Raw genomic sequence first — 52994 nt, forward strand, 5'->3', positions numbered from 1 at the left:
CGGTAGAGCAGCATCCACCAAAGGATGATCCCACGCGATGAGGATATTGTCCTGGCTCCACTCCGGTTCGTAATCGGACGCTATGGATGCGAGTATCGGGCCGATTTCGTCCGGTGTTTTGACGAGATAGACCTGAAACCGTGCAGCCTGGCCAGTTGCATCAAGCCCTTCAGCCAGAGCCAAGCGCTCTTCCTTCGTCCGGTCCCTGGCCTGTCCGGCTTTGGCATTGAATGCCTGTATTGCTGCCGCTTCATCTGAATCGAATGTGTCATGGTCCGACGTGTGACGAAGTGCGTTGCGAACACGTGTGAGAAACGCCGTCCGTTGTGAAGGATCAGTCACGGTTCTCCTCCTTGGTGTTGGGCTCGGCATTGGGACGGCAACAACTCGTAGCCCGCATGCGGCGAAACCGAACGGAAAAGGGGTCTTTCGCCAACAGTCGAATATCTCGTCCAAAAGTCCAGCCATTGAGCGGAGGAGGAAGCGTGCTGATGGCTCCGTCTTTCTGGGGAAGCAGCCGTTGTCCGGCTCCGGCGGCTTTTGCGGCCAAGGTAAACCCTGTATGAGAGCGGACGAGCCCTGCCCATGCAGCATAGCCGAGACGTTCTCCTTGAGAGGTCGGGGTAACATCCCAAGCCTGGTCGCCTTGCGCCAATTTGAATCGCAGCGCAAGAATCATTCGCGGAAGATCATTGCCGACTGGACAAATATCGCGACATGCTCCGCATAATGTTTCACCAAAAATAAGATCCTTCGCTCGGTTGACGCCGGAAAGCAATGGGGCGGCGACAGTACCGATAGGGCCACAGTACGGAAATCCATAGCTGTGCCCTCCTACCTTGGCATAGACCGGACAAATATTGAGACAGCCACCACACTTGATGCAATGGAGAATTTCTCTGAATTCCGGATCGGCCAGAATGCGCATGCGGCCGTTATCGACGATAACGAGATGAAATTCTTCCGGCCCGTCGGCTTCGTCATTTCCCCGCGGACCACCGACATAGCTGACATACGTCGACATGTTTTGCGCTGCCGCTCCGCGAGTCAGCAGACGCAGAACAACATGGTGATCATATAATGTCGCGGCGACTTTTTCCATTCCGATGAGTGCAATATGCACCTTGGGCAAGGTCGATGCCATGCGAATGTTGCCTTCGTTGGAAACAAGCGCCACCTGACCGGTTTCTGCACAAGCAATATTGCCCCCGGAGATTCCCATATCGGCATGAAGAAATTTCTCACGCAATGTTTTCCGGGCAATCAACGTAAGTTCTGGAGGATCTTCCGTGTAGGGCGTCCCGAGCTTTTCTTCGAATAGCCTCCCGATATCCTGTCTCGTCATGTGAATGGCTGGTGCAATAATATGCGATGGCGAATCCCCGGCAAGTTGAATGATATATTCTCCAAGGTCGGTTTCTACGACCTCAATGCCATCTTCTTCCAAAGCCGGGTTGAGGCCGATTTCTTCGGACAGCATGGACTTGCCTTTGACGACACGTTTAACCTGATGTTTTTGGGCAACGCGACGGCAGTAGGCAGTGGCTTCGGCAGCGTCTTGAGCGAAAAAAACGTGTCCACCACGTTTCTCTACGTTTGCTGCCAGGGTTTCAAGGACGTGGTCGAGTTGAGCGATTGTTCGACGGCGAATTGTACGACCAACTTGGCGGAGACCTTCGCCTTCAGGGAGTGTTTTGTAGCTGGCCAACGCTCCTTTGCCTATACGATTTTGCAAATTGCGTAATGCTCCGTGCAAATGTTCGTCATTGAGCGCAGAGCTTGCCGCCTGTTTAAAGTGTTCTGTCTTGATTTCGGTCATGAGTTCGTCTCCGGCAACCGGGAAGAATTGAAAAGTCAGGTAACTATCCCGGTTTCATACATTCCTTTACAACAGAAATGGGGGATTGGTGAACTGCAGCGCCGTTACGAAATAATAGAACTCACTTTCCATGGAGTTCGGGCGTTCATGGAAGGGGTTTCGTAAAACGGCAATCTGTGCCTCTTGTTCATGGCGTTTGTCGGCCGGGTGTGGTCGGTCATACGAGGGTGTACGGCTCTCCACGGTGTTTATAGCTGAAGAGGGCCGGTGCTTTCTCGCACCGTCTGGCCATACGGTGCATGAGCGCGTCCGCTCGGTCAAGGCAGAAAATGGGCGGTCATGACGAGCACGGAAACCGTGTGGACGAGTTAATAAAAAAGGAAGGGAGCGTAGCAAACTCCCTTCCTGAATAAAAACGTAAAAAAAACGAAGAAGTTATCCTTTAGAGATGGTGATGAAATGCTCTTGCATGGCAACACCACCGCCGTGCATGTCGATTATCTCAAGGCCACCGGGCATGAGTTCGTTGTCGGCAACACCTTGATTAAAGGCACGCGTTTCAACGGGCAGTTTGTGTCCGAATCCGTGCACCATGAAGACGGCTTCAGGGTGAATGAACTTGGTGACAAACGCCGTTGATTTCGCCGTGTATCCATTAGAAGAGACGGTGACGGGATCGCCGTCGACAATGCCAAGTTCTTTGGCACGTTCTTCATTGATCCAAATCGGGTTGATCGGCATTTGTTCATTGAGCAGCGGATTGTTGACCGTATGTCCTTGGGTATGAACGCCGCAACGACCAAAAGTGATGCGGAATTGTCCCGCTGGCGGTGATGCTGGAGACACATATTGCGGCAGAGAAGCATACCCTGCCTTTTCCCATTTTTCGCTGATCATCTCCAGTTTGCCCGATGGGGTGGGGAAAGAGAGCTCATCCAACGTCCGATATTTAGCACTGTCGGCAAGCGAAACCATACCCGTCGCGTCGAAATCTTCGAGAGAAACACCTGTCGGTTCGAGCTGGTAGTTCCAAATCGCTTCTATGGATTCAAAAGCAAGGGATTCCATACCAAGACGGGAGGCAAGCCCACACAGAATTTCCCATTCGGACTTGGTGTCATAGCGTGGGCTCAAAGCACGTTTCCGAACAAATAAATGCGGTTTGAGACCATTTTTACAAGCAATAATGCTTTCCCGCGAAAGATAGGGGGACATCGGCAAAATCACGTCGCTATGCCACGCCGTATCCGACCAGGAAAACGTGACCGATACGAGCAAGTCCAGGTTTTCCCATTTCTTTTTCAAAGCGTCAGGGTCGGGAAAGGCCATTAAGGGGTCGTGTCGGAAACACAGGTATGCTTTAATGGGGTAAGGATCACCCGTTGTAATGGCATCGTAGGCAAGGTTGACCAGCCCTGGGCCGGCATCAATATGCGGATGTTTCCAGCCGGCACCGTCAGCGCGTTTCGTTTCGGGCTTGGGAAAAAGATCAACGAGTTTTTTCAGCCCCTTCCGACCGTAGTCACCGGGTTTATTGGTAATAGCCAAGCCGCCTTTGGCTCCGATGGAGCCGAGGAGGGCATTAATGATATAAGCTGTCCGGCAAACATGGAAGGACGTTTCATAACGAGCAACCATCCAGCCTGGATGCCAGATAACAGCAGGAGCCGCTGACGCGAGCTGTCTGGCAAACGTGATAATCTGGTCGGCTTTGACGCCGGTTTCGGTTTCGGCCCATTTGGGGGTGTACGGTTGGATATAAGAAACAAGGTCATCGAATCCGTCGACGACGCGGGAGACATAGTCCGCGTCGTAGAGTTTCTCCGAAATAAGCGTATGAATGACGGCCAGGTTAAACGCATGGTCTGTGCCTGGACGGATCATGAAAAAGTTATCAGCCTTGCCTGCCGTGACTGTTCCGCGCACATCGATAACGGTGAGCTTTGCTCCGGCGGCCATGCCATCAAGCACCTGGTTTACTTCGCTGACATTGATGGCTTCGAAAATGTTGCGTGTTTGTAAAACGATATGCTTGGCGTTTTTATAGTCATACGACACGTCTTTGCGGCCGATGCCCATCACCGACTTGGCCGCGTGTTGGACATTTCGGGCACACGCTGCGTCGTGATTACAGTAATTAGGAGAACCAATGCCGCGCATGAATGCTTGATGAAGGTCGGGGAACGGACCACCACGATCGGACCAAAGAACGGTTTCAGGGCCGTTCGCTTTTATAATGGTCTTAAGCTTGTCGGCAACATGGTCAAGCGCTTCATCCCAGGAAACACGACGCCATTTTCCCTGACCACGTTCTCCGACACGGATCATGGGAAACTGCGGGCGCTCAACATCGTGTTCTAAAGCATACCCTGCCGCACCACGGGCACATAACGCGCCTTTCAGGCCAGAATGGGGGTTGCCTTGAATAAAGGTGACATCGCCGTCTTCCACATCCACCTGGATGGGACAACGGACAGTACACATGCCACAGACACTGAAGACTTTTTGGGGTTCACCCATTCTTGACCTCCACACGAGTTGTATTGCCGGGATCTTGGATAAGGTACTTGCATCCCTTGTGATTTTCCCGGCTTCACTAGCCTGCGTTCCTCACTGGATGTGCAGTATACATAGGTAATATGCAAAAAATGAACATCGGTGTCACTGTTATTCTCGTAAAGGGAACACACGCACCGGAATCAGCAAGAGCCGATTGTGTAATATACTCAGGCAATTATCAATTCGTATTTATAAAAGCAAGACTTTGAGAAGCTCGTGAAAAAAAGTACTCTCACGTGTTGTTAGCATCGGGTGATACGGCTATTTCGTTGGAAATAAGTCTATTATTTATGTCTGGAATTGATAAAAATCGCAAAGCTAGTTTGGGAAAAAAAGAACAATAAAATGTTTTTCCCGACTTTTTTAAAAAAGAAATGCTTCAGATTTCAGCGTATATTGCGAATTCTTGGGTCATTGCGCACGGTTTGACACCAGCGGGGGGGAATTGACGGAAACCTTTTTGGCTTCTATCAAGGCACAATACAAAAAAGAGAGGCATGGCGCAGAGCGAGTTTACTGCGCATGTTTCAGGTTCACGTGTCGAGTCGTGCCCTGGTGGTGCACGTCTTGCGTTTTTTTGCGTGAACGCTGGTTGAAACCGGTGTGCGCTGCACACGAAAAAGGAGCAACATCCTATGGTTTTCAGTTGGCTGAACGTCGCCATTCTCATGTTTCTCCTCATGGGATTGGCTTTTGCCGGCGGGCCGTTGGTAGGATCTATCCTGCTTGCACCCAAGGCGCGGGGTGGAGCTATGGGGTTGCCGTATGAATGCGGCATGCCCCCACACGGCCCCTCATGGATTCGTTTCGGCATCAGTTACTACTTTTATGCACTGATTTTTTTGGCATTTGATGTCGACGTGCTCTATCTGTTTCCCGTTGCCACCTGGTATCCCCGCTCCGCGGGCTTCTTTCCGTTTGTGGAAATCCTGATCTTCGTCGGGGTGTTGTTCCTGGCAATCCTCTACTTCTTGAAAAAAGGCGTGTTCACATGGCCGAGAAAGATTTGCTGACACCCGCACAAGGGGTGGTGGACGAGGCGCTCGTACCGCTTGCGTTACCGCGTAAGTTTCTTGATGTCTGTCGCGCCATGTCCATTTGGCCCATGACATTTGGTCTGGCCTGCTGTGCTATTGAAATGATGTCCGTTGGTATGGCTCGTTTCGATATCGCGCGTTTTGGGGCGGAAGTGTTTAGACCGTCTCCTCGTCAATCTGACCTTATGATTGTCGCTGGAACGGTTTCCCGTAAGATGGCTCCTGCGCTGGTGACGTTGTACGAGCAAATGCCGGCTCCGCGCTATGTCATCGCCATGGGAAACTGTGCTATTTCCGGCGGCCCGTTCGCGTTTGAAGGCCAATATGGCATTGTCGAAGGCGTGGATAAGCTCATCCCGGTAGATATCTATATACCTGGCTGTCCTCCGCGTCCTGAAGCCCTTCTGGAAGGTCTTTTTGCTCTGCAGGAAAAGATGACCGGCAAACGCTGGTGGCCGCAACCGGCAAGCCCCGGAAGCGAAGCGGCAACGTGTCCGGCGTCGTGTGTATCAGTTGCGCCGCAAGCCGCGTCGACGGAGGAAGGGAAATGAGTCAGCCTGATTTTCATTTTCTCAAGAATGCCTGTGTTGGGGAATGTGAGTTCCGGAAATCCGGTGAAGTTCTAAGCGTTTTCCTGGAAGAAGACGATCTGCTTACCGTTGTCAAAGCGCTTCGCAAGAACGATTACTTTTTGGAAGATGTAACCGGACTCGACGTTGCCGAAGGTTTATTGGTTCTGTACCACTTCGATCACTTCCGTGAACCTGGCCGAATTTCTCTTCGCGTTTTACTCCTTCGTGATAATCCCGTCATCCCTTCTATCGCCCCCATCTATCATGGTGCAGAATGGCACGAACGGGAAACCGCTGATTTTTATGGCATTACGTTCGAAGGCAACCCCAATCCGGCTCCGCTGCTCTTGCCCGATGATGATACCCCGCCTCCTCTTCTCAAAAGTGATGCCAAGCGGGCAGGCTTGTATAAAGTGAAGCCGTTCCACGAATTTGTGCACTGCCCGGAACATCACCCCCTCGTACAGAGATTGTACGCCAATACGGCAGATAAAGACGAAGGAGAGCAGGGCAAATGACAACCGTTTTCGATAATCGCCGCGGCCTTGACGATGCCCATCCGGGGGATAGCTACACCCTGCGGTTCATGGAAGGCCAGCAACCTGACACGCTTATTCTCAATATGGGGCCGCAGCACCCGTCCACACACGGGGTTTTGCGGGTCATTCTTGAACTCGACGGAGAGTATATCCTACGGGCTGAACCTGTTCTGGGGTATGTCCATCGTATGCAAGAGAAAATGGGCGAAGTGAAATCCTATGCTCAATACCTGCCAAACATGGGGCGGGTAGACTACTTGCACGCCATGGCCTGGAACTGGGCATATGTCGGAGCCGTCGAACGGTTGGCCGGGATTGAAGTCCCGGAACGTGCAGAATACATTCGGGTCATTACCACTGAACTCAACCGGATCACCTCGCACTTGTTGTGGTGGGGAGCATATCTGCTTGACCTTGGTGCGTTCACACCGATCATGTATGCGTTCGATGACCGCGAACGTATTCTTGATCTTCTGCAAATGATTACCGGGTCGCGTTTGACGTACTGTTATTACCGCTTCGGCGGCGTCGCCTGCGATGTTTCCGATACATTTGTCAGTGAAGCCAAAGCCTTCTGCAGCTATATGCGGACCCGATTTGGCATGTATAAAGATCTCGTCACAGACAACATCATTCTGCGTAAACGGTGCGAAGATATCGGTGTCATTTCTGAAGATATGCTCATCCGATATGGCGCAACCGGACCTGTCGCACGTGGTTCAGGGGTTCCCTACGATGTGCGCCGGGCTGAACCGTATGGGGTCTATGACCGATTTGATTATAACATTCCGACGTATCCCAAGGGCGATGCCATGGCACGGTATCTCGTGCGTATGGATGAGCTTGAGCAGTCTTTACGTATTCTTGACCAGGCGCTCGAAGGGCTTCCGGATGGCGAATACATCAACAAAAAAGCACCAAAAGCGAAATGGAAGGCCCCGGCAGGGGAATCGTATTTCGCCGTCGAAGGGGCGCGTGGTAAAATCGGTATCTATCTCGTGAGCGATGGAACCAACGTACCGTATCGCGTCAGATTGCGTGCGCCGGGATATTCCAACTTGAGTCTGTTCGCCGAACTGGCGAAAGGCACCATGCTGGCTGACGCGGTTTCCATCTTAGGAAGCCTTGACCTCGTCATTCCGGAAATCGACAGGTAACGGAACGCATGTCAACGCGAGAGCAACCAAGCATATTCAGTAAATGGTTGCGGTCTCTTGTTGATTTTTTTTGGGGTAGGAAATTCAATGCGGAAAATGGGTATGTGCGGAAAGTAACAGGCCGCGACCCTCGCCGCTGAAGTCTCAAAAACGGGCGGACCGTGTGTCCGCAAAACAATGCGGACGCCTTTGGCGATACCGACAAGGCCGAGTAAAAAAAGGACGAATCACCGTGACCATTCCATCAGTTACCGAAATCCCCGTAGAGCTTGTCCGGCTTGTGGTGGCCCTTATCGCCCTGGCCGCCTTCATCGGGCTCAACGGCCTCGTTCTCGTGTATGTGGAACGAAAGGTGGCCGGCCATGTGCAGCGCCGGCCGGGACCTTTTGAAGTAGGGCCTCATGGACTCTTGCAACCGCTTGTAGACGCGGCAAAGCTCATCGGCAAACAACTTGTCACCCCTCAGGGCGCAGATAAGATCCTTTTCTGGGTGGCACCGGTGTTGTCGTTTCTGCCTGTCTTTGTCCTGTTCATGCCTATCCCGTTTGGGGAAACGGTTTTTGCGCTGGATACCAACCTTGGTTTGCTGCTCATTCTCGCCTTTGCCGGTCTTGGGGTTCTGTCGTTGTGCTTGGCTGGTTGGGCATCGAACAACAAGTGGTCGCTGCTTGGTGCAGCCCGCGCTGTGGCCCAATCGGTTGCGTATGAAATTCCGTTGTTGTTGGCTGTTCTGACCATTGCGATGCAAACGGGAACCCTTGACCTTATGGATATGGTCAGAAGCCAGGGAGCCTGGCCATGGCAGTGGAACATCGTCTGTCAGCCCGTGGCGTTTTTCATCTACTTCGTCAGTGCTATCGGGGAAACCAACCGTGCCCCCTTTGACCTGCCCGAAGCTGAATCCGAACTGACGGCTGGTTTCCATACCGAATATTCCGGTATGGGATTCGGTCTCTTCTTCCTGGCTGAATACGCCAACATGATCGTGGTATGCGCTGTGGCTACCATTCTGTTCCTGGGCGGATGGCAAGGCCCGTTCTTTTCGGGAGCGGTCTGGTTCTTGGCCAAGTTGTATATATTACTCCTCTTGATCATCTGGTTTCGCTGGACCTATCCCCGCGTCCGCTTTGACCAGTTGCTCAATATCAATTGGAAGTGGCTTTTGCCGTTGGCGTTGGCCAACCTGCTTGTCACGGCCTTTGTCATAAAACTGTTCTAGGCGTGTTGCGCCAGACACCAAGGATGCACGGTTTATCGGCATGAAAAACGTGATCACCGAAATATCGGACGCCGTCAAAGGCTTGTGGAGCTTGGTGGTGGGTCTTCGTGTCACTGGGGAGAACTTTGTCCAACCCCAGGTGACGGTCCACTATCCACGCGCCAGCGTCTCCAACCTCGACACGTTTCGTGGACATATCGATCTTGTCGGAATGCCCAAGGAACCGGCCAAGCCCAAATGCATTGCATGTATGATGTGCGAGGCCATTTGTCCGTCGGGATGCATTAACATTACGGTCGAGACCATTGAATTAGAAGTGGCCCCGGTCGACAAAAAACTTGAAGAAACCGCCCGCAAAACTTCGGACGGGGGATCGGCCGTACCGGCTAAACGCATGGCCCCGCCCAAGAAGAAAAAGAAGAAAGTCGTGACCGGGTTCGATCTGCGCTTTGATTTGTGCAGCCTGTGTGGGCTGTGTGTGCAGAATTGTCCCGTAGACTCGCTTCAATTCTCTCGCGATGTCTATTCCATCGCGGATTCAAGGCAGGGGTGTTCTTACGACCTCATGGCCAGGCTTTCGGATGCAGCCGGACAGTCAGGCAAACCCGGGCCGAAAGCTCCTGGGGAAGAGGCCGCCTGATCGCGGCGGGACTGACCTCTAAACATAAGACGGACGCCATGCAGGAAACTATCGTTATTATCTCCTTTTGGCTTTATGCCCTTCTGATCGTGGGCGGGTCGCTTTTAGCGGTCCTGGCCAGATCGCTCGTACGCTCGTTGTGCGGGCTTATTCTTGCGCTTTTCGGTGTGGCCGGCCTGTATTTACTTATGGCCGCTCCACTTTTGGCGCTCATGCAACTGCTTATTTATGTCGGAGCCGTGGTGGTGCTCATCTTTTTCGCCATCATGCTTACTCGTGCCCCGGCAGGCGGTGAAGAGCTCGAAAAACGCAGTCTCGGTCATATTGCCAAGTCGTTGGTCGGCAGTCTCATTCCGGCCGGTATTCTCGGGTATGCATGTTTTCATCATGCAGGATCGGTTGTACCGACGCCGCTTGAACTGGCGCCACAGGAACTGGGTCGTGTCTTTTTGGGACCCTATGTGTTGGCATTTGAACTGATCTCCGTTGTCTTGTTTGTTGCAATGGCCGGAGCTGTTCTTTTGGGATTTGAAAGAAGGAGGCAGGCAAAGTGATTTCCGATGTGAGCGCTTTGACCCTGTATCAGATCCTCGCCCTGTTTCTCTTGGGTGTGGGCCTGTTTGGCATGCTGTATCGTAAAAGTTTGATCGGTATGCTTATCTGTGTGGAACTCATGCTCAACGGTGCGGCCCTGTCTATCGCAGCAGGCGCCCAACTGACGCCGATGCCCGCGGAAATGGGGCAGGCAGCCACGTTGTTCGTCATGGGACTGGCCGCGGCCGAGGCCACCTTGGTCCTGGCCATCGTCCTTGTGGTGGTGCGGCGGTTCGGAAACGCCGAGACCGAAACCGTCAGCCGGCTTAAAGGATAGCGTCATGACCGAGCAAGCCTACATTGAAAGCCCGCTTATCCTGATACCTCTCGTTGTCACCATGGTGGCTCCGTTTTTTATCTGGTATTTTCGCAAGAACATTAACAAGCGTGAAGCGGCGTCCTTTATTGCTGGTGCGATTGCCTTCGGGAGTGTCGCCTCGATGGCTCCGGCTGTCCTAAAAGGCAGCATCTGGACGTACACGCTGGTCGAACTCTTTCACGGGGTTTCCGTCAAGTTTTGTATTGACGGGCTTTCGCTTCTGTTTGCCATTATTGCTTCGTTTTTGTGGATGTTTGCCACAAGCTACAATATCGGCTACATGCGCAGCCTCAAAGAGCATGCCCAGACACGCTATTACTTCTGTTTTGGCGTCGCCATTTTCGGCGCTCTCGGCGTCGCGTTTTCGGCGAACATCTTTACGATGTATCTCTTCTACGAAATCATCAGCATCTTCACCTACCCGCTGGTTGCTCACCACGAAGATGAAGAAGGCTTTGCCGGTGCACGCAAATACATGGTCTACCTCATGGGGTCGTCCAAACTCTTTTTGCTGCCCGCTATGGCCTTAACATATGTACTGTGCGGCACGCTCGATTTTCATCTGGGCGATATCGTCAATGGTATCTTCCCGGCTGACGCCGACCCGACGCTTGTCAGCATTACGTACTTCCTCTACCTGTTCGGCTTGGCCAAAGCGGCCATTATGCCGATGCACAACTGGTTGCCATCTGCCATGGTCGCCCCGACACCGGTTTCCGCCTTGCTGCACGCAGTGGCCGTTGTTAAAGCCGGGGTCTTTTCCATCAGCCGTGTGTTTCTTTCCGGCTACGGCGTCCTGCTTATGGAAAAGCTCAATCTGGGAATTGTCACCGCCTACTTGGCGGCGTTTACCATCTTGGCGGCATCCATCATCGCGCTGACCAAAGATGACCTCAAAGCCCGGTTGGCCTATTCCACAGTGAGCCAGTTGTCCTACATCATTCTTGGCGTGGCGATGCTCTCCCCGTTGGCTGTCAAAGGCGGCCTGATTCATATCGTTAACCACGCTTTCTCAAAGATTACGCTGTTTTTCGCTGCCGGTGCCATCTATGTGGTAACGCATCACAAGAAAATCAGCCTCATGGGCGGGTTTGGACGGCGTATGCCGTTCACATTTACGGCGTTTGCTCTCGCATCGCTCTCCATGATCGGGATGCCTCCGGTGTGCGGGTTCGTCACCAAATGGTATCTCATCGGGGGGTCCATGCAGATCGGGCAAACCATACTGTTGGTCGCTCTGTTGGCCAGTGGTTTGTTGAACGCCGCGTACTTCACCCCGGTGGTTGTTCGCGCCTTCCTGCGACCAGCCGCACCAGGAGTGGACATTGAACAGTATAAAGAAGCGCCGCTTGTTATGGTGGTTCCTCTGTTCATTACCGCGCTCATATCCGTGTTCCTCGGGTTGTTCCCGGACACGTTCATGCAGTTCATTAACGCCTTCGGCAAGTTCTAGCCAAGGAGACCGGCCGTGCATCACGATCGATTCGGTGAGTGGCTCAAAAAAGCGAGAACATACGACTTCATGTGGAAGTGGGTCTTTTTTTCCTTCCTGCTTCTTCTTGTGCTGCTCAATGTCTTCATTCTGCCGCACCACCCCCATTTCGAACTGGAACATTATCCCGGTTTTTGGGCTGCCTTCTCGCTTTTGGGCACTGTCATTATGACATTCGTTTTGAAAAAGATCGTATTTCCGATCATTTCGCGCAAAGAGGAAGACTATGACCGCGATTGATACCGCCTGGTTCTTCCACCCGAGCATACTGTTTGTGGTCACGGCCGCGCTGTTGCCCTGGTTTACCGACTGGCAGGGAAGGAACAAAATACTGTTCATCGCCCCTCTGGTCGCCATTGCCGTGGTCTTTACGCAGACCTGGAACGGTGATGGCCAAGGTGTGACCTGGACCATTCCCTATATCGGGACCACACTGAAGCTTGCCCGAGTGGACACCCTGTCCCTGGTTTTCGCCAACGTATTTGCCATTCAGTCCTTCATTGCGTTTATTTACGCCTATCATGAAAAGGACCCGATGAAGCACGTCGCGACATGCCTCTACGTTGCCGGGGCATTCGGATGTGTATTCGCTGGCGATTATCTGACCTTGTTCATTTTCTGGGAACTCATGAGTATCGCATCGACGGGCGTCATTTGGTTGGCGCGCAATCCGGCTGCGACTCGGGCCGGTTTCCGGTACTTCCTGTTCCACGTTATGGGCGGATTGCTTCTGCTCGGGGGGATGCTGCTTCGCTGGCAAGCGCTCGGCACGTTTGATTTCACCCCGGCTGATCCGGCCAATATTGCTACGTATGACTGGCTCATTATGGCCGGTTTCTGCGTGAACGCTGCCGCTGTACCGCTTCACGCCTGGTTGCCGGATGCCTATCCACGCGCTTCTATTACCGGTGCGGTCTTCTTGTCCGCATTCACAACGAAAACCGCCGTGTACGTGTTGGCTCGGGCCTTTTCCGGCTTTGAGGTGCTCGCTGTGGTGGGCGTTGTCATGTGTCTCTACGGTGTTTTTTACGCGACCATCGAAAACAATGCTCGGAAGATCTTATCTTACCACATTGTTTCGCAGGTGGGATACATGGTTGCCGGGATTGGCATCGGGACCGCAATGACCATAAATGGCGCATGTGCGCATGCCTATGCACACATCCTGTATAAAGGGTTGCTCTTTATGGGAACCGGTTGTCTCTTGTATGCAGCCGGAACGGCCAAACTCACCGAACTCGGTGGATTGGTTTCGCGCCTTCCCTTTGTCATGCTCTTCTACATGGTCGGGGCCGTCTCCATCTCGGGGATGCCGTTGTTCAACGGGTTCATTTCCAAAACCATGACCATTGCCGGTGCGGCTGAAGCGCATCACACGTGGATGGCTCTCGGTATGGAATTGGCTGCTGTCGGGACGTTCCTTTCCGTCGGTATCAAACTGCCGTACTTCGCCTTCTGGTCGAAGCCGGATTCGACGGTCGAACTTAAACCGATCCCCAAGAACATGTACATTGCAATGGGAATCTCGTCGTTTTTGTGCCTCTTCACTGGCCTGTTCCCCTCGACACTGTATTCCATCCTGCCGTTTGAAGTTGAATACCACCCCTATACGGCATGGCATGTTCTGCAGTCTTCGATCTTGTTGGCATTCACCGGTCTTGGGTTCTACTTTTGCCGTAAGATCATTGTACCCCATGACAAAGTTAACCTCGACTTCGACGCGCTTTACCGATTTGTTGCCCGTTGGTTCTACAAATTGGTCAGTGTACCGGTCGCGGCTATCGATAATGTCTGGACCGAAGTGTACGCCAAGATCGGTTTGCGCGGCCTGATGGGAAGCGCATGGCTTTCGGCGATCTTTGATCGTAAGGCCATCGATACCGTGGTCGATGGGACGGCCTACACCGTCAGAGGTACGGGGTCGCTTGCTGCCAAGGGACAAACCGGCCGGCTTCAGGATTACATCGCGGCGACGGCTGTCATCTGTCTGGGCCTTTTCGCTCTGTATTGGTATTTCATTTAACCGAATAAAACCGGTATCCGCAGGGATAGCAAATCCGGAGTAAGTCCATGGCTGACGCTGCCTACCCGACCCTGACCGTCCTTGTTTTCTTTCCGCTGGCCGCGGCGCTTTTCATGGCGTTTTTTATCAAAAACGAGATGGTGGTGCGCGCCTTCACCCTTGTCGTGTCGTTGGTTGAAATTCTGCTCTCATTCCCGCTGTTTTTGAATTATCAGCTTGGTGAGGCAGGATATCAATTTGTCGAACACGCTGCCTGGCTACCCGGCATCGGCATAAGCTACCATCTTGGTATCGATGGGATCAGCTTCTTTATGGTGCTGCTTTCCGTCTTGATACTGCCTCTGTGTGTCCTGTGTTCCTGGACATACATTGAAAAGCGCATCAAAGAGTTTCACATTAGCTTGTTGCTTATGACCACGGCCTGTATCGGCGTGTTTGTGGCACTCGATTTTGTCCTGTTTTACATCTTCTGGGAAGCCATGCTTGTCCCCATGTATCTGCTGATCGCAGTGTGGGGCGGGCCGGATCGTAAATACGCATCCATTAAGTTCTTCCTGTATACATTGGCTGGTTCGACTTTGTTGCTTGTTGCCATCGTTGCATTCTGGAGCGTTGGCGGTACCTTCGACATTGTTGAACTGAGCAAACAAACCTATCCGTACCAGTTCCAAATCTGGACGTTTCTTGCCATGGCCCTGGCGTTTGCCATCAAGGTGCCCATGTTTCCGTTTCATACGTGGTTGCCTGCCGCGCACGTTCAGGCTCCTAGCGCCGGTTCGGTCATCCTGGCTTCGGTGCTGTTGAAAATGGGAACGTATGGTTTCCTGCGCTTCTGCTTGCCTCTGGCTCCTGCCGCCAGCGACTATTTTGCGCCGATGATGATCGCCATCTCCGTGGCTTCGATTCTGTATGGCGGTTTGGTCGCTTTGGGCCAGACCGACATGAAAAAACTGATTGCGTATTCTTCGGTAGGCCACATGGGTTTTGTTACCCTTGGTATCTTTGTTCTCAATCAACGCGGGATTGAGGGCGCTATCATGCAGATGCTCAACCACGGTATTACCACGGGCGCCATGTTTATGATGATCGGCGCAGCGTATGAGCGCAGTCACTCGCGTGAAATTAGCGACCATATCGGTATCGGTCGTTATCTGCCTGCCTTCATCTTCTTCTGGGGCTTGTTCTCCATGTCTTCCCTTGCATTCCCCGGAACAAACAGCTTTGTCGGTGAAATCCTCGTGTTGGTTGGTGCTTTTACCGACAGCGTACCGGCAGCCTTTTTGGCTATTCCCGGTGCCATGCTGGCCGCAGCCTATATGCTGCGTCTTCTTCAGAAAATGGCGTACGGACGTTCGGACAACCCCAAAGGTTGGCTCGACCTCAATACGCGGGAATGGATTTATCTCGTACCCATGGCCATCCTTGTCATCTATCTCGGTTTTGCTCCGGGATTGGCCTTGCGGACGATTTCCCCATCTATTTCCCTGGTGCTTGAGGATGTTCACTCCAAGTCAGTACCTGAAGAAGAAAAGACGCAGGTTGCTGAACCGTCGCATGTCGTCCCTGAAAAGGCGGCTGCGCCTTTGGCCGATCGTCTTGATGTTTCCCGGGAAAGCGTGGTCTACAATGCGACCACAAACGGGATGATGAACAACGAAGCCAACGGAACCAACGGATGAATATACGCCTCGTTTCGGGAGCTACATCACACCATACTGGGCCGGACACTTTCCGGCCGGCCGGAGTTATGTCATGGATTTGCAACTAATCATCCCTGAACTCTATCAGACGTTTCTGGCACTGTTTCTTTTCGTCTACACCCTCAAACAAGACGGCGGCGAAGAGACCCCGGCCTTCTTGCCTGTAGCGGTCTGGATTGGCGTGATCGCCTCTTTGGCTGGTCTGTCTGCTCGCGGTATGCTTGCCTGGGATACCTACCAGATCGATGGCCTGTCGCAGTTTTTCAAGTTGGCGATTTCAGTGGGTTATGCCATTGCCATGCAAAATGCCTTACGGCAGCCAACCTTGGAAACAAAAAAACGAGCCGATTACTTCCTGCTGCTGACGCTGTCGAGCTTGGGCCTGATGTTTTTGTCGTCGGCTGTTGAACTCATCACGCTTGTATTGGCGCTCGAACTGTCCTCATACTCGTTGTATGCTTTGATCCCGTTGCGATCCACCGATCGCGATGCGGCTGAAGCCGGTATCAAATATATCCTGTTTGGTGCTGCGGTGACGGCGCTAGCACTCTTTGGTTTGTCTTACGTCATGTCTTGGCAGCACACCACGTATCTTGCTGAGTTGGCCAACAAACCCTGGAGTATTGCTGAAAATCCGATGGCCGTTATTGGCCTGACCTTGTTCCTGGGCGGATTTTTCTACAAACTGGCATTGTTTCCGTTCCACTTCTGGTGCCCCGATGTGTACCAAGGTGCGAGTAACGAAACGGCTGCGTTTGTGGCAACGCTTCCTAAACTCGGTGCTGTTGTTGTTCTTGTTCGTCTTGCAGCGCTTCTCGCTCCTGGCCTCGAAATCACCAATATCCTCGCGGTACTTGGTGCGTTGTCCATGACCTATGGAAACTTGGCGGCCTTGGCGCAACGCGATGTGAAACGACTTCTCGGTTACTCGAGTGTTGCTCATGCTGGCTATGTCATGATCGGGCTTGTTTCCGGAACGCCGCAAGGCCTTGCGGCGGCAGCGTTTTACAGCCTGATTTATATCCTCATGAACTTGGCTATTTTCTGGGTTGTCTGTAAAGTCTCTCGTAACGGCGAGAACGTGACAGTGTCTGACCTTGATGGGTTGCACAAACGTGCGCCTGGGTTGGCTGTCGTTTTGGCTGTCTCGGCTTTCGCCTTGGTTGGCCTCCCGCCGACCGCCGGTTTTACGGGGAAACTCTTTTTGTTGAGTTCAGCCTGGAATCATGGTTATAATTGGCTCGTGGTTGTGGCTGTTTTGAACACCGCCATTTCCATTTATTACTATTTGAGCCTCGTACGTCATGCGTACACAGGAGAAGCCACAGCTCCCGATGTTGTTGTGGGGCGGGGTTCAATGACCATGGCCGGTCTTTTAGCCACGGCAATTCTCATTCTGGGCGCAATGCCGGGACCAATTTATCAGTTGGCTCTTTCGGCAGGAATGACTATTATGCCCTAAAAACTCTGAGGAGTGGAGCATGAGCAAGTATTACATCCGGACCAACTCAGACCGCTGTATTAGCTGCAAGGCCTGCGAAGTTCACTGCAAAGTAAAAAATCGTGTTCCTGTTGGGGCCAAACTCGGTCAAATTGTCACTGTTGGTCCGGTCGATAAGGGCGGTAAGCCCAAAATGATGAACTTATTTATGCCATGTTTTCATTGCGAACAGCCATGGTGTGTGGCCGCGTGTCCCACTGGGGCAATGATTCGGCGCGATGAAGATGGCATAGTGTATGTTGATGCTGAATTATGCGTCGGTTGCAAAGCCTGCATCATTGCGTGCCCATGGGATATCCCGCAATGGGATGAAGAATCCGGACGCGCGATCAAATGTGACTTCTGCCGTGATCGCATTGATGCTGGCAAGAAGCCAGCTTGTGTAACGGCCTGTACGGCTCATGCTCTCGAGTTCGTATCACCCAATGAGACGTCTGGGAAGGTACGGTTTAAGTATGGAAAGAAACTTCTCGAACATCAATCCAAAGTTAAATTTTTGTAACGTCTCTCCTCCGTGGGGTACGTATATTAGAGGCTAGGGTGGTAAAAAAGGTTAACCAAAGATTGATGAGGAGAAGGAGGGTGTAATATGTTTACAAAACGCAGTGCTGTTTTTTATTTAGCACTCCTGGCGTTAACAGTGGGCGTTGTCTGTGTTGCCCAACCAGCATTAGCTGATCGTCTGGCTGATGCGATCATGGACGCACAGTCGAACGGCAAAATTGATCCGAGTGCTACCCCTGGGTATCTCGGTATTCCTGGTGGTCCTCAACCGAGCTTGATTGTCGGTTTCTTGTGGGCGATCTGGGTAGGCTGGATTTTTTCGACGGTTGGTGCCTTCGGCGGCATCATGGCCGGTGTGGGACACATTTCCATTTATGGATTGGGGAACTACGCGTCGAGCTTCGGGAAAGGAACAGCGATGAATACCGTTGTGACCGACTCCATTCGCGTGTCGAACCAATGGCTCGTCGGCACAAGCGCCGGTCTGTCCTCCTGGAACTACTTCCGCATGGGACGCTTGGTTCTGCCCTTGGGGTTGGCTCTGGCTGTTGGATCGATCTCCGGTTCCATTTTGGTCCCGATTTTGACCGCTGGGAAAATCAGCTTGAAGTCCTATATCGGGTACTTCGGTCTGTTCGTCCTGCTGCTTGGTGTCTACCTTTTCTACGAAACCACTCCTGCTGGGCAGGCTCGTAAGAAAAAAGCCAAAGAAGCTGCCAAGGCGTTCCAAGACAGCGTCAAATCCGGTGTTTCGAATACTGACCAAGGCGTAAAAGTCAGCTCGTTCTCACTGACCCGCTGTGCTTTTACCTTCTACGGTGTTGAATTTGACTTCAACCCCATCATCCCGGTTATCGGTGGTTTCTTTATCGCGGCTTTGGCCTCCTTCCTGGGTGTTGGCGGCGGCTTCCTGCTCGTCCCCTTCCTGACCTCGGTTGCTGGTCTTCCCATGTACCTTGTTGCCGGTACTTCGGCTATGGCCGTTTTCATAGGCATGATTTCCTCCATCTTCTCGTACATGGTCATCAAAGGCACTCCCGTTGCCTGGACCCTGATCGGAGCGGAACTTATCGGCATCGTTATCGGTTCGTACATTGGTCCGAAAACGTCCAAGTACATTCCTGATATTTGGCTCAAACGCTTGTTCATTATCTTGGCTGTCTTTGTCGGTGTCCGCTACACCCTCAAGGGTTTCATGGGCTTCGACATCATGAATCTCTTGACGCAAGCCTTGAACTAATTGTTGTTTGTATACCGTCCAAAACAAAACGCGCGCTGGAAACAGCGCGCGTTTTGTTTTGGATGTGAGAAAATGACGACGCCTGAGATGAGGTATTGTCTTCGTACTTCGATGAAAATACGCCAAAGCGTCGTAAGTTAAGTCGGTCTGGAGCACCTCTTAAATATGTCGCTAAAAACATAGGACAAAGTCAGACCAAGAACGTGTTAAACGAGCGATAGTTTCTGAAGAGGTTTTAGGGCTTCGTGAGAATTGCGTGAGCTGCTTCATCAAGTCTCCAATCCACTTCTTTGTTGGCTTCGAACCAACAGAATCCTCGTATACCCCAAGATTGCATGGTTGCGATGGCGTTTTGAAGCCAGAGAGTTTTGTCTCCACCCTGATCGGCGCTGGCCGTTTCAAAGACAAAGATCGGGGTATTTTTTGAGAGACGCGTTAATTCTTCGTGCAGTGGACTAAAAATGTCGGCAAATGATCGGAAGGTGCTGTCCCATCCGTGCTGTTCTTTCGTTTGTGTTGTTCCCCAATTATATCCGTCCATCCCGAAGATATCGACATCACTTTTTCCTGGAAAATATGCTGAGGCGGTGTTCCATGTTGCCCCGTTATAGACGGGATGTGGTTGAGACTCTGCATTGGGACAGAAAACAAATTTGACGTTGTCGGCTTTGAGCCGTCGGAATCGGTTTCGGATGTGTCGATACATGCTTTGATACGCAAGGGGAGCCTTCTCGTTGTATTGTGAGGCTGATACGCCCCAATGGTAACGTGCCAAATTCATTTCGTGTCCAAAACGAAGGTAGACAGGTTTTCTGAGTGCTTTAAGTCGGCTTGCCATCATGTCGATATAGCTATCAAATGTGCCGTCTGTAATGGCTTTCGCCGCTATCATATGCTCTTTGTCATCCTTGTAATACATCGGCTCCCAGGTGAGGCAGGGGATTGCACCGAATCGAAGAATGGCATCGAATGTTTCTTGCGGGAACCATCCTCTCGTGGGCGATTCCGGCCATTGTAAAAAGAACACAACCAAAGACGGCTTTTTTCCAATATGATTGCTTATGTCGTGAAGTCGAGATTCGACGATGGGAAGCCCATCAAGTGTAACGCCGAAAAGAAGAGGTTCAGCAGCAATGGAGGAGGTTGGGGCAAAGAGTAAAATACTCATCAGACAGGTCAGCATTGTTTTCATGATGCATCCTCTTTTTGTCCTCTCTTGATGATTGGATTATTGAAATAAAGTGCGGTGGAGAGAATACAGAAGTGGTAAAAGCACCAGAAGGCATTTGCCGCTATGGGAACCACATCGGTTCGCTCGAAATATATTCGGTTTATTGCCCAAATTATGGCCGCAAAACATGCTATGGCCATGGTGAGCTGTGGCCACAAGAAGAGCAACGGCATGGCTTGTCCGGAGCCTTTGGGTGTAACGCCAAATGAGCCACGGATACCAATGATGCCGAGAAGAGACGCTCGCATAAATACGGGGAAGGTAATGGCTTGGAGAACAATACCTTGTGCCAGCTCAATAAGGCGGTATCGGCGTTGACTTAATGTGAAGAAAAATAGGGATAATGTTAAAATAATGTAGGGGCAGAAAAAGAGGAAATATAATTCCGGATTAACAAAATAACTTGGAATGTTGAGGAATAAATAGAGAATAGGACTGATCATCATAATAAAGAAGACCCATCCGACAAAATAATGTGTGCCGGAAAGGAAATATTCCCACCACTTCCAGCCGGTTAACGAGAAAGGATGGAGGACAAAGTTCTTTAAAACCGTTCGAAAGAGCCCGACGGTGCCCAGAGCCCAACGAAATTGTTGTTTGAAATACCCTCCAAGATCTTCCGGTCCAAGTCCAAAAGCGCAAATTTTGTTGAGATAGGCGGAATGCCAGTTATGGAGATGGAATTTGAGCGATGTCGCGAAGTCCTCCGTGACTGAAGACTCTTCGAAACCACCGACATCGACGAGTGCCTGGACTCGGAAAATGACGTTTGTACCACAGCAGAACATTGCGTCCTGCATGCTTTTCCCTTCGCATATATATTCATAAAAGACCGCTTGTTGCAGGCCTGCCCCGTGCGCAACGCGATTAATTTCAAAGTTGGTGTAATACTGTGGTGTTTGGATGAAGGCGAGACCTTGATTTGCTTCCATAAAGGCAACGAGTGGCTCTGCAAAATCAGGGAACGGATTTTGATCGGCGTCGAATACTAAAATGTACTTTTCTCGCTCTGTTCGTGCCGTATCTTCAAAAGACTGAAATTCAAACCCTTCACGAATTTTACCCTGAATAAAATCGAGAAAGTCATTGATCATGCCGGCTTTTGCACCGCGCCAACGGCGTCGAAATAAGTTGACCCCGATGCGTTGACACATGGCATCAACTTCTGCCCGATACGCAGCCATTTCTTGCGGGTCTGCATTGGGTCGATCGTAGCGAGTATCATCAAGAAAATAGATGTGTTTGTTGGGGTAGGTCATATTGTAGAAACAGATAAGCGTGTCTTCAACCACTTCAATTGGTTCGTGGAAGGACGACACAATCACAGCGATAGGAGGATAGTCGTGAAGTTCCGGGACGGCATTTGTGGAAAGACGTGATTGTTTTGGGGTGGTCATCACATGGAAAATGTTCAGAAAATATCCAAAGGCGTGGAGCATGGTGAAGCCTTCTGCGAACAGCAGAAAAGCGGCGGTAATTTTTTCAAACACACCGTACTGCGCCGAGAAATAAAGCATCGTACGCACGCCGAGGTAGCCAAAGATTGATAACATGGCCAAAGCCAGAAAGATTGTCAGTAAGAGTCGAACTGCTTTCATATGTACATGTTTGCCAATGCCCGATCAATCCACGGGCTGTTTCGCTCTCACGAGATTAAAAACGGTAGCCTAGCCCTAACCAGAGCCCAAGTGCATCCCATTCGCGTGAACGATGGATGAGACCGGAAACCTGTGTCGACCAATGATCGTTGATATCATAGACATACTCGGCTTCCACTCGGAATGCGTCGTTATCATCGGTATCTGTCCCCACACCCACACGAATATCGTAGAAATGACGCCGCGCACCACAGAAAAAATCTTTAGCCAGATCGTGACGCCACTCCAGCGTTGTTGTGCCGGCAAAATAATTCCGCGGCGTCCAGTAGGGATGAATGATATTCACCAGGGCGTCATCTTGATAGCGAAACAGACTTTCCTTGGCTGTATCTCGATGTTCACCGGTGAAAATGAGCTTGAGCGTATACGGATGCGGCAGAAGAAGAAGACCGAGGTCAGCGCGAAGATGCAAACCTTGATTGTCATCACTATAGATTTTTCCGGTACCGGCAAGATCAAGGCTGATTTGTTTTATCGGCTGTAACGTAAGGCGTGCCGTAAACGTTTGTGCCGTGATACTTTGAAACAGTGAATAATCGTTGAATATTTCCTCTGTCAGCGCATATCCCACGGTGAGCTTGGCAATATCATAGGCATTGAACGTTATATCGGCCTCAGGCAAAAAGTATGAACCGAGCGCCGAGTCTTCATACAGCTTGTACAGCACGGCCGCACGTGCACGAATATATGGATTGAATACCCCGCCGACTTCAATGGATTGCCCTTGCGCAAAGTAGGGTCCGGTTCGTGATCGATTGTTGCGTTGTGCCGCCAGATAGAATCCGTAAAGTTCATCTTGTGCCGGAATGGAAACGCTTCCTGCGTTGGCGTTGGAGGAATCAGGTGTTTTCGGAGATTCAATGAAGACATGCTGTCCCGCCTTGGCCCAAAAACGGGTGTCGTTGAATGGGACGACAAGCTCCAGATCGAAACGACTTCGGCTGATGTTGGCGAGTCGTCCGGATTTACCGTCTTCATCCCAAAAACTATATCGAGCGTTCAGTTGTGGATTGCCACGAACATCAAGTCGGTGCAGGGCTCGTTTGGCACGATCATGCAAGGGGTCAATACGCAGGAGGCGTTGATAGCCACATCGCTCTTCCGTACCAAGGCCCATCGCGCAATCGAGTTGTGCCGCATCGAAAAGGGCTTCCTGGTTGCCTGGCTCCATGGCGATGAGTTTGGTAAAGGTTTTGCGCGCAAGCATTTGTCGATCGTTATATGCAAGGCGCTTTGCCTGTTTTTCAAGAGTTGCCAAAGTTTGGATACGAACGCTCGGTCGTAAGGCAATCACAGCGCGTTCCAACGCAATGCGCTGTGACGGTGGGAATTGTGTACGCGCCAGGACATCAAGACCGGCCTGGTAGATGCACTCAGTATCCTGGGGTGGCAAACCGGGAGAGTCAGACGTTTTCGCCGTATACTGTTCAACCACGGCAACGGCTCCTGCATCGGGCGGCCAGTCGATGAGCGTATCGTAATATTCTGTCGCCTGTTTGGGACGTTTTCCCCACATCGCGACGCGAGCTGATTCGAGGACGGGAACGGGATCACGCCGATTTATACGGCGCATGGTGCGATAGACTTCCAGACTGGCATCGTATTCTTTCGCCCATGAGAAGAGGCGAGCTTTGGTCAAAAGGAGTTTGGAGGCATCCGGAAATGTTTTCAAGAGGGAGTCGGCACTGCGGAGAGCTTCTTCATACTGTTCGGCCGATCCGAGTGTTTCAATTCGAGCCATGGCTGCCGGGATGTATTGGTCATCTCGGGTTAACGCTGCATCATACAGATTGATGGCCAAGGCATACTGTCCGTCACGAGCGAACATGTCACCCCATGTTTTGAGACGTTCCGGGTTGGTTTCTTCCGCAATGACACTGTGTGCCAAATCGGAGGAACCTCCGCGGTCGTAGTATGCTGCAGCAATCGAATGGGGATCAGTTTTGGCTGCTTGGGAAAAAACTTCACGTGCTTCTTTGTCGTGACCGGTCCGAAGAAGCGTGCGTCCATAGATGACATGATCGTCTGCAGTCGCGTCGGGATGATGAGCCAGCGCAGACGCAACGCTGACCGCGTCCGTATTCCGACCTGCTTCGAGCAATGCAGCACTTTCCAACGTCAGCGCAGAGCGTGCCCGGCGATCACTGGCATCAAGCAGTTCCAAAGCATACAAGACGCCCTCGGGATCGTGAGCACGCAAGCGAATATCCGCGAGAGCGAGCAGGATCTCAGGTTCGGCGTCATGCTCTATGAGAGCATCACGATAGATCGCTTCGGCTTCGTCATATCGTTGCGCATTGGCAAGAACACGGGCCAGCTCCAGCCGGACAGGTAAACTATTGTGTTGAGAGAGAACACCGCGCAACGTTGCTTCGGCCTGGTTGAAATCTCCCCAGAGGTTACTGCGATTGGCCTGTCGTACCAAAATATCGGGGCGTTGCGATGGAGTGGCGAGCGCTAAAGCCTGTATATACCATTCGCGGGAGGCTACACCGTGTCCCAAACGCGTTTCAATATCCCCCAGAAGCATGATGGCGTCGATATCTTTGGGGTATTGAGCAAGAATCGACTGTGCGGCCGTACGTGCGGTGCGGAGACGGCCCGTTGTGAAATAGGCCTGCGCTAGAAGGAATTCGGATTCTTTGTCTCCCCAGCCTTGTGATTGGATTTGTTTCAGCAGCGGGAGAGCCGTTGCTTCTTGACCTGCCCAGGCCAGTGCCTTGGCATAGCGAACAAGCACGGTGGGATTATTAGGAGCCAATGCATAGGCCTTGGCGTAATGCGGCAAGGCTGCATCAAGGTTTCCACCATAGAACAGCGCATCAGCCAGTCCGGTTTGAACTTTCACCGGTTGAAAATTCGTTTTGGCAAGGGTGGTGTAGAGTGCGGCGGCTTCGGTGAAGTCTTGGTTACGCATGAGGACGTCGGCCAGAGCAAAGCGCAATGTCGAACTATTGGGACGTTGTTGAAGAAGCGCACGATACTCTTTTTCCGCTTGGGGCAGATGAGTGGGAGTGCGCGCATATAACTCCGCCAGAAGTAATCGCGCATCAAAGTCGGAGATGAAATCTTGCGCTGGCACGAGGCTGTTTGTTGCAACCGGGGCGGCCTGGGCAACGGCGACAACGCACAACAGCAGGAAACTGTGACAGGCAATATGTCCCAAAATGCCGAGTATATTCATGGTGTTGGCTTGAGTGTCATTTGGAGTTCTTTGATGGCATCATCGGTTCGGCCGGCCCATGAGAGAACACGGGCATAGCGTCTGCGTACCTGAATATCATGCGGGTGCTTGGCAAGGATTTGTTTATATTGCGCTAGAGATTCCGGATACTGTTTCATCCAGCTTAACGTATCGGCAAGTTTGAGACGCGTGGTGTCATCGTTCGGTGTGGATTGCAGGTGGCGTTTATATAATGCTGTGGCCTGTTCATATTGTTTTGTGGCCGCATAAATATCGGCAAGTACGAGCGCTGATTCGGTATCAAGCGCCGTTTGAGGAAGTGCGCGGAGCATGGTGAGTGCCCGTGTCTCATCGCCTTTCCAATAATAAACGCGGGCGAGTTCGGCTTGCACGGTGAAATCGTCCGGAGTGTCTTTGAGGAGCATTTTGTATTCGGCAATGGCTTCGTCATAGCGTTTGCTGTAGCTGAGGAGTCGCGCCAATTCGAGTCGGGCTTGTTGCGTGGTGATCTCGTCCTGGCCTGGGGCTGGCTCGGGGACGGGGGTTCCCGGTATCGGCGTTTGAGCAAACGAGTTTACTGTCGCAAGGAAGATCGACAGTACAATGGGGAGGAAAAAAGCAAACCGTTTCTGACACATCATGGAGCCTCCGAAAGAATACGACGGTATTCGTTGATAGCCTGGTCAATTTTGTTTGCTGCAGTGAGAGTGCGTGCCAGCTCAAGACGAATCTGTCGGTTATCGGGGTATTGCCCAACGAGGGAACGGGCGAAGTGTTCCGCTTCATCCACTTTTCTGGCTTTGGTGAGCGTCTGTATGAGACCGATTTGAGCTGCCATATTGTGAGCGTTGGCGGTAATCAATTGACGATATATTGCCTCGGCTGCATCCAATTGGTTCAGACGGGATAAGAGAGAAGCTTTGTGCAGAACCGCCGCTGGATTACGTTCGATGGTGGCACCGAGACGCTCAAGAAGCGCCAGGGCGGCCTGTGGCTGGCCTGCAGTATCAAAAAGCCCGGCAAGTTGGTCTGCTTGTCCGGGTTCAATGGTCGCATTCGAGTCGAAGAATTGGTCTAGAACATTCAGTGCAGTGGCGGTGTTCTTGTGTGCAAGAGCCCAAGTGATGAGGCGTATATACGGGAGGGGACGACGGGCTCGGAGACGAACCGCCTCTTCAAAAAATGAACGCGCTTCGCGGGGATGATTTTGTGAGAGAAGTATTTCTCCCTGACGAAAGGCAACCATTGCCGCATGATGCCATTGATAAAACCAGGTCGTAGTTCCCGCTGTGACGGCTAAAATGACTCCATAGAGAACAAGTTGCCTTGTCGATGTTGTCATAACGCTGTCGACCACTATGAAGTAAATGAATCTAGGGCATCGTCAACCGTGTTATAGATGGGAAAGATTCTGTCCATATGTGTCATTTTCAACACACTGCGGATATTGGTATTCACCCCGAATAAGGCGATACCGCCCTTTCCCTTGAGCGATCGGAGAGTGGAAATCAGCGCTCCGAGCCCGGCGGAATCAAGGAATGTGACATTGGAAAGGTTGAGCGCGAATTTGTTGTGTCCCTCGTTGATGAAATCAACAAATCGAGATTTGACCGCATCGATATTGGAGATATCGATGCGATTTGTGTCGAATGTAACAAGACAGGCTTCGTTGCGGCAATGTTCCATGGTCAGCATGGCTTACTCCTTGCTCGCTTTATCTTCCGACGCCAAGTCGGATAATAATGATGTATAGAGCATGATGATGGTATTGTAATTGTAAAAAAGTCTTTTTTCCAGTTGTTTTATAGCATTCACATATTGCGGCATGGTTCCTTGACTGAATGCCGCAACCCAAAGTTCGGCAGAAATTTCTGGCTCAATGGCTTGTCGCAAGCGTTCCAGATCAAGCAAGTAGAGATTCTCCATTGGATTCCCTGTTTCTCGCAATTCTTCAGTCATCTTCGTTAGCTCTGCGATATTTCCTTTTACCCGTCGGGCCGCATCATCAAAGAGAAACAGGCGCAATGCATACGCGTCCTGGTGATCGAGGTCGGTAAATCGGTGCAGCACCGGGCCAAGATGTCGTAAATAGATACTGACACCGCGCTTCAGAAAAACTGTATCTTTGAATATTTTTGTCAGCAGGTTCGATGATGTATCAAAATGCGAGAGGTCGATGGTAATCCCACGTGATTCAAAGGAAATCGATACAGGATAATAGAGTGTTGCGCGTTCTTTGATCGATGCACCGCATGATATCGAATTGTTTTTGGGATCAGGGCGACTCCAAACGACTGTTCCCGTATCGTAGACTTGGCCTGAGAATAAAAAGGGAAGATGAAAGTCAATAACATCGCCAATTGACAGATTTTCTCGTTTGAGCACCCAATTCGGAAGCTGTATTTTGAGACCATGCAAGCTGATATCTTCAATAATGTATTGAAAGACAGAGTAATCGGGCAATCGTGATCCGAGATACGGCATGACAGCAGAATCAATGGAGTAACGGCTTTCACGTCGATCTCCCAAGGGGAGTGTTTCGCTGTTCACAGTGTTTTCTTCTCTTTTGGACATATGGTTACAATTATTATAAAGATTATGTTGAGTACAAGATAAAAATGACATTGCGTTGATCATCATCGCGTCGTACTGTGTATGGGTTATGAAGACCATATCATATTTCGTCTCTCTTTTTCTGTGTATAAGTGTCCTCAATACGGTTCCTTCTGCATGTGCAGAATACCCGCCAGTTCCTTCCTCCGGAATTCAATTGTGTTCCATTACCGGCGACGAGGATACTCCTGCGGACTTTAATCGCCGTGTTGGGACCAGGCATGCATTTTCTTTGGATTTCTTTTCATTTCCCGAAGTGCTTTCTGGTGAGATTGCAACACGCCTCGATTTGTTTGTCCGGCATTGTATGGCTGCGGGAGCTATCCCTCTTCTCACCCTTGAAACCAAGGGCGGATTGAACTCCTATTCTCGGGAAGACATCGAAACATTCATCGAAACATTAGCCCAGTATGATACCCCGATACTTGTTCGGTATAACCACGAAATGAATGGTTCCTGGTATCCCTGGGGACAACAACCGACGTTGTATGTCAGTAAATTTCGTGAGTTTGCTGGGATTGCTCACGAAAATGCTGAAAATGTCGCGATGGCGTGGACGCCGGGGCAAGGGTGGGGATATCCGTACGCAGGTGGAGCGTACACCGGTTCTGTGGATTCCGATCCCGCTTTGGACACCAATTCCGATGGGGTGTTGACCAGTGCCGATGATCCTTATGCGCCGTTCTATCCAGGAGATGAGGCGGTGGATTGGGTGGGATTCAGTCTGTATCATTGGGGGAATACCGGTATGAATCGGAACGAAATTCCCACTCCGCTCAAGTGGTACCATGCCAATGGGTTTGAAGATGATGTACCGAACTTTCATGATCTTTACGCAAAAAATCGAGAGAAGCCGATGATTGTGGCTGAAACAAGCGCATTTTATGATCCCACAGACAGCAGTGGAGGTGGAGCAGACGAATATGCGATCAAATCTGGTTGGCTCAACCAAATTTTTCATTTCGATACAAACAGCGCATACGCATTACCGATGATACTTCCCGAGCTCAAAGCCGTGTGTTGGTTTGATCGCTTGAAATACGAAGAAGAGCTGCAGGGCGATGTGGATTGGCGTATCACCGGAAATGCTCGTGCTTTGGCAGAGTATGCAGAGATCGCAAAGAATCCTTCTGTTGTCGCATCGACACGACCGGTGGACTATATTGAATCGGTTCATGCTCCATCGTCTATTGTGCCCGGCCAGCGTGTAACGGTTGAAGTTCGCGCTGAAACAAGCCAGCCTCGGAAGCTGAAGGTGAATCTCCTTACCTACCCGGAATATCGGTATATTACAGGGGCTTCCCATTCTGTAGAAGCTGGGCAGCATGATCTTGTCTTTACACTCAATGTCCCGACCGAATATGTTGCGGAACATGCGGTTTTTGACGTGTTGCTTCTCCCGCTGGATTCGCCAGATTCGTCTGCACTTGATCACGTGCAACCCAACGTATCACTGGGCGTCCCGTCGCTTCTGCCCATTTTGCTTCTTGTGGTGTCATGAAAAGGCCGAGTCTGGCTTTTCAATGTCAACGGGAAGGGCTATCATAGAACATTCATCAATATAACGGTCTTGCAAATGGAGTAAACAAAATGGAATTTGTCGACACGATCGAACGGTTGACGGTGTATTGTGGAGAAAGACACCATGTGGACGGTAAGCCTACCTATGAATACATTGTCGAAGAGGCTCGGCGTCGAGGTTTGGCTGGAGCAACGGTGTACCGTGGTATGATGGGATTTGGTGGACACAGTCTTATTCATACAGCCAAAGTGTTGCGTTTGTCTGAAGATCTGCCCATAACCGTTGAGATTGTTGATGAAGCCGATAAGATTGAAGAATTCATCGATTTTCTGGAGGGAGTTGTCCACAATGGAGCCATTGTGTGTGAATCGGTACGGGCAAAAATCTTTCATCCAGTTGAAAAATGAACCCAACCTGCGCATCCTGCCTTGCGGCAGAGAATATTTTGTGAAATAGAATACAATCTGTTTTCTGCTGCATGAAACTTTTGGCACGGGATGCTGTTATATGTCTCGTTTTATTCGAAGTCGTCATTTTCAAGTCTTTGTGATCGTACTCAATTGTACGTTTATTCTTTTCGTGGCTTATATGTTCGAACAATTGGAACGTCGCAACTATGAACAACGCTTGCGTACTGAGGTAAACGATCAGGCGTCCGCATTACGTATGCGTCTTGAATCAGCGTTGATGACTCGTCTTCACGTCGCTGAATGGCTTCGAGAGTATGTTGCCAGGCATAGTGATATCAGCCAGGACGACTTTGCTCTTCTCGCCCAAGACACATTGGCTGACCATCCCGGAATCAATACGGTACAGCTTGCCAGAGATGGAGTTGTTACACACGTTTACCCAAAGGAAGGGAACGAATCCGTTCTCGGTCTTGATATCTTGCACGGTCTGCCTAAAGATCAACAGCCCGCAGTCTCCTCGGCAATGCAGTCTTCACGTCCATTTCTTGCCGGGCCGGTCGACCTTGTACAAGGGGGAAAATCATTTATTGTACGCACCCCCGTCTATTTGAAAGACGCACAACAAGACGGGAAGAAACCTCAGTTTTGGGGGCTTGTAACCTTGTTGTTTTCTCCCCTGCAGTTGTTTGACGAGGCCGGCCTTGGAAAAAATGATCATCTGGCAGTCGCTCTTCGTGGAAAAGACAGTCGCGGTGAAAAGGGTGATGTTTTTTACGGTCCTCCCGAAATCTTTCAATTGAATAGTATTCGTACAGATATTCCTTTGCCCTCAGGGAAGTGGAATCTCGCCGTCATGCCAAAAGATGGGTTTTCCTCTTTTCCTCTGGTATGGCATATTTTTCTCAGCGGGGTATTGGTTGCCTTTATTTCAAGTTGGCTTTTGTACTTGCTTTTACGCAGGCCGGAAGAACTTCGCCAGGCAATAGACAGGGCCACGGAGGCCTTAGCAGAAAGCGAAAAGAAGTTTCGGGGTATCTTTGAAAACGCTGTGCATGGTATCTTTCAAACCACACCGGAAGGATCGTTTATTACCATTAATCCCGCTATGGCCACCATCTTGGGGTATACTGACAAGCGCCATTTTCTGATTGAAGCCGGCACACTCTGTGATCTTTTTTACGACTCCAATATGGCGTTGAGTTGTATGGAGAATCTGAATGCACACAATGTCATGACTGTAGAAGCTCGCCTTCATTCTAAGGTCGGCAGAACAATCTGGACACGTATTACGGCATGGTCGGTCAAAACTGATTTGGGGGAGATTGTTGGCATCGAAGGTATGGTCGATGATATTACAAGTAAGAAGCAAGATGAAATGCGACTCAAATTATTTGAGAAGGTTTTTGACAATTCTTTAGATGGTATTGTCGTGACGGATGACAATGCATCCATTCTGGCTGTGAATAAGGCTTTTACCCGCATCACTGGGTATGACCGTGAAGAAGTTATCGGAAAAGAACCTTCACTGCTGAAATCCGGAAGCCATGATGATTTCTTCTATAGAGCCATGTGGGAACAACTGCAGCGTGAAGGTCTATGGGAAGGAGAGATTTGGAATCGGCGCAAGAATGGAGAAATTTATCCAGAATGGCTGTCTATCAGTGCTATTCGTGAAAATGGGCAAATTGCACAGTTTGTGGCAATTTTTCACGACATTAGTGACATCAAAGATCAGGAAGAGCGCATTCGCCATCAAGCCTTTCACGATGGGCTTACCGGTCTGCCGAACCGATTGTTACTGGATGACCGGCTTGAAGTCGCGTTGTTGCAATCGAGTCGAGCCAAAGTTCGTACGGCCTTGCTTTTTCTCGACTTGGACGATTTCAAGATGATCAATGATACGATGGGACATGCTGTGGGAGATAAGGTACTTGTGCACGTTGCGAATTGTTTGCGGTTCAGTGTGCGTGACTCCGATACGGTTTGTCGCCTTGGTGGTGATGAATTTGTCCTGCTTCTCCCGGATGTTGTCTATGAATCAGACATTGATCATGTTGTAGAACGCATTCTCACGTCATTCGGTGGTGGGGTTGAAATTAATGGGCATCGAATCCCACTCAGCACAAGTATTGGCATCAGTATCTATCCTGACAATGCTCAAACAGCCAAAGAACTGCTCGAAGCAGCCGATACCGCAATGTATGAAGCCAAAGCGCTTGGCAAGAATGCGTGTGTTCGTTTTTCGGAGATGTACGAATAGTATTCGGGGACTTTACTCTGTTTCATACGAGACAAAAAAAGGCGGGACCATTCGGCCCCGCCTTTTTTTGTCTCGTCGTTTTTCTTGCTATTCTTGCGCGGGTTCAACGTTGGAATACCCTGTTGCATTGGGGTCCGAATCGGTATTCAGGTCGTAGGCATAGATGACGGTTCGGCTTTTGCCGAATCCGGATGGACCAGGATACGTATTCACAGCGACAACCAATTGTTTTTCGCCGTCGTTATCAATGTCAGCCAGAGTGTAACCGGTGACGGTGCCTTTGATGCGGCGTGTTTTCCACATCAAGTTGAGACCAACTCCATCCCAATACATGGCGTGGATTTCACCTTGGGCGAAGCTGCGGAAGTTTTCAAAAAACTGGGCCGCTACCGATATGTTTTTGTTGACCAAAAGCTCATACCGGTTGTCTTTGTCGAGGTTGGCAACCAATAAGGGCAGCGGGACATAATAGTATGTCCACAGGTAGTCGGCATCGGGTTTATCCATGGGGGCCATGAGATCGTCAAACTGTAAACCGATAGCCGAACCGGCATATTTTTCTTCGGTTTCAGCCATGAGTTCTCCGCTTGAGGTGTACACAACAAGACGGTCATTGTTGTTGACGAGGATAACTTTATAGCCCGATTCTTCCGGGTAGAAAGCGAAGTTGAACGGATTCGCCTTTCTTGGCAGGTTGACTTTCGACGAGGCCTGCACGGTCCCGCCCGAGTAAATCATTTCATAAATTCCCTCCTGGAAGAGATCACGAGGGTGGCTTTTGCCACCGACCAGTGAACGGCTGAACTCGGGGGGAACAGGGGCTACGGTCAAAAAGTATTTGATGCGGTCGGCTTTGACTACAAGCTTACCGTTTTCGTAGCTCAGAATAAGGGATGCAGCTTCTTTATTGATATAGCCGGCAACAATGATTTCCGATCTGCCATCCTTGTTCAAGTCGAACAGGTCGACGTGGAGCAGCATAAGATTGGGGGAAGTCTCGTAATCGGCCAGGGGCTTGAGCTGTCGATCTGAGTATGTGAAGGCGTGGATACCATCCTGTCCCATGAGGATGGTTTCATTGTTGCCGTCACCGGTGATGTCACCCACGGCGACGCCAAACGAGGGGAAACGCAAGCTCTGGCTCCGCCAACGGCCCGGCGTGTCCGGTCCTTGAACATACCGGAAACGAGGGTTGAGGTAGGGGTTGGCGCCCAGCTCACCTTCCGTTGCATTGACCACGAAATTCGGGTTCATGGGAGCTTGGCCCGTTTTGGCGCTGGCTGCATTGGCGCTCCCCGGTTTGGCCGGGCGTTTGAAAATCTTAGCATTGATATTGTCGGCCACTCCTTCCATAGCAGGAATGAGACCGTCAAGTTTTGCTTTGGTGGATTGCGGCCAGCTCTGTCCGTCAGGTCCGGAAACGGTGGCATCGACACTGGCTATGTTGCCCGAAATCGTCACCGATCCTGAGACTTTATAGTCGGCTTTCGCGTTGTCGGCCACAGGTTGGAAGTGGTTTGTCCAGGTCAGGCGCGAGTTGAGCATGCTCTTTATGCCCTGACTCAGGTATTGATATTTCTCAGGGCCGTGGACTGCGAAGGGTTCCACCGTAAAGGTCTTTACGTCCGCTGCGAGGGCACATATGGCCGAGAGGACCGTGGCCAGGCAGAGGAGACCCGTTATCGACATTTTTCTGATGTTCATGCAAATCTCCTTGAAAAGAAGCGTCGGGCCGTGGCCCGAAAACTCATTTCACACAAGCGAAATGGGGGTTACGGTAGCAATTTACCTGCTCTCATGCAAAGTAAACTTGACACTGTCGTTGCCCGTCCGGGCGTATTCTACAGTTGATTGCGGGACATATTCGTCGGCCAGGGTCGTGAGGTCGGCCAACAGTGTGTCCGCGAATCCTTTGGGGAGTGTCCAGGAAATAATGCGTAACGCTTCTTCTTCATCGCCGACAATGTCCGGACCAATGTAAATGTTGGACAAAGGAACGGCTGAATGGAAGAAGGTAACGTAAAACAGCCACAGGCAATAGACTTTATCGCGCGGGGGCAAGGGGTGTTTGACGAGAATCCTTAGCTTTCGCGGCAAATCGTCAATACGTCCACCCGTATCGTGCTCCAATTGTTGGGCAATGCTATCAAGTTCATTGTCCGGCAATGTTTCGAGTGTTCGCAAAAAAGTTGCAAACAGCTGCACAAGGTTTTCAGGCTTTTCTTTGCCCGTCGCCGCCAAAACTAAGGGGATCGTTTGCTCTTGCATCATGTTTTCTATTGTCGCGATTTTTGGAGCGCTTGGCAAGCAGGCCCGATTTATTTACCCCTGGGAAACACACCTTTTGGGTGAAATTTCGTTCTACATTGAGGTTCTCATGATTCAAACTGTGATTCTTTTGTGTGTTCTTTGTGCATTGATTGCCACTTTTGTCCTTCGGGAGAGCGCTAGACGACTCAATCTCTCCGCACTGTCTTCATCCGTGCCAGAAGAATTTGTCGGTATCTATGATGCCGACGCTTATCGCCGCTCCCAAGAATATACCAAACAGGCCACGCGCCTTGGTTCCATTGAGGATGGATTCGGGACGGTTATATTGTGTTTATGCCTGGCGACCGGTGTTTTCGGCTTGCTCGACCGGTTTGTCGTGGGGTTGAATCTTTCCCCTTTGGCAACCGGGTTGGTGTATCTGGGGGTTGTTACGCTTGTCGCGGACCTCGTGCTTGCCACACCCTTCTCCATCTATTCAACTTTCGTTTTGGAAGAGCGTTTTGGTTTCAACCGGACAACAGGAAAAACGTTTTTTCTTGATAAATGCAAAGGCTATCTCATCACGGCCATCCTTGGGGGAGGGCTTGCGAGCCTGATCATTCTTTTTTTCAATGCGATGGGACCAGCCGGCTGGGTGCCAGCCTGGATCGGGATTGCACTTGTTACGATTGGTGTCATGTATTTCGCCCCGAGCATTATCTTACCGCTTTTCAACACGTTTACGCCTCTTGAGGATCCGGAACTCAAAGCCGCTATTGAGGACTTGGCGCAGCAATATGCGTTCACGCTTGAGGGAATTTTTGTCATGGATGGGTCGCGTCGATCGAGCCGAGGGAATGCATTCTTTACCGGGCTGGGTTCACGAAAGCGCATTGCATTGTTTGATACATTGATAAACACAATGACCACAGAAGAAATTGTCGCTGTCTTGGCTCATGAGATTGGTCATTGGAAAAAACGACATATTGTTAAATCGATCATGCTGGAGATGCTCAAAACCGGTTTATTGCTGTTTCTGTTTTCCTGCATTCTGGAATCGCCGGTATTTTTTCAGGCATTCGGCATTGCAACGCCATCGGTTGCAGCGGGTCTGATCGTTTTTGGCATTATTTATCAGCCTGTCATATTGCTGCTGTCGTTTCTTTCCAATGCGCTTTCGCGAAAACATGAATTTGAAGCCGATGCGTTGAGTGCCGAGGCTACTCGGCATCCCCAAGCGTTGATTGATGCCCTTAAACGGTTGAGTGTCGACAATTTATCGAATCTGACCCCACACTGGTTCTATGTCATGCTCAATGCGAGTCATCCTCCTGTTCTGGAGCGCATTCAGCGTCTGCGTTCGATGATTTGACGCTATTGGTTATGCGTAACGTTCGTTCGAGCAAAATGGAGTAGACGGGCTTTCCGCCGAGACCTTCGGAAATGACTGATGCCGCCATACAGGTGACTATGAGTGGTAAAATGAGCGCGTAGTTCATGGTCATTTCCACCACTAAAATAATGCCTGTCAGCGGCGCGCGGACTGTGGCGGCGAAGAGAGCCCCCATCCCTGCAACGGTAAAAATCTCTGCGTGAGCTACAATGTTGGGAAAGTAGGTTGTGGCATAATGTCCGAACCACATACCAAACAGAGTGCCGAGTGCGAGCATAGGAGCAAAGATACCGCCAGGGGCGCCGGAACCGTAACAGATCATCGTGGCGAGGAAACGAGCGGCAAATAAAAACAGCAGCATGTTCGGCGTATATTCGAAGTTGAGGACTTTGGGGATAACAGCATATCCACCGCCGACGATGTCGACCATGGCCCACGCAAGAAAGCCGATCATGCCGCCGATAGCCATACGAAACGCGATAGCCGCACGGGCTCTGATGAAGTCGAACGCATCGAGAGTACGCACGAGGAGAAAATTAAACACATATCCAAAAATGCCGAACATACCGCCAAAGATGGCAAACAACGCGAGGGAACCTAAAGAGGGCGCGGCGAAATGTGTCATCGCCATATCCGCTTCTTGGCCGGTGAACATACGGAGCACAATGTCGGCAGCCGCGCAGGCTGCGACAACGCACTGTACGGAAAGAAAGTTATAGTGGAATTGTGGTCGCATTTCCTCGACGACAAACAAAATGCCGGCAAGTGGAGCGTTAAACGCGGCACCGAGTCCGGCTCCAGCTCCCGAGGCAATAAGGATATGGGCGTTGTCTTTGTCGAGCCCGAACATTTCGGAGATCATTTCCCCGAGGTTGCCACCGAGTTGAATGGTTGGTCCTTCACGTCCAAGAACCATGCCTGATCCCAGCGAGAGGACACCGCCGATGAATTTAATCGGCAAGACCTTGCGCCAGCGTAGTGGCCGAATGTACTCCAGTGCCCCTTCAATTTCTTGGACGCCGCTTCCGGAGGCTTCCGGCGCAAAGCGTTTGGTAAGCGTAAATGCCAGAGTCACCATGAGTGCACAGAGCACCGTGCTCGGGAGCCAAGGGAGTGACGGTACCGCCGAAACAATCGATGTTGCCGTCTTCGGTCCAATGGCGTGGGCTAACCATGTTTCGACAAGAGTACGAAACTCAGTGCTATTGAAAAAGGCAGTGGTTAAGCTCAGCCACTTCATGACATGGACGACAAGGATTTGAAATGTCGCCCCGACAAGTCCGGCCAAAGCTCCTACCAGAATGGCGAGAAAAAAAATCAGCGTATACCGGCGAGATTTCAGTCCGAGTTCAACGAGAATCGTTCGAAATGGTGAGATCGGACAGTATGCTCCTGGTACCTCTGGTTCAGAGGGAGTGTGTTCAGGATGTTCCGGTTGAGGGGCAGCGGTCATGGCATTGTCCTTCGTCTTCATTACAGCCGTGGTGCCTGGTGTTGGTTGTACAGGATATACTTCGCCCCACAACTTGAAAACCCGTACTGCTTCAAAATGTCAGCATGAAGAAGAAAAAAACGCGTTGGAGGAACGTCACGCATCATACCAGGAGAGTTCTCGAGCGCAGACGTCAGGCAGTAAGAGACGTTTGCAGAGCATGGCGTGGTGGTTGTTACCCTGTGCTACGTTCATGGTTGTCGTTCTCGTGTTGCCTGAAAATAAAGAGACTCAAACTGGCGAGAACAAGGGCAAAGAATATTTTGAACCCTTCTTGCGGGACAAAGGGAAGCAGTCGGTTCCCGATTTGGGCACCTGTTATGCCGCCAAGACCGAGGAAAAGCGCGGTGTGAAATGCAATTTTGACCTTCTTGCGAAGGTGAACCACCACCGATGATAACGCAATGACAAGAATGGCGATAAAGGCGGTCCCCGTTGCTCGTTCAGAGGAAAACCCCAACCCGATGAGAATGGGCGTCAGCAAGAACCCACCTCCGAGACCAACAAACGAAGCCACTATACCAACAAGAAATCCAAGTCCAACAATAGACAGATGACTCATGTGCACCGGGTTTTGACTGAAATGGGTGATGCCGAGTTCGCGCAAGCCGAATTTACTGTCAGCCACAAGAAACAATGCCAGAGCAAGAAGAACAAAAGAGAATATCTTACGGAAAATTCGTGTTGGCACATGGTGAACGAGTCGAGAGCCAATTTGCGCGCCAAGCGCTCCCCCAATTCCGATGAGCAGACCGAACACCGGGTCTATCGTCCCTTCGCTGATTGCGGCGACCAGAGAAGATGTTGTCAGAAGAAGAACGCAAGATAAGGACGTTCCAACGGCCCGACCAGAGGAAAAACCACACCCGAGCAAAAGCGGTACGATAAGAAATCCTCCTCCCATACCGGCAAAGGAGGCCATGGTCCCTATACAAAGGCCGAAGAAAAAGAACAGAAGCGTTCCTTGGATACGATGGGTACTCTCTTCAGGGGTAGGCAAGGGCATGGCGCTTCCTTTTGGTTTGGAATAGCCGGTGAAACGGTTTGATGACCACATCGGCATCGCTTGATGTAAGCATTTCGACAAATTTACCGAGAGTGCAAATGATCACCGTTTTTTGGGGGGGCTCCATGTGCAGCATCTTGTCTTCTCGCCATGTCTTGCACAACGATGGTCAACGAGACGTTCTTTGATCTCGGTGGTTGTGGGCTTGGAGTTTCCGCCAGGGCAGCGTATATTTCTTCCATAGACAACGGCTTTATTGTTATCAGATTTTTTTATCCTCTTGGAGTATCTCGGTTTTCAACACAAAACGCAAGGGGCTTGCCGTGACATTCGAAAATCCCTGGACAATTTGGGTTGCCATCGCAACGGTGGTCTACATTGGCGGAACCGTAGCTGCGTTGTTTGCGGTGAAGGAAGCCCGTACACCGCAAGGTGCGACAGCATGGGTGATGGGGTTGGTTGCCTTTCCCTTTATTGCGTTCCCTCTGTATCTCATTTTTGGTCGACGTCGATTTGAAGGCTACGTGAATGCGCGGCGTTCCGGAGATCGCGAAATTCGTCATATCGGCGAACGAGTGATGGATGAGGTCAACCTTTTTCGTGCAGAAAGCCAAGATATTAAAGATTTTCTTGTTCTCGAACGGCTTGCTCACCTCCCTTTTACCGAACATAACAGCGCCCAGTTGTTTACTACGGGTAAAGATACATTTGATGCGATTTTCGAGGCTGTCGAAAGCGCGAAATCGTATATTCTCATTCAATTTTTTATTTATCGAAACGATACTCTGGGAACAGCTCTTGCCGCCCGTCTCAAAATTAAAGCGATGCAAGGCGTCAAAGTCTATTTCATGTTTGATGAAATAGGCAGCAGCCATTTACCTTCGTCATTTATTGATGAATTGACCAAGGCCGGCATTGAAGTACATCCCTTTAACACGGCGTCAAAACTCCGCAATCGGTTGCAGATCAATTTTCGCAATCACCGGAAAATCGTCCTTGTCGATGGACATATGGCATTCGTGGGGGGATACAATGTCGGTGATGAATATTTGGGAAAGAATCCGAAACTTGGGCCATGGCGCGATACGCACATGCGCTTGACTGGTCCATCTGTTCTTGCCGTGCAATTGTCATTTCTGGAAGATTGGCACTGGGCCACAGGAGAAACACCAAAGCTGTTCTGGCATGCTAACGCCGCCAGTAACAACGGGATGAACGGACTTGTCCTCGCTATGGGGCCGGCGGATTACCGAGAAACCTGTGCGTTGTTCTTTCTGCATTGCATTCAGAGCGCCAAACACCGTATATGGATTGCTTCTCCATATTTCGTTCCTGACCAGGATGTGATGAGCGCCTTGAAGCTGGCCGCATTACGTGGGGTCGATGTGCGTATCCTCTTACCCAGTCGCGCTGACCATCTGCTTGTGTACATGACCGCCTTTTCCTACATTGATGAAGCGGAAGAGTCCGGCATTCAGTTCTATCGCTATCTCGACGGATTTATGCATCAAAAAACCGTACTCATCGATAATAGAGCGGCAGCGATTGGGACAGCTAATCTCGATAACCGATCTTTTCGGTTGAATTTTGAGATGATGTTCTTTTTCCCGGATCGTGAGTTTGCCGAGAAAGTCGGAACCATGCTCCATCATGATTTTATGAAATCACGACGTGCCACTTCGGAGGAGCTTGCCGCGAAACCATTTTTGTTTCGCTTGTTCGTTCCTGTTGCCAAATTGTTCTCGCCGATTTTGTAGAGGAAAGCGATGTTGTGAGGACGTTTCGGTTATCGGGCGTTCTCGCGGTGGGGTTGCCTGGTGTATGCCTGTGTTTTCTTATTATGAGGAAGACGCGGCACCTTTTCCTATATAATCTTCAACAAGCTGCAGGAGTTCGTCCATGTCGATGGGTTTGGAAAGGTAATTATCGATACCGCTCGCGATAAAACGTTCTTTATCTCCCTGCATAGCGTACGCCGTAAGCGCGATGACGGGAACCGTCGCGTTGGAGGCATAGTCGGGATTGTTGCGAAGTTTCGTGACGGCTTCGAGTCCCCCCATAATCGGCATTTGGATATCCATGAGAATCAATTGGTAGACGTGTTTTTCCAATAATTTCAATGCTTCGACGCCATTGTCAGCGCATATCGTGGTGTACCCTGCCACCTGCAACATGCGTTGGACACAGAGCTGATTGACGGAGTCGTCTTCAACGAGAAGAATTCGAGCTGGTTCTTGTGGTGGAGTGTCCGGCATACTGATGACTGTTGTCGAGATAGGCGTTCGGACGGCATCGAATAGGAGAGGTAGGCTAACCCCGATAGATGTACCGTGTCCCGGTGTTGAGTCAATGCAGATAGAACCTTGCATGAGCTGAACAAGACGCTTGACAATAGGAAGCCCGAGACCGGCCCCCTGGAATTTGCGGGTAAAGCTGCTATCAACTTGAATGAAGGGGGTAAATATGGAGTCAAGCACGTCGTCGTGAATGCCAATACCGGTGTCAGTAATGAGTATGACGAGTTGAAAACGGTTATTGCTTCCTTTATGGGCAAACATACTGCACTCGACAGATCCTGACGAAGTAAATTTGACGGCATTGCCAACAAGGTTGAACAGAATCTGACGGATGCGGATGGAGTCTCCGCTCGCTGTTTCCGGAACATTGGGACCGACATGAAATGATATGTCGATGCCTTTGCGTTTGGCCTCCTCTTCATATGTGTCGCGTAATACACCAATAACGTCTTGAATAACAAATGGTTCAGTCTGGATTTCAAGCTTTCCGGATTCAAACTTGGACAAGTTGAGCAGGTCTTCAAGCAGGCGCGTGAGATTATTGCACGACCGAAGGGCAACTTCGGTCAACTCGTTTTGCTCCTTGTCGAGTTCGGTCATACGCAAAAGTTGCAGCATCCCCATGGCGCCGTTGAGCGGGGTACGCAATTCGTGGCTCATATTGGCCAAAAATTGGGATTTGGCCTTATTTGCGGTTTCGGCAGCGTCTTTGGCGGACAGCAGTTCCTTTTTGATGCGTTCCTGCTCGGTCATGTCGGAGAACGAGAGAATTGTGGATTGCGATGTCTGGTCGTCTCCTTCAAGAGGCGTCATGGTGCATTTGATCCAGGAATCTGGGGTGTCAGGGAGACGAACACAGAAAATTTCATCGTGGAGAGGAGAGCCTTTGCTGATGCTTTCGAAAAGTTGGGTTGATGAATGTTTCTGGTTATTATGTTCGAACAGATAAGGAGCAATCGTACGAATGGGCTGCCCGACGATGTCAGAGGCTGCAATGTGAAACAGCTTTTCGGCAACTTTGTTCCAGGTTTGAATGATGCCGTCAGCATCAATCAAAACGATTCCTTCCCCGACAGAATGGACCAACGTTCTATAACGGTTTTGGTGGTCCGAAATGAGACACTGATCAAGGTGCCGTTGTTTGTGCGTCATGAGCCCCTGTGCGAGGAGATTCAGTTGGGCAATGTCGGTCTGTGTATAATCTGTCGACTTGTTCGCGACGGCGATGACAGCCACGACACGATTTTTGTCTACGACGGGAACGGAAACGAAGCGTGAGAGGGAGATGTGCCCTTGAGGGATCCCCTTTTTCGAAGGAGACGGAAGTGCGTAATCGTTAACAAGAATCACTTCTCCTGTTCGTACTGCATCGGACCACCACCCCCCCAGAGAAATTGCAAAATGTTCCTGAATGGGAGTTGAACATTCATCCATAACATTGTGAGAGTAGACGGTAGGGAAGAATTTTTCCGAATTTTCGTCGGCTGTACTGATGAATCCAATGGTGCTGTCCGTGAGGCGAATCGCTTCATCGAGGGCATATTGAGCAATCTCATGCTCGTCGTCGCTTTCAAGTTGCGAGAGTTGAAACAGCGATTTGAGATGCTCGGCATGACGTTCCAGCTCTTGTTGTATGGCTTCGCGTTCATGGATTTCCAGTTCGAGCTGATCTTTCTGGTATTCGAGTTCGGCCGTTTTGAGGCGGACTTTTCGTCGAAGCATGACGGCAAAGACAGCAAAGACGAGAACTGTAATAAATAATCCTACCGAAAGATTGAGAAGCCAACCTGGCATAGCTGATTTATCAGTTTGCTGGCTAAAAAGCTGATTCAGAGATTGATAATAAACGGATTGAGGGTTGTTTATCTGATCGTTGATAGCTTTGTTGAATGCTGGAAGAATATTTTGAGGGTCGCCTTTTGTAACGGCGAACTGAATTTGAATTGGATTGAAAACGATGGATGTGGGATGAAAGCCTCGTGGGATTGCGTGCATAACACCATACAAGCGGTTAAGAATCGCAGCATCTACCTTTCCACGAGTGAGTGCATTCAAAACCTCGTTATAGGCATCGTATTCGAATGAGGCGCATTGGAGGTCAAAACGTTTTATCAGCTTGCGAAAGGCGGTATTATGAATATCCCCGCGAAGTAAACCGATAGCTTTACCGTCAAGCGCCAAAAGAGAGTCGAGATTGTGACCAGGAGCAACAAAAACTTGTCCCCAATTAATGAAAATCGGTTGGTCAGAAAAACTGAAGTTTGCCTGGCGATCTTCAGTGAGTGCTATAGCAGGAAGCAAGTCGATATCACCGTTTTTCAGCTTCGTGAGAACGTCATTCCAACTGCCGGTGATATATTGAATTTCTCTGTCACTGTGGGAAAATGCTTCTTCAAGAACGTCAATAAAGAGACCCGTTGGTCTGCCCTGTGTCCCCATGGAAATAAGAGGGGCATTTTCATATATTCCGACGCGAATTGGCATTGGTTGTGCTGAGAATGCATTCGCTGCAACGCCGCATAGCATCAAGAATAGAATGAATTGGCACAGGTATTTGAACAAAATCGGGTTCATATGAAGGCCTATTGCAAAGTGGAGTTCATCAACTGTTTTTCTTAACAGAAATTTTTTCACTACCACAACGTTGCACAATGTAAAAGAAAAACTCATTATGTTTTAGTTTGAATATTATATTTTCGTAATAGCTCATAAAAACGCGATTTTGAAAGACCAGAAAGTGAAAGCATGGCCTTAATATCCGCTTTAGTAACACGTACAACATATTGTAAGTATTTCTCCTCTGCGAACTCAATCATTTCATCACGGAATTCTTTGAGCGTCGGAATCGTTTCCGGGAGGGCAAGCGGCGTGTCGAGAATATCCGAACGCGATGTATGGATGGCTTCGTGTGTTCGTTTCTTTACCGCCGTAATACGTACCGATTCCGGAAGGTGTGCCGGATATAATGTCGGAGCATTCCCTGCAGCCAAGATGGCAATCTCAAGGGTGCTAATGAATTCGCGAACATTTCCCGGCCAATCGTATTGAAGCAACGTTTGAATGAATTCTGGGGCGAAAATTTTTGACGAGACACCCGTTGCAGCAGCGAGACGCGGTGCATAATACACGAGGAGTTGCCGGATATCTTCCCGTCGTTCGCGAAGCGGGGGGAGGAGGATGCGCATGGTTTTGAGCCGGAACAGCAGGTCTTCGCGAAATGTACCATCGGCCGCCATGGAGTCGAGATTACGGTTTGTTGCGGATATGAGTCGAAAATCACTTTTAAACTCTTTGTTTGAGCCGACCGGTCGGACAACGCGTTCCTGCAAGACGCGAAGAAATCCTCGTTGCAACGGAAGTGGTAATTCTCCGATTTCGTCCAAAAAAAGGCTTCCGCCGTCGGCCATACGTATTAAGCCGGTTTTGTCTTTGTCCGCTCCGGTAAATGCGCCGCGAACATGGCCGAATAATGTGGCTTCAATAAGTGTTTCCGGTAACGCCGCACAATCCACGACGACAAACGGACCATTTTTTCGTCGACTATTGTCATGAATGGCCCGAGCAAACAGTTCTTTGCCGACACCGGTTTCTCCGACAAGCAGAATATTGGCATCCCCAGCTGAGGCTTGCGCAACCAGCTCAAGACTTTTCTGCATGGCTGGAGAGTTTCCGATGATACGGTCGCGATGGAGCGGTTCTTGACGACGGCTGCTGTGTTTTTCACGTCGATATTGAAGTGCTCGCAACAGTGGCAGCATCATTTCCTTATCTGAAATCGGTTTGCACAAATAGTCCCAGGCTCCGCTTTTGACAGCCGCCTCGGCGCCTTCGGGACCGCCATACCCGGTAATAATGATGACTTCGGGGTGAGATGTGGCATGTTTGATTTGTTCGACTTCCTTCATGCCGTCTCCATCGGGGAGCACCACATCAAGAAAGACAACGTCGATCTCTACGTCGGCGAGAATGGAACGTCCTTGTTCCAGGGAGTACGCAATGTGTGCTTCATGGCCTACGTCGGCGATAGAGGCGGCCATGGAACGGCAGAGGACGGGGTCGTCGTCGATGATCAGAATATTGGCCATAGCATCCTTCCGGAACATGTCTGCAAGAGTTGTGATGATGACTGAGCGTACTGATACCTCGTTTTTGCGTTACACTTCATCAAGCGCCGCAAGCAAAGCGGAAGCTTCCACCGGCTTGGGTACCGTGGCACGGACGAGATACCAAACCTCGCTCCGATCCTGGGGGACCGGACCGGCTGTGAGCAATATACACGGCATGTCCGGACGAATCCGTTTGATCTGGCGGAAGAATTCAAGTCCATCCATACGTCGCATGAACTCGGTTGCGATGACAACATCAAAGGATTGAGGGGATTGCGTGCATTCACGCAGTGCAATGTCGGCATCCGTGTGTGCTCTGGCCGCACATCCGTTTCTCTCCAGTGTCATCGCTAACGACGCGAGCACTTTGGGATCATTGTCCACAAGCAAAATACGCCTGCAGACTTGGACCTGGCTGGATTCCGTTGCAGACCAGGTGCGTTCCGGGGTGGGAGTTTCCACCAATGGTAAATTCAATGTGAACGTGGTTCCCGGTCCATCGGTATTATCGTGAAAGGTGACTTCGCCGCCAAGGACGCGGATGATATCACGCGTCTCGGCGAGGCCCATCCCTGTTCCTTCCCCTGGATTTTTTGTGGTGAAAAACGGATCAAAGACACGATGTCGAATGGCAGGAGGAATGCCTGGGCCTGTATCGGAGATACGGACGATGACTCGTTTGTTCGGACGTTTTCCTTCCGTTGGAGGTTCGTCTTCCTCTTGTATGCTGATGGTCATGGTGCCGCCAGCATTTCCCATGGCTTGAGCCGCATTCATGAAGACATTCATTAATGCTTGGTGCAATCGAACCGGATCGGCCAGCACCATGTCACGCCCTCGAGCCGTATTGAAGACAACCTGGACTCTGGGAGGAAACGCGCTGTCAAGCAAGTGTAATGTTTCTCGGACGAGGGACCCCACGTGTATGACGATGCGTTTTCCGAATTTTGACCGGCTATAGTCCAGAATTTGGCGAATAAGCTCACGTGCTCGGGTGGCTGAGAGGTATATGTCGGCCAAAAGGACGTGTTCCGGGTCGTTCGCTGTGTGGTTGTGAAGCATGCGATCAACATTAAGCAGGACGGGCGTCAATATATTGTTGAAATCGTGTGCTATGCCGGTAGCGAGTGTCCCAAGCGCTTCCATCTTTTGTGCGTGGTGAAGCCGATTGGCCAAGTCGAGTTCGCCGGTGACATCACGAAACATGGCAACAATGGCTTTTTTCGGTTCCTCAACGGCACGTGCCGGAGAGAGGGAGGCTGCCAGAATGAAAAATGCGCCGTCATCACGCCAAAATGTCAAGCGCCCGGACCAGTTGGTTTTACTGGTCAAAGCCGATTGCATCGAGAGCAGAAGATCACTGTCGTTGTGTTCGCTCGAAAAGAGCGGAGGAACGACTCCGATGCCATCCTGTTCCCGCATGCCGGTCAGACTCCAATAGGCCGTATTGGCGAAGATAACCGCCAATTTCGTGTCCAGAACGGCGACGGCTTCCGAGACATCCATGATGATCCGTCGGAGAAATTCGCTGTCGTGGCAATGATTGTGAACGTCCATACGTTTGTATAGCGTTTCTTGACGCAACAACCAAGACCCGACTTGACATTGTGCACCAAGAAGAGAACAACAAATCGCTACTGGTATGAGGAGATGACGCAGGTGAGCAGGCTTTCTCCCCCTGCCGGGTTTCTCATGACCCCGCCCCTACGTTCGGCACTGGTCGGCGTCGCCACAAACACATCAGCATGAAGTCGAGGCGGACTTGAAAATTATTGATACGCTTTCTTCGAATCGTCCTTTTATTTCCCTTGAATTTTTTCCACCAAAGTCCAAAGAAGGGCATCCAGCCTTTTTTGCGGCCGCATCGCGTTTGACGACTATTTCTCCCGCTTTTGTCTCCGTGACATACGGTGCGGGAGGCGGGTCACAAGATGCGACATTGGATATTGCGCAGGCGCTGCAAAATGATCATGGATTCGAGACCATGGCGCACCTTACGTGTGTTGGTGCCGATGAAGCTCGCATCAATGAATTTCTTGATGCCTTAAGCGCTCGAGGGGTTTCCAATGTACTCGCGTTGCGTGGAGACCCACCCGAAGGACAGGATGAATTCATCCCGGACAATGAACGCTTTAAACATGCATCCGATCTTGTTGACTATATCAAACGTGTTCGGCCGGATTTCGGTGTGGCTGCGGCCGCTTATCCCGAATGTCACCCTGAATCGGAGTCGGTACGTTCCGACCTTGAATGGACAAAGGTGAAGGCAAGCAAAGGTGTGGATTTCTTTGTCTCGCAGCTTTTTTTCGACAATCGTGCGTATTTCGACTTTGTTCAGCGGTTACGCGGCATGAATGTTGAAGCGCCGGTTATTCCCGGTATTTTGCCTATCCTCAGTTTGGGATCCATTCGGCGTATTTTGAGTTTGTGCGGAGCGGCGATCCCAGGACGACTTTATCTTGACCTGGAAAAAGCCCACAATGAAGGCGGCAACGATGCGGTTCGAGCGCTCGGAATTAATCATGCCGTCAAGCAAGCACAGCACTTACTCGATAACGGTGCTCCCGGTATTCATCTGTATACACTTAATCAGGCCGATGCCTGCCTGGAGATTGTCGACAGATTGTCGTTGTAGGCTCATGTCGTCATAGCGTGCAGCATGCGATCTCTATCGCGTGGTGAAAAGAGTGCGGTGACTTTGGGAAAGGCGTGTTCCATACGCCTGACCGGAGATGTAATCACCGCGCTCTTTTTTATTGTGTTCCTGTGGGATCGTCTTGAGAAAGATTTTTTTGAAAAATAGCGTTATGTCGAAGGAACGCTTCTCGTGACGATGTGAAAGTGGCCTTTTTTATGCACGAGAATGCCTTTGATCTTTGGGTGTCGTATAATGATAAAATGTGGAAATTTGGCCTGATGCAAGAGGAGTCATTGAGCGTATGCGTTTTGAGACACCGTTTCTTCCCGATCCTGATTTCACGAGCTTTTTGGTCGATATCAAAGATCATCTATCGGCTGTCCATTTCAGACTGTATGTGCCGGGGCTGGCTGACGCACGAAGCGCATCGGATGGTTTTGACGGGAAGACATTGGTTGAGCAATTGCGTCGACTCGACGGCGTGCCCCAATATGGTTTGCTCAATGCTCGCTTTCATCATCCGGATATCTATACCAACACAACATATCTCGACCGTATCGCCGATCACGTGCAACGACTCAAGGATGATGCGGGTCTTGTTGGTCTTGTGGCGACGGACTTTTACTTGCTCAAGGCGCTTGCTCGACATCAACCGGATCTGGTGACCGGAGTACGCCTTACACCAAGTGTCAATTGTGCCATTACAACGGTTCAAGAACTTGTTTCATACGTTGAAACGGCAACCCGCTATGGATTTGCCCGACCGGTGCGATATGTCGTGGACCGTCGTCTTAATCGACAACCACAGAAGCTGGACGAGCTGGCTCGCCAGGTCGATTCGATCTATCCCGGCATGGCGCTCGTCCTTTTGGCCAATGAAGGCTGCCTCGCAGATTGTCCTTATCGACTGACGCATGAAGCGCAGATCGCTCTTGCTTCGTTTCCTGGCGCTCCAGACCCTATGGTCACTGTTGCGCGTCGTTTGGGATGCTTGGAGGATATCTCCAACACTCCCGGTCTGATATTGTCTTCTCCGTTTATTCGTCCCGAAGATGTTCAGCATCTTCCTGCGAGCGTGGCAGAACTCAAACTCTGCGGACGAACCCGAGGACCGAACCGGTTGCGTCAGATCATTCAGGCGTATTTGGACGGAGCGTGGAAAGGAAATCTGTTCGAGCTGCTCGATGCCCCTGAAGCCTTGGCACGAACACATTTCATAGAGAACGCCGCATTGCCTGAAGAATATTACAGTACCACAACGCAATGTTCGAAGCTTTGTTCTTCATGTGGGTATTGTGATGCTCTTGCCAAGGCCTTGCTTGTTCGTCTGCCCCCGGATTTGTCCCAATGGGATGGGTGAGCTAAAGACGTTCATTAGAATGGTTGATATAACCCCATTGTCGTCATTGAAGTTTTACTGCACCAAACGAAAAGAAGTGGGAACGTGCTTGGGAGCTTCTGACCATGCTCATCCTTGCATAGCTCGTTGCTCCATAAGGACAATCTGATAGAGGTTCTTCGCTTGTGCGAAGGAGTCAAACATCTTCAAAGGCAAAAATGTTCCTTTATCCGTTGCCTTACTGACCTCATCTCTCAGCTCAGGAACTGCTGTCATACACGCCTCCTTCCGAAAGCTCTGCGAATACATCGGTGTACTCATTGAGAGAAGTATGTTTGACAGATCCAATAAGGTGGGGGAAGCTCAGAAAGATACATTGCGGCTCATCGTGATGGACATTATCCAAAATACGAGAACAGGCCAACGCAAACTCGGCACATAACTGACCAACTCTTGAGGCATTCTGTCATCGCCTGTTATAGCAACTTGAGGTATACCATGCTAAAGAGATGCCTGCGATTTGGATTTATAGCGCTTTTCTGCATCATACTTATCCTACTGTTTCGTTACTGCACTCATAATGAGCAAGTAAAATATTCTGAACAACACGAATCTTTACTTGAAGTCACTCATAACGTAACGCACTATTCAAATTCAGTAATTCTTCAGCAACTTGCTAAAGAGCAAGACAACGATCTCTTAAATAAACTGCTCGTTGTGTCGAAAGCTTTGCTTGACCCGGATAACGGAATCTCGATCAATAAAATCTCCCCCGATACGTTTATGATCTACGACATGCTAGAGACAGCCCGTCTTGGTTTCCTATCAACCATTGGTCTTTCACCAGTGCAGAAATTGACGATACAGAGGTGGCATGAAAAGTATATGCAGACCAATCCTGCAGATGTATTTTTTGCTCCTTCAGCAAGCGAAATTATTGCTACCCGGGCGGCTTTTGGATGCACTCACTATGCGAGGGCTTTCATGGCTGTTGTCAAAGCATTGGAACTTCTCAGCAATCCTGAGGATATTCGCTATGTCATTTCATCTAAAGCTGACGACTATAACCAAGCTATGGAGAACCAAGATCTTAGCGCGACGATCAATGGGCACCAATTCGTTATCGTCAGAATCGACTCACAATGGATTGCGATTAACACCTCCAAAGGAGAGAGTACGCCATTACCTGTAGGGTTTGATCCCGACTCCGTTGCACCTCCTCACAATATTCCCATACGGTTCCAATCCTATCCAGATATTGTTTTTCTTATTAGAAAGATAGGCACGAATTGGGATGATAGTTGCGGAGACAATTCGCTTTCAGCCCTCATGAACATATCGCGTTCAGGCGCTTCTGACAGATCGGCGTTTCTTTGGGATACCTTTGCAGTGAAGAAATAATCCATTCCTGGATATTGCAGGAGATGAAGAATCGATGGGGGACCACCCTGTCTTGGCTATAATGCCCCTATGTGGGAATCTCGAGGGGGACTTCACCTGGAGAATACCGCGAATGCACGATGTTTCCGTCTTGCCTTTGGATGATAACGCAATGATATATTAGAGTTTTTAATGTGAAATCCAGGAGCAATCCGACGACAGTATTCTTATTGCTCTTGAAAATATGGGCTATCCTCTCCTGGGGATGACGTTTATATTTCTTGTCTCGCTTTGTTGTGGGCGGTGTTTGTCGAGTCGAATTCTTCGTTCTTTGTTTTCATTATTTTTTTGTTCAATACTGGTGGATTCTGCGCACTGGTAGAGCTATATGGAATGAACCTTGAGTGTCGGTATGAGGTTCTTTCCATTTCGGTAGATTGAGTTGGCTTAATTGTTTCTGGTATTCTGCTGAGTTTTCCTTTTCATCGTCTGGTGAGAAAAAGGTGGACTGTGGAGAGCGGCGTCGTGAGAGAAGGGAGAAATGGTAGAGCTGATATTGTCTTTTAGGCAGGTTGTTCTCTCCCTGTAATATCATTAATACGTTGTGACATTTTTCTTGCTCCATTGTTTGATTGCGCAACGGCAGGTAACAATATTTTATGAAAACTGTTTTTGTTACGGTAAGCTGGATCTTGTTGAGTTTTGCGACCTTTTCTCATGCAGGGTTGTATCCGTTTGCAGACTCCAAAAGTGGTCTCTACGGATATCGAGATACGGCTACACAAACCGTTTTACCTCCGATGTACGTTATTGCCTGGACGTTTTCCCAATATAATGTGGCGTTCGCAGTGGATGACGCCGGATGGGCGCTTATTGATCTACATGGCGATGTGTTGTTGCGTCCGTATGTGTTTGATAATGGTCCTGACGAGTTTCATGATGGGTTGGCTCGGTTTGTCCACAATGGAAAAATCGGTTTTTTCAATGAAAAAGGCGAGATTGTCATTCCCGCCCAATTTGATTTTGCCCAACCCTTTTCCGATGGGATAAGTGCTGTATGCTTTGGCTGCACGGCACAGCGTGACGGGGAGCATACGTATCATTCTGGTGGTACCTGGACGCGCATCGATGCCCAGGGCCGAGAAGTACCCGGCGTGCGATAGCCGAGAATCAATCATTCCTCCAGGAGAAGACTGAGTATCGACGTCGGCATTGGCATGTCGGATGATGGCGTCGTACTATTGAGTGCGGCTACGGCAGCAGCCAGCGCGTTGAGGTATTCTCCCATGGTTTTGGAAAGCGGGCTGATTTCGTCGCGACAGCGTAACAACCCGTACGCGGCCGTCTCATAGGCAAGCTGTTGCATGACGGAATCTTTTTCCGCAATGGCAACTTCGGCAAGAATGGACGAAACAACCGCTTTGCCTGTGTCATAGAGGTATGGTTCGGAAGCATCCGGATTATAGGAGACTGATGTGAGACTCCCGCCGATTCTGCCGTTTTGCCATGAGACGAGAAGTGTGTTCGGCCAGTTTGATGCTGGCGTTCCGTCTCCGGCGACATGGGATCCATAGTTGGCAATGGTCCGTGCCCACGCTGTGCGTACCGACTTCGGGGTCAGTGCGGGATCGCCGCCGGCTTCGTTGTTCGTATCGAGCATGAGCAGCCGCATGGCTCGCATGTCGTAGAGAGAGGCCATCCACAATTGATCCGACTCAAGTGATCCCGAATCATTGATCTGACTGAACCCATCAAACCAGAACCCGTAGTCCGTATTTTGGCTTACAGCCTGGACGTACTGTTGTGTCACGGCACGGCCGAGATTGGCTCGAAAATCATCGAGATAGCTGGAATCATCGCTTGCCAGACCGACAAATCGGAAAGTCAGGTTCCATTGTGTGGCCACTCGCCCCGTGAGGTTGGCCCATTCGTCGACCGGCGCATCATGGGGACCACAGACCGCGTCAGGACGTTTAGAGCAAACATAGTCGCGCATGGATGATGCACCGCGGGTGAGAGTATCCACCACGGTGCTATCCCCTGTAAGCCAGTAATAGAGATAGAGATTGTCAAAATAGGCGTGAGAGCTGTTGAAGTCCTCCCTGTATCCGCCGTATCCGGCTGGAGCCTGGCCACAATAAAAATAATCATCGCTTGGAGAACACTGCATAATTTGGGTGTGGAGCATGCGGAGTGCACCAGGAAAGGAGAGTTCGTCGAGCAGCGTTACATCTCCATTCCGCATGGCGGCCGTCGTCGCTGTTGCCACGGTGTTATGATAATCCGTCCAGGACGCGCACCAATACGCTGTGTCGGAATCGTCGCCGGGAGTCGGGTCGTCGCAATCGATTTCATCTCCGTACAAATCGGTTCCCCAGAATCGGGGATACAGACCAAATGTCATGAGCCCTGCGATACCCTTCTCATCGATTTTTTCCAATGTGAGGTCCATGACGTCGTCACTGAGATCGGCAAACGTGCCTCCAAGGCCGGTTCGCGTGGCGGGAAATGGCGGAACTGCTCCGGAATCGGCAAACCATGTTGCATCTGGCCAAGGGCGTAAGGGGTGGTTGCGCGGTGCGGTCACAAGTGATTCCACCGTTGCTGCATCAGGTTGGGAAGCAAAGATAGCAACAGCCATGTCGGCAAACATCCCTTGACGTTGACCGAGCCAAACAGAATCGTCGGCGGTGTCCACGGCTGCATCACCACTGGATAAAAGACGTAATGCTTGGGGCTCGTATCGATGCATATGGTTGAGCGCCAAGGCCAGTGCTCCCGTGTCACCTGCAATGACCAGTGAGGCCGCGTCGGCTTTGCTTCCCGTTGCGTGCTGTCCATCGGGCGTGTCCATTTCGTAGAATACCGCTTCGTGTCGAGAAGTGCGTTTGCGTTGACGTATTGCCGCCTCTTGTCCTGTTGTGAGCAACGCATGCAGGCCGGCATCATTGTGAGTGGCTTTAAGATTGATCGCCGTGGCTGTGAATCCTGGGGTGAGGCTATGACGTACTTTGTTGAGCCGAACGGCATTAATGAGTCGGGCCTGAAATACTCCCAGTGGGTTGAATTTTCTTAACAATCCTCTCTGTACAATGTAGTATTCTCGACCAGGAAATGCAGAAACCACGCAGAAAACCGGTCGAAACGATGCAACATTTGGCGGGAGAATCATGAGGGCGAAACCCAAGAAACAGCCGCAGGGGACTTTTCTCTATCCGGATCTTTTGGACCAGCTCAACCCGAAAGACCCGCTTCTTCAACTGGCCAATAGAATCCCTTGGGAGCGGTTCGAAAAGGAGT

The 52994-nt window shown here is 50.4% G+C and carries 44 protein-coding genes (1 of these 44 running past the window's edge); 24 read left to right on the top strand and 20 right to left on the bottom strand.

Annotation, left to right across the window (positions count from 1 at the left end):
* From G451_RS32290 to G451_RS0104340, 4 genes are all read right to left on the bottom strand, one after another.
* Positions 1-342 carry the beginning of a LutC/YkgG family protein gene (locus G451_RS32290; RefSeq protein WP_051261122.1) on the bottom strand. Its footprint begins 396 nt before the window's first position, so the window shows 342 of its 738 coding nt (coding positions 1-342); the start codon lies at positions 340-342; its stop codon lies beyond the left edge, outside the window.
* Positions 335-1819 carry a LutB/LldF family L-lactate oxidation iron-sulfur protein gene (locus G451_RS27540; protein ID WP_051261123.1) on the bottom strand — a complete coding sequence of 495 codons (1485 nt, stop codon included), beginning with the start codon at positions 1817-1819 and terminating at the stop codon, positions 335-337. The genes G451_RS32290 and G451_RS27540 overlap by 8 nt, the downstream gene beginning before the upstream one ends.
* A gap of 66 nt (positions 1820-1885) precedes the next feature.
* Positions 1886-2215: a hypothetical protein gene (locus tag G451_RS34045; protein ID WP_156921507.1), complete on the bottom strand. Its 330-nt coding sequence runs from the start codon at positions 2213-2215 to the stop codon at positions 1886-1888.
* Between the two features lie 39 nt (positions 2216-2254).
* Entirely contained in the window at positions 2255-4339 is a 2085-nt protein-coding gene (locus tag G451_RS0104340; protein WP_027183297.1) for a molybdopterin-dependent oxidoreductase, read from the bottom strand.
* 674 nt (positions 4340-5013) lie between these two features.
* On the opposite strand from G451_RS0104340, the gene G451_RS0104345 reads away from it, so the two are divergent.
* From G451_RS0104345 to G451_RS0104415, 15 genes are all read left to right on the top strand, one after another.
* Positions 5014-5391 carry an NADH-quinone oxidoreductase subunit A gene (locus tag G451_RS0104345; protein WP_027183298.1) on the top strand — a complete coding sequence of 126 codons (378 nt, stop codon included), beginning with the start codon at positions 5014-5016 and terminating at the stop codon, positions 5389-5391.
* Positions 5370-5966: an NADH-quinone oxidoreductase subunit B gene (locus tag G451_RS27545; protein WP_084448363.1), complete on the top strand. Its 597-nt coding sequence runs from the start codon at positions 5370-5372 to the stop codon at positions 5964-5966. The genes G451_RS0104345 and G451_RS27545 overlap by 22 nt, the downstream gene beginning before the upstream one ends.
* Positions 5963-6505 carry an NADH-quinone oxidoreductase subunit C gene (locus tag G451_RS27550; protein WP_051261124.1) on the top strand — a complete coding sequence of 181 codons (543 nt, stop codon included), beginning with the start codon at positions 5963-5965 and terminating at the stop codon, positions 6503-6505. The genes G451_RS27545 and G451_RS27550 overlap by 4 nt, the downstream gene beginning before the upstream one ends.
* The gene (locus G451_RS0104360; protein ID WP_051261125.1) at positions 6502-7683 is read left to right on the top strand and encodes an NADH-quinone oxidoreductase subunit D; all 1182 of its coding nucleotides are present in this window, start codon (positions 6502-6504) and stop codon (positions 7681-7683) included. Before G451_RS27550 ends, G451_RS0104360 begins: the two co-directional genes overlap by 4 nt.
* A gap of 232 nt (positions 7684-7915) precedes the next feature.
* Positions 7916-8902: an NADH-quinone oxidoreductase subunit NuoH gene (gene nuoH / locus G451_RS0104365; protein WP_051261126.1), complete on the top strand. Its 987-nt coding sequence runs from the start codon at positions 7916-7918 to the stop codon at positions 8900-8902.
* Positions 8903-8942: 40 nt separating this feature from the next.
* Positions 8943-9542 carry a 4Fe-4S binding protein gene (locus G451_RS27555; RefSeq protein ID WP_034640567.1) on the top strand — a complete coding sequence of 200 codons (600 nt, stop codon included), beginning with the start codon at positions 8943-8945 and terminating at the stop codon, positions 9540-9542.
* Positions 9543-9580: 38 nt separating this feature from the next.
* The gene (locus tag G451_RS0104375; RefSeq protein WP_027183301.1) at positions 9581-10096 is read left to right on the top strand and encodes an NADH-quinone oxidoreductase subunit J family protein; all 516 of its coding nucleotides are present in this window, start codon (positions 9581-9583) and stop codon (positions 10094-10096) included.
* Positions 10097-10104: 8 nt separating this feature from the next.
* The gene (gene nuoK / locus G451_RS0104380) at positions 10105-10413 is read left to right on the top strand and encodes an NADH-quinone oxidoreductase subunit NuoK (RefSeq protein WP_027183302.1); all 309 of its coding nucleotides are present in this window, start codon (positions 10105-10107) and stop codon (positions 10411-10413) included.
* Between the two features lie 4 nt (positions 10414-10417).
* Complete coding sequence (locus tag G451_RS0104385; RefSeq protein WP_027183303.1) at positions 10418-11908, top strand: monovalent cation/H+ antiporter subunit D family protein; 1491 nt, start codon at positions 10418-10420, stop codon at positions 11906-11908.
* A 15-nt stretch (positions 11909-11923) separates the two neighbouring features.
* Entirely contained in the window at positions 11924-12187 is a 264-nt protein-coding gene (locus G451_RS0104390; RefSeq protein ID WP_027183304.1) for a hypothetical protein, read from the top strand.
* Positions 12174-13970 (top strand): Na(+)/H(+) antiporter subunit D, encoded by a 1797-nt coding sequence (locus G451_RS0104395; protein ID WP_034640571.1) that lies wholly within the window; start codon positions 12174-12176, stop codon positions 13968-13970. The genes G451_RS0104390 and G451_RS0104395 overlap by 14 nt, the downstream gene beginning before the upstream one ends.
* A 47-nt stretch (positions 13971-14017) precedes the next feature.
* A complete protein-coding gene (locus G451_RS27560) occupies positions 14018-15649 on the top strand; it encodes a complex I subunit 4 family protein (RefSeq protein WP_084448364.1) in 1632 nt (543 codons plus the stop codon).
* A gap of 73 nt (positions 15650-15722) precedes the next feature.
* A complete protein-coding gene (locus G451_RS0104405) occupies positions 15723-17132 on the top strand; it encodes an NADH-quinone oxidoreductase subunit N (protein WP_027183306.1) in 1410 nt (469 codons plus the stop codon).
* 19 nt (positions 17133-17151) lie between these two features.
* Positions 17152-17673, top strand: a complete 522-nt coding sequence (locus G451_RS0104410) for a 4Fe-4S dicluster domain-containing protein (protein ID WP_027183307.1) — start codon at positions 17152-17154, stop codon at positions 17671-17673.
* A gap of 87 nt (positions 17674-17760) precedes the next feature.
* Positions 17761-18915 (top strand): sulfite exporter TauE/SafE family protein, encoded by a 1155-nt coding sequence (locus tag G451_RS0104415; protein WP_027183308.1) that lies wholly within the window; start codon positions 17761-17763, stop codon positions 18913-18915.
* A gap of 235 nt (positions 18916-19150) precedes the next feature.
* On the opposite strand, the gene G451_RS27565 is transcribed toward G451_RS0104415, so the two are convergent.
* The 7 genes from G451_RS27565 to G451_RS0104450 are packed head-to-tail and all read right to left on the bottom strand — an operon-like array spanning position 19151 to position 27538.
* Positions 19151-20107, bottom strand: a complete 957-nt coding sequence (locus tag G451_RS27565) for a glycoside hydrolase family 26 protein (protein WP_051261127.1) — start codon at positions 20105-20107, stop codon at positions 19151-19153.
* Positions 20104-21744, bottom strand: coding sequence for a glycosyltransferase family 2 protein (locus tag G451_RS0104425; protein WP_027183309.1), 1641 nt, complete (start codon positions 21742-21744; stop codon positions 20104-20106). Before G451_RS0104425 ends, G451_RS27565 begins: the two co-directional genes overlap by 4 nt.
* Before the next feature lie 55 nt (positions 21745-21799).
* A complete protein-coding gene (locus G451_RS0104430) occupies positions 21800-24988 on the bottom strand; it encodes a tetratricopeptide repeat protein (protein WP_027183310.1) in 3189 nt (1062 codons plus the stop codon).
* Complete coding sequence (locus G451_RS0104435) at positions 24985-25629, bottom strand: tetratricopeptide repeat protein (RefSeq protein WP_027183311.1); 645 nt, start codon at positions 25627-25629, stop codon at positions 24985-24987. The genes G451_RS0104430 and G451_RS0104435 overlap by 4 nt, the downstream gene beginning before the upstream one ends.
* The gene (locus G451_RS0104440) at positions 25626-26330 is read right to left on the bottom strand and encodes a tetratricopeptide repeat protein (protein WP_027183312.1); all 705 of its coding nucleotides are present in this window, start codon (positions 26328-26330) and stop codon (positions 25626-25628) included. Before G451_RS0104440 ends, G451_RS0104435 begins: the two co-directional genes overlap by 4 nt.
* 14 nt (positions 26331-26344) lie before the next feature.
* Complete coding sequence (locus G451_RS27570; RefSeq protein ID WP_051261128.1) at positions 26345-26683, bottom strand: STAS domain-containing protein; 339 nt, start codon at positions 26681-26683, stop codon at positions 26345-26347.
* Between the two features lie 3 nt (positions 26684-26686).
* Positions 26687-27538: a PilZ domain-containing protein gene (locus G451_RS0104450; protein ID WP_027183313.1), complete on the bottom strand. Its 852-nt coding sequence runs from the start codon at positions 27536-27538 to the stop codon at positions 26687-26689.
* A 220-nt stretch (positions 27539-27758) separates the two neighbouring features.
* Between G451_RS0104450 and G451_RS32295 the strand changes: the two genes are divergently transcribed.
* The 3 genes from G451_RS32295 to G451_RS32300 all read left to right on the top strand — a co-directional run bounded on the left by G451_RS32295 (position 27759) and on the right by G451_RS32300 (position 31793).
* Positions 27759-29102 carry a glycoside hydrolase family 26 protein gene (locus G451_RS32295; RefSeq protein WP_084448366.1) on the top strand — a complete coding sequence of 448 codons (1344 nt, stop codon included), beginning with the start codon at positions 27759-27761 and terminating at the stop codon, positions 29100-29102.
* A gap of 89 nt (positions 29103-29191) precedes the next feature.
* On the top strand, positions 29192-29530 hold the full coding sequence (locus G451_RS0104460) for a DUF190 domain-containing protein (RefSeq protein ID WP_027183314.1): 339 nt from the start codon (positions 29192-29194) through the stop codon (positions 29528-29530).
* Positions 29531-29630: 100 nt separating this feature from the next.
* Entirely contained in the window at positions 29631-31793 is a 2163-nt protein-coding gene (locus tag G451_RS32300) for a sensor domain-containing diguanylate cyclase (RefSeq protein ID WP_051261130.1), read from the top strand.
* Between the two features lie 87 nt (positions 31794-31880).
* Here G451_RS32300 and G451_RS0104470 read toward each other — a convergent pair whose 3' ends face one another.
* Both G451_RS0104470 and G451_RS0104475 read right to left on the bottom strand, forming a co-directional pair.
* Complete coding sequence (locus G451_RS0104470; protein WP_245587765.1) at positions 31881-33497, bottom strand: FG-GAP repeat domain-containing protein; 1617 nt, start codon at positions 33495-33497, stop codon at positions 31881-31883.
* Between the two features lie 81 nt (positions 33498-33578).
* Positions 33579-34064, bottom strand: coding sequence for a hypothetical protein (locus tag G451_RS0104475; protein WP_156921509.1), 486 nt, complete (start codon positions 34062-34064; stop codon positions 33579-33581).
* A 106-nt stretch (positions 34065-34170) separates the two neighbouring features.
* On the opposite strand from G451_RS0104475, the gene G451_RS0104480 reads away from it, so the two are divergent.
* Entirely contained in the window at positions 34171-35415 is a 1245-nt protein-coding gene (locus tag G451_RS0104480) for a M48 family metallopeptidase (protein WP_034640790.1), read from the top strand.
* On the opposite strand, the gene clcA is transcribed toward G451_RS0104480, so the two are convergent.
* Both clcA and G451_RS32305 read right to left on the bottom strand, forming a co-directional pair.
* Positions 35357-36889: a H(+)/Cl(-) exchange transporter ClcA gene (gene clcA, locus G451_RS27585; RefSeq protein ID WP_051261131.1), complete on the bottom strand. Its 1533-nt coding sequence runs from the start codon at positions 36887-36889 to the stop codon at positions 35357-35359. The genes G451_RS0104480 and clcA overlap by 59 nt on opposite strands.
* Positions 36890-37103: 214 nt before the next feature.
* Positions 37104-37934: a sulfite exporter TauE/SafE family protein gene (locus G451_RS32305; protein WP_051261132.1), complete on the bottom strand. Its 831-nt coding sequence runs from the start codon at positions 37932-37934 to the stop codon at positions 37104-37106.
* 323 nt (positions 37935-38257) lie between these two features.
* Here G451_RS32305 and cls point away from each other — a divergent pair, with 323 nt between their 5' ends.
* Positions 38258-39691 carry a cardiolipin synthase gene (gene cls / locus G451_RS0104500; protein ID WP_245587766.1) on the top strand — a complete coding sequence of 478 codons (1434 nt, stop codon included), beginning with the start codon at positions 38258-38260 and terminating at the stop codon, positions 39689-39691.
* Between the two features lie 81 nt (positions 39692-39772).
* Here the strand turns inward: cls and G451_RS32310 are convergent, their stop codons facing one another.
* The 3 genes from G451_RS32310 to G451_RS32315 form a co-directional block, all read right to left on the bottom strand.
* Entirely contained in the window at positions 39773-42715 is a 2943-nt protein-coding gene (locus G451_RS32310; RefSeq protein WP_169727821.1) for a response regulator, read from the bottom strand.
* Positions 42716-42900: 185 nt separating this feature from the next.
* Complete coding sequence (locus G451_RS0104510; protein ID WP_027183319.1) at positions 42901-44316, bottom strand: sigma-54-dependent transcriptional regulator; 1416 nt, start codon at positions 44314-44316, stop codon at positions 42901-42903.
* A 69-nt stretch (positions 44317-44385) separates the two neighbouring features.
* Positions 44386-45894, bottom strand: a complete 1509-nt coding sequence (locus tag G451_RS32315) for an ATP-binding protein (protein ID WP_084448369.1) — start codon at positions 45892-45894, stop codon at positions 44386-44388.
* Positions 45895-46099: 205 nt separating this feature from the next.
* Between G451_RS32315 and metF the strand changes: the two genes are divergently transcribed.
* Together metF and G451_RS32320 are read left to right on the top strand one after the other, a co-directional pair.
* Positions 46100-46972: a methylenetetrahydrofolate reductase [NAD(P)H] gene (gene metF, locus G451_RS0104520; protein ID WP_027183321.1), complete on the top strand. Its 873-nt coding sequence runs from the start codon at positions 46100-46102 to the stop codon at positions 46970-46972.
* Between the two features lie 304 nt (positions 46973-47276).
* Complete coding sequence (locus G451_RS32320) at positions 47277-48335, top strand: hypothetical protein (RefSeq protein ID WP_051261134.1); 1059 nt, start codon at positions 47277-47279, stop codon at positions 48333-48335.
* Positions 48336-48443: 108 nt separating this feature from the next.
* Here the strand turns inward: G451_RS32320 and G451_RS34050 are convergent, their stop codons facing one another.
* Complete coding sequence (locus G451_RS34050; RefSeq protein ID WP_156921511.1) at positions 48444-48590, bottom strand: hypothetical protein; 147 nt, start codon at positions 48588-48590, stop codon at positions 48444-48446.
* Positions 48591-48812: 222 nt separating this feature from the next.
* On the opposite strand from G451_RS34050, the gene G451_RS27610 reads away from it, so the two are divergent.
* The gene (locus G451_RS27610) at positions 48813-49715 is read left to right on the top strand and encodes a hypothetical protein (protein WP_156921512.1); all 903 of its coding nucleotides are present in this window, start codon (positions 48813-48815) and stop codon (positions 49713-49715) included.
* A gap of 638 nt (positions 49716-50353) precedes the next feature.
* The gene (locus G451_RS27615) at positions 50354-50857 is read left to right on the top strand and encodes a WG repeat-containing protein (protein ID WP_051261135.1); all 504 of its coding nucleotides are present in this window, start codon (positions 50354-50356) and stop codon (positions 50855-50857) included.
* 11 nt (positions 50858-50868) lie between these two features.
* Here the strand turns inward: G451_RS27615 and G451_RS0104560 are convergent, their stop codons facing one another.
* Positions 50869-52866 carry a hypothetical protein gene (locus tag G451_RS0104560; RefSeq protein WP_027183322.1) on the bottom strand — a complete coding sequence of 666 codons (1998 nt, stop codon included), beginning with the start codon at positions 52864-52866 and terminating at the stop codon, positions 50869-50871.
* Positions 52867-52994 lie beyond the last annotated feature (128 nt).

This window comes from Desulfovibrio inopinatus DSM 10711, assembly GCF_000429305.1.
In the GTDB taxonomy this organism is placed as follows: Bacteria; Desulfobacterota; Desulfovibrionia; order Desulfovibrionales; family Desulfovibrionaceae; genus Alteridesulfovibrio; species Alteridesulfovibrio inopinatus.

Coding starts and splice junctions, on each gene's coding strand:
- G451_RS27540 (WP_051261123.1), bottom strand. CDS start 1,819: ATGACCGAAATCAAGACAGAACACTTTAAACAGGCGGCAAGCTCTGCG.
- G451_RS0104340 (WP_027183297.1), bottom strand. CDS start 4,339: ATGGGTGAACCCCAAAAAGTCTTCAGTGTCTGTGGCATGTGTACTGTC.
- G451_RS0104345 (WP_027183298.1), top strand. CDS start 5,014: ATGGTTTTCAGTTGGCTGAACGTCGCCATTCTCATGTTTCTCCTCATG.
- G451_RS27545 (WP_084448363.1), top strand. CDS start 5,370: ATGGCCGAGAAAGATTTGCTGACACCCGCACAAGGGGTGGTGGACGAG.
- G451_RS27550 (WP_051261124.1), top strand. CDS start 5,963: ATGAGTCAGCCTGATTTTCATTTTCTCAAGAATGCCTGTGTTGGGGAA.
- G451_RS0104360 (WP_051261125.1), top strand. CDS start 6,502: ATGACAACCGTTTTCGATAATCGCCGCGGCCTTGACGATGCCCATCCG.
- G451_RS27555 (WP_034640567.1), top strand. CDS start 8,943: ATGAAAAACGTGATCACCGAAATATCGGACGCCGTCAAAGGCTTGTGG.
- G451_RS0104375 (WP_027183301.1), top strand. CDS start 9,581: ATGCAGGAAACTATCGTTATTATCTCCTTTTGGCTTTATGCCCTTCTG.
- G451_RS0104385 (WP_027183303.1), top strand. CDS start 10,418: ATGACCGAGCAAGCCTACATTGAAAGCCCGCTTATCCTGATACCTCTC.
- G451_RS0104395 (WP_034640571.1), top strand. CDS start 12,174: ATGACCGCGATTGATACCGCCTGGTTCTTCCACCCGAGCATACTGTTT.
- G451_RS27560 (WP_084448364.1), top strand. CDS start 14,018: ATGGCTGACGCTGCCTACCCGACCCTGACCGTCCTTGTTTTCTTTCCG.
- G451_RS0104405 (WP_027183306.1), top strand. CDS start 15,723: ATGGATTTGCAACTAATCATCCCTGAACTCTATCAGACGTTTCTGGCA.
- G451_RS0104410 (WP_027183307.1), top strand. CDS start 17,152: ATGAGCAAGTATTACATCCGGACCAACTCAGACCGCTGTATTAGCTGC.
- G451_RS0104415 (WP_027183308.1), top strand. CDS start 17,761: ATGTTTACAAAACGCAGTGCTGTTTTTTATTTAGCACTCCTGGCGTTA.
- G451_RS27565 (WP_051261127.1), bottom strand. CDS start 20,107: ATGAAAACAATGCTGACCTGTCTGATGAGTATTTTACTCTTTGCCCCA.
- G451_RS0104425 (WP_027183309.1), bottom strand. CDS start 21,744: ATGAAAGCAGTTCGACTCTTACTGACAATCTTTCTGGCTTTGGCCATG.
- G451_RS0104430 (WP_027183310.1), bottom strand. CDS start 24,988: ATGAATATACTCGGCATTTTGGGACATATTGCCTGTCACAGTTTCCTG.
- G451_RS0104435 (WP_027183311.1), bottom strand. CDS start 25,629: ATGATGTGTCAGAAACGGTTTGCTTTTTTCCTCCCCATTGTACTGTCG.
- G451_RS0104440 (WP_027183312.1), bottom strand. CDS start 26,330: ATGACAACATCGACAAGGCAACTTGTTCTCTATGGAGTCATTTTAGCC.
- G451_RS27570 (WP_051261128.1), bottom strand. CDS start 26,683: ATGCTGACCATGGAACATTGCCGCAACGAAGCCTGTCTTGTTACATTC.
- G451_RS0104460 (WP_027183314.1), top strand. CDS start 29,192: ATGGAATTTGTCGACACGATCGAACGGTTGACGGTGTATTGTGGAGAA.
- G451_RS32300 (WP_051261130.1), top strand. CDS start 29,631: ATGTCTCGTTTTATTCGAAGTCGTCATTTTCAAGTCTTTGTGATCGTA.
- G451_RS0104470 (WP_245587765.1), bottom strand. CDS start 33,497: ATGAACATCAGAAAAATGTCGATAACGGGTCTCCTCTGCCTGGCCACG.
- G451_RS0104475 (WP_156921509.1), bottom strand. CDS start 34,064: ATGATGCAAGAGCAAACGATCCCCTTAGTTTTGGCGGCGACGGGCAAA.
- G451_RS0104480 (WP_034640790.1), top strand. CDS start 34,171: ATGATTCAAACTGTGATTCTTTTGTGTGTTCTTTGTGCATTGATTGCC.
- clcA (WP_051261131.1), bottom strand. CDS start 36,889: ATGACCGCTGCCCCTCAACCGGAACATCCTGAACACACTCCCTCTGAA.
- G451_RS32305 (WP_051261132.1), bottom strand. CDS start 37,934: ATGCCCTTGCCTACCCCTGAAGAGAGTACCCATCGTATCCAAGGAACG.
- G451_RS32310 (WP_169727821.1), bottom strand. CDS start 42,715: ATGCCAATTCGCGTCGGAATATATGAAAATGCCCCTCTTATTTCCATG.
- G451_RS0104510 (WP_027183319.1), bottom strand. CDS start 44,316: ATGGCCAATATTCTGATCATCGACGACGACCCCGTCCTCTGCCGTTCC.
- G451_RS32315 (WP_084448369.1), bottom strand. CDS start 45,894: ATGGACGTTCACAATCATTGCCACGACAGCGAATTTCTCCGACGGATC.
- G451_RS32320 (WP_051261134.1), top strand. CDS start 47,277: ATGCGTTTTGAGACACCGTTTCTTCCCGATCCTGATTTCACGAGCTTT.
- G451_RS34050 (WP_156921511.1), bottom strand. CDS start 48,590: ATGACAGCAGTTCCTGAGCTGAGAGATGAGGTCAGTAAGGCAACGGAT.
- G451_RS27610 (WP_156921512.1), top strand. CDS start 48,813: ATGCTAAAGAGATGCCTGCGATTTGGATTTATAGCGCTTTTCTGCATC.
- G451_RS27615 (WP_051261135.1), top strand. CDS start 50,354: ATGAAAACTGTTTTTGTTACGGTAAGCTGGATCTTGTTGAGTTTTGCG.
- G451_RS0104560 (WP_027183322.1), bottom strand. CDS start 52,866: ATGATTCTCCCGCCAAATGTTGCATCGTTTCGACCGGTTTTCTGCGTG.